General features: G+C 51.0%; 54 protein-coding genes, 2 tRNA genes and 1 other RNA gene (2 of these 57 cut by a window edge). 27 read left to right on the forward strand and 30 right to left on the reverse strand.

The window, feature by feature from the left end; translation table 11 throughout:
• The 3 genes from nemA to rnt form a co-directional block, all read left to right on the forward strand.
• Positions 1–856: the 3' portion of an alkene reductase gene (nemA, locus tag CJP72_RS08465; protein WP_162380430.1), read on the forward strand. It extends 242 nt beyond the left edge of the window; only the last 856 of its 1098 coding nucleotides appear in the window; its start codon lies off the left edge, out of view; the stop codon is at positions 854–856.
• A 97-nt stretch (positions 857–953) separates the two neighbouring features.
• The gene (gene gloA / locus CJP72_RS08470) at positions 954–1361 is read left to right on the forward strand and encodes a lactoylglutathione lyase (RefSeq protein WP_162380431.1); all 408 of its coding nucleotides are present in this window, start codon (positions 954–956) and stop codon (positions 1359–1361) included.
• Between the two features lie 246 nt (positions 1362–1607).
• Positions 1608–2255 carry a ribonuclease T gene (gene rnt / locus CJP72_RS08475; RefSeq protein ID WP_162380432.1) on the forward strand — a complete coding sequence of 216 codons (648 nt, stop codon included), beginning with the start codon at positions 1608–1610 and terminating at the stop codon, positions 2253–2255.
• A gap of 71 nt (positions 2256–2326) precedes the next feature.
• On the opposite strand, the gene grxD is transcribed toward rnt, so the two are convergent.
• Entirely contained in the window at positions 2327–2674 is a 348-nt protein-coding gene (grxD, locus tag CJP72_RS08480) for a monothiol glutaredoxin 4 (protein ID WP_003832760.1), read from the reverse strand.
• 338 nt (positions 2675–3012) lie between these two features.
• On the opposite strand from grxD, the gene CJP72_RS08485 reads away from it, so the two are divergent.
• A complete protein-coding gene (locus CJP72_RS08485) occupies positions 3013–3843 on the forward strand; it encodes an NlpC/P60 family protein (RefSeq protein ID WP_162380433.1) in 831 nt (276 codons plus the stop codon).
• Positions 3844–3970: 127 nt separating this feature from the next.
• On the forward strand, positions 3971–4552 hold the full coding sequence (gene sodB / locus CJP72_RS08490) for a superoxide dismutase [Fe] (RefSeq protein WP_162380434.1): 582 nt from the start codon (positions 3971–3973) through the stop codon (positions 4550–4552).
• 41 nt (positions 4553–4593) lie between these two features.
• Here sodB and CJP72_RS08495 read toward each other — a convergent pair whose 3' ends face one another.
• Both CJP72_RS08495 and cydH read right to left on the reverse strand, forming a co-directional pair.
• A complete protein-coding gene (locus tag CJP72_RS08495) occupies positions 4594–5772 on the reverse strand; it encodes an MFS transporter (RefSeq protein WP_162380435.1) in 1179 nt (392 codons plus the stop codon).
• Positions 5773–5938: 166 nt separating this feature from the next.
• Positions 5939–6028, reverse strand: a complete 90-nt coding sequence (cydH, locus tag CJP72_RS08500) for a cytochrome bd-I oxidase subunit CydH (RefSeq protein WP_000102276.1) — start codon at positions 6026–6028, stop codon at positions 5939–5941.
• A 296-nt stretch (positions 6029–6324) separates the two neighbouring features.
• Between cydH and purR the strand changes: the two genes are divergently transcribed.
• Positions 6325–7350, forward strand: coding sequence for an HTH-type transcriptional repressor PurR (gene purR / locus CJP72_RS08505; RefSeq protein WP_162380436.1), 1026 nt, complete (start codon positions 6325–6327; stop codon positions 7348–7350).
• Here the strand turns inward: purR and punR are convergent.
• On the reverse strand, positions 7347–8279 hold the full coding sequence (gene punR / locus CJP72_RS08510; protein WP_162380437.1) for a DNA-binding transcriptional activator PunR: 933 nt from the start codon (positions 8277–8279) through the stop codon (positions 7347–7349). The two genes, purR and punR, sit on opposite strands and share 4 nt — an antisense overlap.
• Before the next feature lie 112 nt (positions 8280–8391).
• Here punR and punC point away from each other — a divergent pair, with 112 nt between their 5' ends.
• Together punC and cfa are read left to right on the forward strand one after the other, a co-directional pair.
• Positions 8392–9597: a purine nucleoside transporter PunC gene (gene punC, locus CJP72_RS08515; RefSeq protein ID WP_162380438.1), complete on the forward strand. Its 1206-nt coding sequence runs from the start codon at positions 8392–8394 to the stop codon at positions 9595–9597.
• 293 nt (positions 9598–9890) lie between these two features.
• Positions 9891–11039: a cyclopropane fatty acyl phospholipid synthase gene (gene cfa, locus CJP72_RS08520; protein ID WP_162380439.1), complete on the forward strand. Its 1149-nt coding sequence runs from the start codon at positions 9891–9893 to the stop codon at positions 11037–11039.
• Between the two features lie 41 nt (positions 11040–11080).
• Here the strand turns inward: cfa and CJP72_RS08525 are convergent, their stop codons facing one another.
• Positions 11081–11722, reverse strand: a complete 642-nt coding sequence (locus tag CJP72_RS08525; RefSeq protein WP_162380440.1) for a riboflavin synthase subunit alpha — start codon at positions 11720–11722, stop codon at positions 11081–11083.
• Between the two features lie 219 nt (positions 11723–11941).
• Between CJP72_RS08525 and mdtK the strand changes: the two genes are divergently transcribed.
• The 5 genes from mdtK (at position 11942) to CJP72_RS08550 (ending at position 16939) form a co-directional block, all read left to right on the forward strand.
• The gene (gene mdtK / locus CJP72_RS08530) at positions 11942–13315 is read left to right on the forward strand and encodes an MdtK family multidrug efflux MATE transporter (RefSeq protein ID WP_162380441.1); all 1374 of its coding nucleotides are present in this window, start codon (positions 11942–11944) and stop codon (positions 13313–13315) included.
• Positions 13316–13755: 440 nt separating this feature from the next.
• Complete coding sequence (gene ompC, locus CJP72_RS08535; RefSeq protein ID WP_162380442.1) at positions 13756–14889, forward strand: porin OmpC; 1134 nt, start codon at positions 13756–13758, stop codon at positions 14887–14889.
• A gap of 271 nt (positions 14890–15160) precedes the next feature.
• Entirely contained in the window at positions 15161–16498 is a 1338-nt protein-coding gene (locus CJP72_RS08540) for a cation:dicarboxylate symporter family transporter (protein ID WP_162380443.1), read from the forward strand.
• Positions 16499–16781: 283 nt separating this feature from the next.
• Positions 16782–16858 (forward strand) — tRNA-Val (locus tag CJP72_RS08545).
• A gap of 4 nt (positions 16859–16862) precedes the next feature.
• A tRNA-Val gene (locus CJP72_RS08550) sits at positions 16863–16939 on the forward strand.
• Positions 16940–17289: 350 nt separating this feature from the next.
• Here the strand turns inward: CJP72_RS08550 and CJP72_RS08555 are convergent.
• Both CJP72_RS08555 and CJP72_RS08560 read right to left on the reverse strand, forming a co-directional pair.
• Positions 17290–17763 carry a hypothetical protein gene (locus CJP72_RS08555; protein WP_162380444.1) on the reverse strand — a complete coding sequence of 158 codons (474 nt, stop codon included), beginning with the start codon at positions 17761–17763 and terminating at the stop codon, positions 17290–17292.
• On the reverse strand, positions 17760–18551 hold the full coding sequence (locus tag CJP72_RS08560; protein WP_162380445.1) for a winged helix-turn-helix domain-containing protein: 792 nt from the start codon (positions 18549–18551) through the stop codon (positions 17760–17762). Before CJP72_RS08560 ends, CJP72_RS08555 begins: the two co-directional genes overlap by 4 nt.
• A gap of 428 nt (positions 18552–18979) precedes the next feature.
• On the opposite strand from CJP72_RS08560, the gene CJP72_RS08565 reads away from it, so the two are divergent.
• The 5 genes from CJP72_RS08565 (at position 18980) to CJP72_RS08585 (ending at position 22236) form a co-directional block, all read left to right on the forward strand.
• Complete coding sequence (locus CJP72_RS08565; protein ID WP_162380446.1) at positions 18980–19297, forward strand: DUF3302 domain-containing protein; 318 nt, start codon at positions 18980–18982, stop codon at positions 19295–19297.
• A gap of 124 nt (positions 19298–19421) precedes the next feature.
• On the forward strand, positions 19422–20558 hold the full coding sequence (locus CJP72_RS08570; protein ID WP_162380447.1) for an HlyD family secretion protein: 1137 nt from the start codon (positions 19422–19424) through the stop codon (positions 20556–20558).
• A 19-nt stretch (positions 20559–20577) separates the two neighbouring features.
• Entirely contained in the window at positions 20578–20928 is a 351-nt protein-coding gene (locus CJP72_RS08575) for a helix-turn-helix domain-containing protein (protein ID WP_162380448.1), read from the forward strand.
• Positions 20929–21176: 248 nt separating this feature from the next.
• A complete protein-coding gene (locus CJP72_RS08580; RefSeq protein ID WP_162380449.1) occupies positions 21177–21317 on the forward strand; it encodes a hypothetical protein in 141 nt (46 codons plus the stop codon).
• 109 nt (positions 21318–21426) lie between these two features.
• A complete protein-coding gene (locus tag CJP72_RS08585) occupies positions 21427–22236 on the forward strand; it encodes an MBL fold metallo-hydrolase (RefSeq protein ID WP_162380450.1) in 810 nt (269 codons plus the stop codon).
• Between the two features lie 59 nt (positions 22237–22295).
• On the opposite strand, the gene CJP72_RS08590 is transcribed toward CJP72_RS08585, so the two are convergent.
• From CJP72_RS08590 to ttrS, 9 genes are all read right to left on the reverse strand, one after another.
• Entirely contained in the window at positions 22296–23252 is a 957-nt protein-coding gene (locus CJP72_RS08590) for a hypothetical protein (RefSeq protein WP_162380451.1), read from the reverse strand.
• A gap of 3 nt (positions 23253–23255) precedes the next feature.
• Positions 23256–24041 carry a thiosulfate reductase cytochrome B subunit gene (gene phsC, locus CJP72_RS08595; RefSeq protein WP_162380452.1) on the reverse strand — a complete coding sequence of 262 codons (786 nt, stop codon included), beginning with the start codon at positions 24039–24041 and terminating at the stop codon, positions 23256–23258.
• Positions 24038–24706 (reverse strand): 4Fe-4S dicluster domain-containing protein, encoded by a 669-nt coding sequence (locus CJP72_RS08600; RefSeq protein ID WP_162380453.1) that lies wholly within the window; start codon positions 24704–24706, stop codon positions 24038–24040. The genes phsC and CJP72_RS08600 overlap by 4 nt, the downstream gene beginning before the upstream one ends.
• 63 nt (positions 24707–24769) lie before the next feature.
• On the reverse strand, positions 24770–25420 hold the full coding sequence (locus CJP72_RS08605; protein ID WP_162380454.1) for a YdhW family putative oxidoreductase system protein: 651 nt from the start codon (positions 25418–25420) through the stop codon (positions 24770–24772).
• 10 nt (positions 25421–25430) lie between these two features.
• A complete protein-coding gene (locus CJP72_RS08610) occupies positions 25431–27533 on the reverse strand; it encodes an aldehyde ferredoxin oxidoreductase (protein WP_162380455.1) in 2103 nt (700 codons plus the stop codon).
• Positions 27534–27652: 119 nt separating this feature from the next.
• Entirely contained in the window at positions 27653–28279 is a 627-nt protein-coding gene (locus tag CJP72_RS08615) for a ferredoxin-like protein (RefSeq protein WP_162380456.1), read from the reverse strand.
• Positions 28280–28750: 471 nt separating this feature from the next.
• Positions 28751–28960, reverse strand: a complete 210-nt coding sequence (gene fumD, locus CJP72_RS08620; RefSeq protein WP_162380488.1) for a fumarate hydratase FumD — start codon at positions 28958–28960, stop codon at positions 28751–28753.
• A gap of 109 nt (positions 28961–29069) precedes the next feature.
• Positions 29070–29654 carry a tetrathionate respiration response regulator TtrR gene (gene ttrR / locus CJP72_RS08625; RefSeq protein WP_162380457.1) on the reverse strand — a complete coding sequence of 195 codons (585 nt, stop codon included), beginning with the start codon at positions 29652–29654 and terminating at the stop codon, positions 29070–29072.
• Positions 29629–31410: a tetrathionate respiration histidine kinase TtrS gene (gene ttrS, locus CJP72_RS08630; protein ID WP_162380458.1), complete on the reverse strand. Its 1782-nt coding sequence runs from the start codon at positions 31408–31410 to the stop codon at positions 29629–29631. The genes ttrR and ttrS overlap by 26 nt, the downstream gene beginning before the upstream one ends.
• 179 nt (positions 31411–31589) lie before the next feature.
• Between ttrS and ttrB the strand changes: the two genes are divergently transcribed.
• Genes ttrB through ttrA form a run of 3 tightly spaced genes read left to right on the forward strand, consistent with a single transcriptional unit; the run spans position 31590 to position 36408 of the window.
• Positions 31590–32324, forward strand: a complete 735-nt coding sequence (gene ttrB / locus CJP72_RS08635) for a tetrathionate reductase subunit TtrB (protein ID WP_162380459.1) — start codon at positions 31590–31592, stop codon at positions 32322–32324.
• Positions 32325–33350 carry a tetrathionate reductase subunit TtrC gene (gene ttrC, locus CJP72_RS08640; RefSeq protein ID WP_162380460.1) on the forward strand — a complete coding sequence of 342 codons (1026 nt, stop codon included), beginning with the start codon at positions 32325–32327 and terminating at the stop codon, positions 33348–33350.
• Positions 33343–36408, forward strand: coding sequence for a tetrathionate reductase subunit TtrA (gene ttrA / locus CJP72_RS08645; protein ID WP_162380461.1), 3066 nt, complete (start codon positions 33343–33345; stop codon positions 36406–36408). The genes ttrC and ttrA overlap by 8 nt, the downstream gene beginning before the upstream one ends.
• Before the next feature lie 94 nt (positions 36409–36502).
• Here ttrA and CJP72_RS08650 read toward each other — a convergent pair whose 3' ends face one another.
• From CJP72_RS08650 to CJP72_RS08660, 3 genes are read right to left on the reverse strand one after another with little or no spacing between them, the layout of a single operon-like run.
• Positions 36503–37315, reverse strand: coding sequence for a MetQ/NlpA family ABC transporter substrate-binding protein (locus CJP72_RS08650; protein WP_162380462.1), 813 nt, complete (start codon positions 37313–37315; stop codon positions 36503–36505).
• A 21-nt stretch (positions 37316–37336) separates the two neighbouring features.
• Positions 37337–38005, reverse strand: coding sequence for a methionine ABC transporter permease (locus tag CJP72_RS08655; RefSeq protein WP_162380463.1), 669 nt, complete (start codon positions 38003–38005; stop codon positions 37337–37339).
• Complete coding sequence (locus CJP72_RS08660) at positions 37998–39020, reverse strand: methionine ABC transporter ATP-binding protein (protein WP_162380464.1); 1023 nt, start codon at positions 39018–39020, stop codon at positions 37998–38000. The genes CJP72_RS08655 and CJP72_RS08660 overlap by 8 nt, the downstream gene beginning before the upstream one ends.
• A 383-nt stretch (positions 39021–39403) precedes the next feature.
• On the opposite strand from CJP72_RS08660, the gene ynhH reads away from it, so the two are divergent.
• The 3 genes from ynhH to lpp all read left to right on the forward strand — a co-directional run bounded on the left by ynhH (position 39404) and on the right by lpp (position 41572).
• Positions 39404–39598 (forward strand): protein YnhH, encoded by a 195-nt coding sequence (ynhH, locus tag CJP72_RS26285; RefSeq protein ID WP_446714965.1) that lies wholly within the window; start codon positions 39404–39406, stop codon positions 39596–39598.
• Between the two features lie 7 nt (positions 39599–39605).
• On the forward strand, positions 39606–41027 hold the full coding sequence (pykF, locus tag CJP72_RS08665; RefSeq protein ID WP_162380465.1) for a pyruvate kinase PykF: 1422 nt from the start codon (positions 39606–39608) through the stop codon (positions 41025–41027).
• A 308-nt stretch (positions 41028–41335) separates the two neighbouring features.
• Positions 41336–41572, forward strand: coding sequence for a murein lipoprotein Lpp (gene lpp, locus CJP72_RS08670; RefSeq protein ID WP_001082307.1), 237 nt, complete (start codon positions 41336–41338; stop codon positions 41570–41572).
• A gap of 68 nt (positions 41573–41640) precedes the next feature.
• On the opposite strand, the gene ldtE is transcribed toward lpp, so the two are convergent.
• From ldtE to ydiJ, 10 genes are all read right to left on the reverse strand, one after another.
• Positions 41641–42645, reverse strand: coding sequence for a L,D-transpeptidase LdtE (gene ldtE, locus CJP72_RS08675; protein WP_162380466.1), 1005 nt, complete (start codon positions 42643–42645; stop codon positions 41641–41643).
• Between the two features lie 99 nt (positions 42646–42744).
• Positions 42745–43161, reverse strand: coding sequence for a cysteine desulfuration protein SufE (sufE, locus tag CJP72_RS08680; protein ID WP_162380467.1), 417 nt, complete (start codon positions 43159–43161; stop codon positions 42745–42747).
• 12 nt (positions 43162–43173) lie between these two features.
• A complete protein-coding gene (sufS, locus tag CJP72_RS08685; protein WP_162380468.1) occupies positions 43174–44394 on the reverse strand; it encodes a cysteine desulfurase SufS in 1221 nt (406 codons plus the stop codon).
• Positions 44391–45662: a Fe-S cluster assembly protein SufD gene (gene sufD / locus CJP72_RS08690; protein WP_162380469.1), complete on the reverse strand. Its 1272-nt coding sequence runs from the start codon at positions 45660–45662 to the stop codon at positions 44391–44393. Before sufD ends, sufS begins: the two co-directional genes overlap by 4 nt.
• Positions 45637–46383, reverse strand: coding sequence for a Fe-S cluster assembly ATPase SufC (gene sufC, locus CJP72_RS08695; RefSeq protein WP_162380470.1), 747 nt, complete (start codon positions 46381–46383; stop codon positions 45637–45639). The genes sufD and sufC overlap by 26 nt, the downstream gene beginning before the upstream one ends.
• Positions 46384–46392: 9 nt before the next feature.
• Positions 46393–47880, reverse strand: coding sequence for a Fe-S cluster assembly protein SufB (gene sufB, locus CJP72_RS08700; RefSeq protein ID WP_162380471.1), 1488 nt, complete (start codon positions 47878–47880; stop codon positions 46393–46395).
• A gap of 8 nt (positions 47881–47888) precedes the next feature.
• Entirely contained in the window at positions 47889–48257 is a 369-nt protein-coding gene (sufA, locus tag CJP72_RS08705) for a Fe-S cluster assembly scaffold SufA (protein ID WP_162380472.1), read from the reverse strand.
• A gap of 888 nt (positions 48258–49145) precedes the next feature.
• Positions 49146–49334 carry a YdiH family protein gene (locus CJP72_RS08710; RefSeq protein WP_162380473.1) on the reverse strand — a complete coding sequence of 63 codons (189 nt, stop codon included), beginning with the start codon at positions 49332–49334 and terminating at the stop codon, positions 49146–49148.
• Positions 49335–49433: 99 nt separating this feature from the next.
• Positions 49434–49844, reverse strand: a complete 411-nt coding sequence (menI, locus tag CJP72_RS08715) for a 1,4-dihydroxy-2-naphthoyl-CoA hydrolase (RefSeq protein WP_162380474.1) — start codon at positions 49842–49844, stop codon at positions 49434–49436.
• A complete protein-coding gene (gene ydiJ, locus CJP72_RS08720) occupies positions 49841–52897 on the reverse strand; it encodes a D-2-hydroxyglutarate dehydrogenase YdiJ (protein ID WP_162380475.1) in 3057 nt (1018 codons plus the stop codon). The genes menI and ydiJ overlap by 4 nt, the downstream gene beginning before the upstream one ends.
• Positions 52898–53197: 300 nt before the next feature.
• On the opposite strand from ydiJ, the gene ydiK reads away from it, so the two are divergent.
• The 3 genes from ydiK to aroD all read left to right on the forward strand — a co-directional run bounded on the left by ydiK (position 53198) and on the right by aroD (position 55560).
• Complete coding sequence (ydiK, locus tag CJP72_RS08725) at positions 53198–54310, forward strand: AI-2E family transporter YdiK (RefSeq protein ID WP_162380476.1); 1113 nt, start codon at positions 53198–53200, stop codon at positions 54308–54310.
• 263 nt (positions 54311–54573) lie between these two features.
• Positions 54574–54681, forward strand: an RNA gene (rprA, locus tag CJP72_RS08730) — antisense sRNA RprA.
• Positions 54682–54807: 126 nt separating this feature from the next.
• Positions 54808–55560 carry a type I 3-dehydroquinate dehydratase gene (aroD, locus tag CJP72_RS08735; RefSeq protein WP_162380477.1) on the forward strand — a complete coding sequence of 251 codons (753 nt, stop codon included), beginning with the start codon at positions 54808–54810 and terminating at the stop codon, positions 55558–55560.
• Between the two features lie 64 nt (positions 55561–55624).
• Here the strand turns inward: aroD and ppsA are convergent, their stop codons facing one another.
• On the reverse strand, positions 55625–57671 hold the 3' portion of the coding sequence (ppsA, locus tag CJP72_RS08740; protein WP_162380478.1) for a phosphoenolpyruvate synthase. It continues 332 nt past the right edge of the window; only the last 2047 of its 2379 coding nucleotides appear in the window; the start codon falls outside the window, past its right edge; it ends in the stop codon at positions 55625–55627.

Genomic DNA, 57671 nt, shown 5'->3' on the forward strand with positions numbered 1-57671 from the left:
TGCGGCATGGAAAAAAATCACTGCCGGCGTTCACGCTGAGCAAGGTCATATTGCCGTTCAACTTTGGCACACCGGGCGTATCTCTCATTCCAGCCTTCAGCCAAATGGCCAGGCGCCAGTATCAGCGTCAGCCATTAGCGCCAATACCCGTACCTCTCTGCGCGATGAAAACGGCCAGGCGATCCGCGTAGACACCTCAATGCCGCGCGCGCTGGAAACCGAAGAAATTCCGGGTATTGTGAACGATTTCCGCCAGGCGATTGCGAACGCGCGTGAAGCCGGATTTGATCTGGTGGAGCTGCATTCGGCCCACGGTTATCTGCTCCACCAATTTCTCTCCCCGACCTCAAACCACCGTACCGATCAATATGGCGGTAGCGTAGAAAACCGGGCGCGTCTGGTGCTGGAAGTGGTGGATGCCGGTATTCAGGAATGGGGAGCGGATCGCATTGGTATCCGCGTGTCGCCAATAGGCTCTTTCCAGAATGTGGATAACGGCCCGAACGAAGAGGCCGACGCGTTATATCTGATTGAACAACTGGGCAAACGCGGTATTGCTTATCTGCATATGTCCGAGCCGGACTGGGCGGGTGGTCAGCCATACAGCGAGGCATTCCGTGAAAAAGTCCGTGCGCGTTTCCACGGCCCGATCATCGGCGCAGGCGCTTATACACCTGAAAAAGCCGAGGATCTGATGGCGAAAGGGTTGATCGATGCCGTGGCATTTGGTCGTGCGTATATCGCCAATCCGGATCTGGTTGCGCGTTTGCAACGTAAAGCCGAACTCAACCCACAGCGCAGTGAAAGTTTTTATGGCGGTGGCGCGGAAGGCTATACCGATTACCCTACTCTCTGATCCCACCTTCGGTATTCCTTCATTGATAGCGGCGTAAAATCGCCGCTATACTAAAACAACATTTTGAATGTATTGACCATTTTAAAGAGGAATAACAATGCGTTTACTGCATACCATGTTACGCGTCGGCGATCTGCAACGTTCCATTGATTTTTACACGAAAGTGTTGGGCATGAAGCTGCTGCGCACCAGCGAAAACACCGAATACAAATACTCTCTGGCGTTCGTTGGTTACGGTGAAGAGCGTGATGAAGCGGTGATTGAGCTGACCTATAACTGGGGCGTGGATAAATACGAACTGGGTACTGCTTACGGTCATATTGCCCTGAGCGTGGATAACGCCGCCGAAGCCTGCGAGCGCATTCGCCAGAATGGCGGCAACGTCACCCGTGAAGCTGGCCCGGTCAAAGGCGGCACCACAGTGATTGCGTTTGTTGAAGATCCAGATGGTTACAAAATCGAACTGATCGAAGAGAAAGACGCCGGTCGCGGTCTGGGTAACTAATGCCTGCCGGGCGCAGGGTCTCTGCGCCCCTTTATCTTATCCAGAAGCCATTATTGGTAGGACAATTCATAGACAACCGACGCAGAAACTTTCCCGTCGACAATAGTGTTGTCTGAGGGTTCCCACAGGCAGTCTGATAGGACCTCAACATAGTATACGGGGTGTCGATATCCCGCTTTACCATTCCCGTTAGCAACAAAATTTGGCATAATGCGCGCTGCAATTTTTCTGTATTAAGAGACCCTGATGTCCGATAACGCTCAACTTTCCGGTCTGTGTGACCGTTTTCGTGGTTTTTATCCTGTCGTGATCGATGTCGAAACGGCCGGGTTTAACGCCAAAACCGATGCGCTGCTTGAAATCGCCGCCATCACACTGAAAATGGATGAACAAGGCTGGTTGATGCCGGACACGACGCTGCATTTCCATGTCGAACCGTTTGAAGGGGCAAACTTACAACCTGAAGCGCTCGCCTTTAACGGTATCGATCCGTCGAATCCACTGCGCGGTGCTGTCAGCGAGTACGACGCATTGCACGCCATCTTCAAAATGGTGCGTAAAGGCATCAAAGACAGCGGTTGCAACCGGGCTATCATGGTTGCCCATAACGCCACCTTCGATCACAGCTTTATGATGGCAGCAGCAGAACGCGCATCGTTGAAGCGTAATCCGTTCCACCCCTTCGTAACCTTCGATACCGCAGCACTCAGCGGTCTGGCCCTGGGGCAAACGGTGTTGTCAAAAGCCTGTCTGGCGGCAGGTATGGAGTTTGATGGCACCCAGGCGCACTCCGCCCTCTATGACACCGAACGCACTGCCATCCTGTTTTGCGAAATCGTTAATCGCTGGAAACGCCTTGGCGGATGGCCGCTACCTCTGCCGGAAGAGGCTTAATCGCGTTTCTCTGGCGGAACAACCCATAAAAAAAGCGACCAGAAAATGGTCGCTTTTTTTATTTCCGCTGATTACTCAGCATCAGGTTCTTCGGTTTTGTATTTTGCCGCAGTTTCTTTAATCAGTTGCTGCAACTCGCCGCGCTGATACATTTCGATCAAAATATCACAGCCGCCAACCAGTTCACCATCAACCCACAGTTGCGGGAAGGTTGGCCAGTTTGCGTATTTCGGTAATTCTGCGCGAATATCCGGATTCTGCAGGATATCAACATAGGCAAAACGTTCGCCACAGGCAGACAACGCCTGGACAGCCTGTGCAGAGAAACCGCAGCTAGGCAGTTTTGGAGAACCTTTCATGTACAGGAGAATCGGGTTTTCAGCGATCTGGCGCTGGATTTTTTCGATAGTGGTGCTCATTGTCTTGCTTCCTTTAACTTCTTTTACGGCAGTAGTCTGACATTGTAGCGGGTCAGGCTGGCAACGGAAAATAACATTTTCATTACGCTTTATTATTTTATCCCCTGACACGATAAGTTGCATTCTCTATATTTCTTATCCTGTAAAACAACACGCCATAGACTCTCCGGTGACCCTTTTTAGCACGAGCTGTTGATTTTTTTTGCAGTCGCTTACGAAATAGGGTTTTCGATGATAAAAGCGGTTAACTTTCTGTGCTTTTATGGATTAGAATCGACAGGTTTTGTAAATCACACGCAGGCATGATAACAGCCTGCCATTAACCAGGGGATTGCTCAGTGGCGCGGATAAACCGAATCTCGATCACGCTCTGTGCTTTACTTTTTTCGACACTCTCATTCACCTCTCCGGCGGATGCCTCCCGGCAAGCCAGGGAGACGTCTGCTGTTTCCCATGTGGCAAAAACTGCGGATAAACATAAAAACGCGACGACCAGTAAAAAAACAACCAAAACCAGTCAGAAAACCGTCAAAAAAGCCGTCAGCAAATCCAGCGTCAAAACCGCCTCCTCATCCAAAAAGCGCGCGACCTCACCAACGAAAACCAGCAAAAGCGCAAATCGTCGGGTCTCCCCAACGACGGCAAAAACAGCCGCCGTCACTTTCAGCGAAAAATGCACGCCACGCAAAGGTCGTAAGCCGCATTGTGTGAAAGTGAAAGATACCACGCCTGTTTCGCTTGCCGATGCGCATAAGGTCAGAGTACAGAAAGCGACTAAAACAGCGATGTCCACGTTGATGAATCAGATTGGCAAACCGTATCACTGGGGTGGCACCTCGCCACGTACCGGTTTTGATTGCAGCGGTCTGGTCTATTATGCCTACAAAGATCTGGTGAAGTTCCGTATTCCTCGTACGGCAAATGAAATGTACCACCTACGCGATGCCTCACCGATTGAGCGTGATGAACTGATGAATGGCGATCTGGTCTTCTTCCGAACTCAGGGGCGCGGTACGGCGGATCACGTCGGCGTGTATGTCGGCAATGGCAAATTTATCCAGTCTCCGCGTTCGGGGCAGGAAATTCAGATAACCTCACTGAGCGAAGATTACTGGCAACGCCACTATGTCGGCGCCCGCCGTGTCATGACGCCAAAAACCATTCGTTAATCTCTTACCCTGTTGTTTACGCAACAGGGTAAGTTCTTCTTTTGCATCACCTTTCAATTTGCTACCCTATCCTTACGTACTTTGAGGCTATTGTACGTACCCAATATTAATAATAAGGAGAGAAGCAATGTCGTTCGAATTACCTGCATTACCGTATGCCAAAGATGCGCTGGCACCCCATATTTCTGCCGAAACACTGGAATACCACTACGGCAAACATCATCAAACCTATGTGACGAATCTCAACAACCTGATCAAAGGTACCGCCTTTGAAGGTAAATCGCTGGAAGAGATCGTACGTAGTTCAGAAGGCGGCGTATTCAATAACGCTGCACAGGTCTGGAACCACACGTTCTACTGGAACTGTCTGGCACCAAACGCAGGCGGCGAACCAAACGGTAAACTGGCTGACGCGATCGCCGCATCCTTCGGAAGCTTTGCTGCATTCAAAGCGCAATTCACCGATGCTGCGATTAAAAACTTCGGTTCAGGCTGGACCTGGCTGGTAAAAGGGACTGATGGAAAACTGGCTATCGTTTCTACGTCCAACGCGGGTACTCCGCTGACTACGGATGCCACCCCGCTGATGACCGTTGACGTGTGGGAACATGCTTACTACATCGACTACCGTAATGCCCGTCCTGGCTACCTGGAGCATTTCTGGGCGCTGGTAAACTGGGAATTCGTTGCGAAGAACTTCGCAGCGTAATTAAGACAACGCAGAAGGTATCCCTTCTGCGTTTTTACTTTTCACTCCATCGATGAGCGGGCGACATATGCCGTTTCTGGTTGCCTTCTCCCTGAAACAAAGACCAGCAATAACGCCAGTCCCGCGACAATAGCGCCCATCACCGGAACAAAGCTATACCCCAGACCACCGGAAATCACCGCGCCGCCTGCCGCCGCGCCTAACGCATTCCCGAGATTAAATGCCCCGATATTCACCGATGAAGACAACCCCGGCGCTTCACTGGCAACGCGCATCACGCGCATCTGCAAAGGCGGTACGACGGCAAATGTCGCGGCACCCCACACTACCATACTCACTGCCGCGCCCAGATCAGTTCGCGCCAGGAAAGGAATGGCCAGCATGATAACCATCAGCAACAGTAAGAAACCTTTCAGAGTACCGGTGACGGAACGATCGGCCAGTTTGCCGCCTAAATAGTTACCGAGCGAAAATCCAACGCCGATCAAAACCAGCATCACGGTCACAAATGCTGGCGTGGCATGGGCGATGTTTTGCAAAACGGGGGAAATATAAGTGTAGAGGGTGAACATGGCTCCCGCGCCCAGCACGGTAGTAAGCAACGCCGAAAGCACTTGTGGACGTAACAAAACAGCCAGTTCTTTGCGAACCTCTGGTCGTTCCCCTGCACCGCCTTTCGGCAGAGAGAAGAATAAACTGAGCATGGCAATCACACCCAACCCCGCGGTCGCTAAAAAGGACATCCGCCAGCCAATGGTTTCCCCAAGCCATGTGGCTGCAGGCACGCCGCCAATGTTCGCGATGGTTAATCCCATAAACATCGTCGCCACGGCGCTGGCCTGTTTATGTTTTGGCACCACACTTGCCGCCACGACTGAACCCAGTCCGAAAAAAGCGCCGTGATTAAGGCTGGTTAAAATGCGCGATAACATCAGGGTGGTGTAATCCGGCGAAATAGCCGACAGGACGTTGCCCAGCGTGAAAATGGCCATCAAAAAAATCAGCGCGTTACGACGAGCGCGGTGCGATAGCAACAGGGTCATCAGCGGCGCCCCCACCATCACACCCACCGCATAAGCGCTGATGAGCATCCCGGCAGCCGGAATGGAGACATTCACTCCATGAGCGATGACGGGCAACAGGCCCATCGGAGAGAATTCCGTGGTTCCAATACCAAATGCGCCAATCGCAAGCGCCAGTAAGGGATAATTGATTTTCATACGTCGACTCCGCTGCACCGTGCCGCGAAGCGACACCCGATAAGAGCCAAAAGCATGACATCAATCACAAAAATAATAAAGTTAACAGAATGGCAAAAGACTTTTGCTGATTTAGTAACAATGAAGGGGCGAAGCGATGAGGGGGAGCACGCTCCCCCACGGTAGATCAGTGCAGTGCTGCGGTCAGACCACCCGCTACGATCAGGCCCAGGACAATAAGGGTGGTGATTAACGAAAACTTCAGATCGGTGCTCATCAAATTTGCTCCTTTTTATTTCCACACAAAAAGTGATATTGCGCATTTTTACACACCTGGATGTAAAAATCTCCCAGGATTTATATTGATAACTACTTTTAACTCTTCCCCTTTTCGTCAAGATCAGACAAAATTCCACGCTTACTTGATTAGCGTACCGGCCATTGACCCCCTCCTGACGTTTCGTGTCGTTTTCCCGGCGTGCCGCAACCCTGATGTTGCGATAAGGGTGTGTAAAGGCAAACGTTTACCTACAGTATTTTCAGGAGTTTGGATATGGTCTGGAGTGAAATGTAATGGCAACAATTAAAGATGTAGCGAAGCGAGCAAACGTTTCCACTACAACCGTATCACATGTAATTAACAAAACGCGTTTTGTCGCAGAAGAGACACGCAATGCCGTCTGGGCTGCTATCAAAGAATTGCACTACTCACCGAGTGCAGTCGCCCGTAGCCTGAAGGTGAATCACACTAAATCTATCGGCCTGCTGGCAACCAGCAGTGAAGCCGCCTATTTCGCTGAGATTATTGAAGCCGTTGAGAAGAACTGCTTCCAGAAGGGCTATACCCTGATTCTTGGCAATGCCTGGAATAATCTTGAAAAACAGCGGGCTTACCTCTCCATGATGGCGCAAAAGCGTGTGGATGGTCTGCTGGTGATGTGTTCGGAATACCCAGAGTCTCTGCTTTCTATGCTTGAAGAGTATCGCCATATTCCGATGGTGGTTATGGATTGGGGTGAAGCGAAAGCTGATTTTACCGATACGGTCATCGATAACGCTTTCGAAGGCGGGTATATGGCCGGTCGTTATCTGGTTGAACGCGGTCATCGTGAGATCGGCGTCATTCCAGGCCCGATGGAGCGTAACACGGGGGCCGGTCGCCTGGCGGGCTTTATGAAGGCGATGGACGAAGCGCTGATAAAAGTCCCGGAAAACTGGATTGTGCAAGGCGATTTTGAACCCGAGTCAGGTTATCGCGCGATGCAACAGATCCTTTCTCAGACCCATCGCCCCACAGCGGTATTCTGCGGTGGTGACATCATGGCAATGGGAGCGCTTTGTGCTGCCGACGAAATGGGTTTACGCGTACCGCAGGATATTTCGCTGATCGGTTATGACAATGTGCGTAACGCGCGCTATTTCACACCAGCGCTGACCACCATTCACCAGCCGAAGGACTCTCTGGGTGAAACGGCCTTTAATATGCTGTTAGACCGTATCGTTAACAAACGTGAAGAGTCGCAGTCCATTGAAGTCCACCCGCGACTGATCGAACGTCGTTCGGTTGCTGATGGTCCGTTCCGCGACTATCGTCGTTAAGCCTCCCCTGCGGGAACCTCTTCAGGTTCTCGCAACCACTCTTTGTTCAGCGTTTCGCTGTCACCTAAATATTCCAGCAGCCAGGCTAATGCGGGCGACGTGTCATTTTGCTGCCAGGTCAGACAACATGCCGCATCCGGGAATGGATTCTCCAGTGTTAACGCGACCCATTTACCGCTGTCGATCCACGGTTTTGCAAAATGCGTGGGCACCATACCGACACATAATCCGGCGGAAAGACAGGTCGCTGACGACTCCCAATCCGGTACGATCACCCGTTTCTGGTTATCCAGCAGCCAGGTGATACGTTTAGGCAAGGTGCGTGACGTGTCTTCACGGACCAACGACGGCCAGTTTCGCAACGTATCATCACTCAAAGGACCGGGCATCGCCGCCAGGGGATGATGGCTTGCCACCACACAATTCCAGCTCAACATTCCCATATCGCGAAAGGTATAGCGTCCTCCAACGGGGATCGCCTGCGTCGCCCCAATGGCCAGTTCCACACGTCCATCGGAAAGCGCATCCCAGACGCCGTTGAACACCTCCTGAGAAACGACCAATTCAACGTCGTCAAAATGGCGGTAGAAATCAACAATCATCTGCCGGGTGCGTTCTGGCCGTACAATATTGTCCACGGCAATGGAAAGCTGACCTCGCCAGCCATTAGCAATCTGTTGGCACTGCTGACGGGTGATCTGCATTTTTTTGATAACAGAGCGCCCTTCTTTTAAAAACCAGGCGCCGGCGGGCGTCAATTCCACATCCCGATGGCGTCGTTCAAACAAGGGCACCGCCAGCCACTCCTCAAGTTGACGTACGGTATAGCTGACTGCAGAGGGCACGCGATGCAACTCCTGAGCGGCGGAACTGAAGCTACCGTTGCGCGCGACAGCATCAACAACTTCAAGTGAATATTCTGACCACATATTCTGCCTACAAAAATTTTGAATTCAGTAGACAAATATTAGCGTTTCACAACATGAATTTCACTCCCTACACTCTGCGGCAATGTCTTACTGATAAAAAAGAGATTGTATTATGCAACCGGGAAAAGGGTTTTTAGTCTGGCTGGCTGGCCTCAGCGTACTGGGTTTTCTGGCAACGGATATGTACTTACCGGCATTTGCTGCAATTCAGGCCGATTTGCAAACACCGGCCTCTGCCGTCAGCGCCAGTCTGAGTCTGTTCTTAGCCGGATTCGCCGTCGCACAGCTCGCCTGGGGCCCGCTGTCCGATCGTTATGGTCGTAAACCCATATTATTGCTCGGCCTGTCCATCTTCGCTCTGGGAAGTCTGGGTATGCTGTGGGTAGAAAGTGCAACGGGCTTGCTGGTTCTGCGCTTTATTCAGGCTGTTGGCGTGTGTGCGGCCACAGTTATCTGGCAGGCGCTGGTGACGGATTACTACCCTTCGCAAAAAGTGAACCGTATTTTTGCCACCATTATGCCACTGGTCGGGTTGTCGCCTGCGCTGGCCCCGCTGTTAGGTAGCTGGATCCTCGCGCATTTTTCGTGGCAGGCCATTTTCGCCACGCTGTTTGCGATTACGCTGATACTGATGTTGCCAGCCCTGCGTTTAAAACCCACCGCAAAAGCGCGTGACAATAGCCAGGATAAACTGACGTTCACCACCCTGCTGCGTTCGAAAGCCTATCGCGGAAACGTACTGATTTACGCAGCCTGTTCTGCCAGTTTCTTCGCATGGTTAACCGGTTCGCCGTTTATCCTGAGCGAAATGGGTTATAGCCCCGCAGTGATTGGTCTCAGTTATGTTCCGCAAACTATCGCCTTCCTGATTGGCGGGTACGGTTGCCGTGCAGCGTTACAAAAATGGCAGGGGCAACAGCTGTTACCCTGGTTATTGCTCACCTTCGCACTGAGCGTCGTCGCTACCTGGGCGACCAGTTTTATTAACCCTGTATCGCTGACCGAAATTCTGATCCCATTCTGTGTGATGGCTATCGCCAACGGTGCAATTTACCCTATCGTTGTGGCTCAGGCATTGCGCCCATTCCCGCAAGCCACCGGGCGCGCAGCAGCATTGCAGAATACGTTGCAGTTGGGTCTCTGTTTCCTGGCAAGCCTGGTGGTCTCCTGGTTAATCAGCACGCCATTGCTGACCACCACCAGTGTCATGTTATCGACCGTTGCTCTCGCAGGATTGGGGTATTGGATGCAGTCGCAGGCGAGTGAGTCAACGCATCACACCACTCACTCTGAGCTGGCACATAACGATTCGCACTAAAAATAACGTTAATAGCCACTCATTAGCTTGCTAACATTTTTCGGTTGTTTCACCGATTATTGAGGCCTATACTAATTTTCGGCTGTTATATAAATACGATAAATATTACGATCTAACGGAAGCCGGAGCGCTTCCGTTTAACCAGGGAATGGTCTTTTCGGCAAGGGTTCTCCCTTCCTCTGTTCTACGTCGGATTATAGACTCGCGGACTTTTTCCGTGAGATTTCTCACAAAGCCAAAAAAGCGTCTACGCTGTTTTAAGGTTCTGATCACCGACCAGTGATGGAGAAACTATGAGTTCATCGTGTATAGAAGAAGTCAGTGTACCGGATGATGACTGGTACCGTATCACCAACGAATTATTGAGTCGTGCAGACGTTGCCATCAACGGTCCTGCCCCGGCTGACATTCAAATTAAAAACCCAGATTTTTTCAAGCGCGTATTGCAGGAAGGATCGTTGGGTTTAGGTGAAAGTTACATGGATGGCTGGTGGGAATGCGAACGGCTGGATATTTTCTTCAATAAGGTTCTGCGCGCAGGCCTGGAAAATCAACTTCCTCACCATTTCAAGGATACACTCCGCATCGCAGGCGCCCGCCTGTTCAATCTACAAAGTAAAAAACGCGCCTGGATAGTCGGCAAAGAGCATTACGATCTTGGTAATGACCTATTCAGCCGGATGCTTGATCCGTTCATGCAATATTCCTGCGCCTACTGGAAAGAAGCCGATACTCTGGAGTCTGCCCAGCAGGCGAAGCTAAAAATGATTTGTGAAAAATTGCAGCTTAAGCCAGGTATGCGCGTGCTGGATATCGGCTGCGGCTGGGGCGGATTAGCGCACTATATGGCGGCCAATTACGCGGTCAGTGTGGTGGGCGTAACTATTTCTGCAGAGCAGCAAAAAATGGCGCAACAACGCTGCGAAGGATTGGATGTCACCATCCTGTTGCAGGATTATCGCGACCTACAGGATCAGTTCGATCGTATTGTATCGGTAGGTATGTTTGAACATGTCGGTCCCAAAAACTACAACACCTACTTTGAGGTGGTTGACCGTAATTTAAAATCTGACGGTCTGTTTCTGCTGCATACCATCGGTTCTAAAAAGACCGACAACAATGTCGACCCGTGGATCAATAAATATATCTTCCCGAACGGTTGCTTACCTTCCGTGCGCCAGATTGCCAACGCCAGCGAACCGCATTTTGTGATGGAGGACTGGCACAATTTTGGCGCCGATTACGATACAACGCTGATGTCCTGGCATTCACGCTTTATAAAAGCCTGGCCTGAAATCGCAGATAACTACAGCGAACGCTTTAAGCGGATGTTCAGTTATTATTTGAATGCCTGCGCTGGCGCATTTCGCGCCCGCGATATTCAACTCTGGCAGGTCGTTTTTTCGCGCGGAGTTGAACACGGTCTGCGCGTTCCCCGCTAAAAAGGCAGCCCCCGAATTCTGCGGGGGCCACTCTCATATCTCTAGGCGTCATTCGCCAGATTATTTGCGACACTGTCCCGGGCAGCTAATACCCGCTCAACCGTATCAACAACCGCCTGGGTTTGCGGATCAATTTCGATATTCACGCGAGCGCCCAGCTTTTTCTTACCCAGCGTGGTGCGTTCCAGCGTTTCTGGAATAAGGTGAACACAAAAACGCGTTGCGGTAACTTCGCCCACAGTCAGGCTAATGCCGTCGATGCCGATAAATCCTTTGTACAGAATATATTTCATCATCTGCGGATCCTGCACTTTGAACCAAATCTGACGGTTATTTTCTGAGGTCAGAATTTTTGAGATTTCGGCGGTGGTCATAATATGGCCCGACATTAAATGCCCACCAATCTCATCACTGAATTTTGCGGCGCGCTCAACATTAACCACATCGCCCACTTTCAGCTCACCTAAATTAGTAATTCGCAAGGTTTCTTTCATCAAATCAAAACTGATCTGATTCCCCTTGATTTCGGTGACGGTCAAACAACACCCGTTATGCGCCACCGATGCGCCCGTCTCCAGCGCATCCAGCATGTATTCAGGTAATTCCACTACATGAGTGCGAAAATTCGGTTTTTCATCAATCGACACCAGTCTGGCGGTGCCCTGCACAATACCCGTAAACATACCTGTAACTCCTGAAATCAGTTTGAATATCTCTGCCCAGCACAATAGCAGGTGAAAATTCAGGTTGCCAGCAATGTGCCGCTCACACCTGTTTTTTCACTGGAGAATTACGTATTCCTCGCTACAATAGACTGCTAATTCCCCTGCATTTTCTTCTTGCTGCCACTTACGGCGGCTTTTCTGGTCTCTCAAATAACAACAAAAAAACAAGGTGTATACGTGCAAAAGTATATCAGTGAAGCGCGTCAGTTATTAGCTCTGGCAATACCGGTGATTCTCGCGCAAATCGCCCAAACCGCGATGGGATTTGTTGATACCGTGATGGCCGGTGGATACAGTGCCACAGACATGGCAGCTGTCGCCATTGGCACGTCCATTTGGTTACCGGCCATTCTGTTTGGTCATGGCCTGCTGCTGGCGTTGACTCCTGTCATCGCTCAGTTAAATGGTTCGGGACGTCGTGATCGTATCGCGCATCAGGTGCGCCAGGGATTCTGGCTGGCGGGGGGGGTCTCCGTCCTCATTATGGTCGTCCTGTGGAACGCCGGACATATCATCCGCGCAATGGATAATATTGATCCGGCGTTGGCCGATAAAGCGGTCGGTTATCTCAAGGCTCTGCTCTGGGGAGCGCCGGGATATCTGTTTTTCCAGGTGGCGCGCAACCAGTGCGAAGGTTTGGCCAAAACCAAACCCGGCATGGTAATGGGGTTCCTGGGACTACTGGTCAATATTCCAGTTAACTACATCTTCATTTATGGTCATTTTGGCATGCCGGAACTCGGCGGTGTCGGCTGTGGTGTTGCCACCGCAGCTGTGTACTGGGTGATGTTCATCGCGATGGTTTCATACATCAGACACGCACGTTCGATGCGAGATATTCGTAATGAGCCAGGATTCAGTAAACCCGACACTGCCGTCGTGAAACGGTTGGTGCAGCTAGGTCTACCGATTGCTTTAGCGTTATTTTTTGAAGTGACTCTCTTTGCCGTCGTGGCATTGTTGGTATCGCCGCTGGGTATTGTCGACGTTGCTGGTCACCAGATTGCTCTCAATTTCAGTTCGTTGATGTTTGTACTGCCCATGTCGTTGGCGGCTGCGGTGACGATTCGGGTAGGGTATCGTCTGGGTCAGGGTTCAACGCTGGATGCGCAGACTGCAGCCAGGACCGGTTTGGGCGTCGGTGTCTGCATGGCCATTATAACGGCGATCTTCACGGTAACCCTGCGTGAGCACATCGCCCTGCTCTACAACGATAATCCGGCAGTCGTTACGCTGGCGGCACAGCTAATGCTGCTGGCGGCGGTTTATCAGATCTCCGACTCTATTCAGGTCATTGGCAGCGGTATTTTACGTGGCTATAAAGACACGCGATCCATCTTTTTTATCACCTTCACCGCCTATTGGGTCTTAGGTTTACCCAGCGGATATGTCCTGGCGTTAACCGACCTGGTCGTTGATCGTATGGGACCGGCTGGCTTCTGGATGGGCTTTATTATCGGTCTGACCTCTGCAGCCATTCTTATGATGCTGCGTATGCGATACCTGCAACGCCAGCCTTCTACGGTGATTTTGCAACGCGCTGCGCGATAACGACGCAATCCCCACCTAAAAAGCAAAAAAAAGCCGAACACACACTGTGTGTTCGGCATCCAACAGATGAATAAATGAACTACTGCGTAAACAGAATATCACGCAAGTGCATATTCATTCCTCTCATTGCAGATTTAATAAATAAATTAAAAACTCATACTTGAGTCACAAAGCTAACGATAAAAAGAGCCGCACAGGTCTACGGCCAGATAATTATAACGATTTAAATATCCAAAACAAATACACAATACTAATGTGAAATATTATTTCATTCACCAAGCAAATGAACATTTCCATTGGTTACAACCGTATTAAGTGATAACAAATAATAAATAGTTAGGATTTGCTGAACTATTCAGATTTAGCTTAGGATGCTATTGATTCGATGAATCGCAATTAGTTCCATTTTCTAAAAATAAATTCGGTGTTTGAGGGATAAAATGAAAAGAAAAGTATTGGCTATCGTCATTCCAGCCCTGATGGCTGCTGGTGCAGCTCACGCAGCTGAAGTTTATAACAAAGACGGTAACAAGTTAGATCTCTATGGCAAGGTCGATGGTCTGCATTATTTCTCTGATGATACAGCTTCTGATGGTGATATGAGCTATATCCGTCTGGGTTTCAAAGGCGAGACTCAGATTACTGATCAACTGACTGGATACGGTCAGTGGGAATACAACGTGCAAGCCAACACCACGGAAAGCGACCACGGTAATGCGTGGACCCGTCTGGCGTTCGCAGGTCTGAAGTTCGGTGATTACGGTTCATTCGACTACGGTCGTAACTACGGCGTTCTCTACGACGTTGAAGGCTGGACCGATATGCTGCCAGAATTTGGTGGCGACTCCTATACCAAAGCGGACAACTTCATGACCGGTCGTGCGAATGGCGTTGCGACTTACCGTAACAACAACTTCTTCGGTATGGTTGACGGCCTGAGCTTTGCCCTGCAGTACCAGGGAGCCAACGAAAATCAGGTTACCGACGAAAATGGCCAGCTGTTCCAGGAAGGTACGGGTAATGGTGGCGACCGCAACGTTAAAAACTCCAACGGTGACGGTTTCGGTATTTCCTCGACCTATGACTTCGGTATGGGTGTGACGCTGGGTGCGGCATATACCTCTTCCGACCGTACTAACGAGCAGGCTGAGTTCTCTACCGCTGGCGGTGACAAAGCTGACGCATGGACTGTGGGTGGTAAATACGATGCGAACAACATCTATTTAGCCGCGATGTACTCAGAAACCCGCAATATGACGCCATATGGCGGTAATTCCGATACTATCGCAAACAAAACGCAGAACTTTGAGGTGACAGCTCAGTATCAGTTTGACTTCGGCCTGCGTCCGGCAGTTTCTTTCCTGATGTCTAAAGGTCAGGATCTGAACAACGCCGACGGCGACCAGGATCTGGTGAAATATGCAGATGTAGGTGCGACTTACTACTTCAACAAAAATATGTCCACCTATGTTGATTACAAAATCAACCTGCTGGATGAAGACGACAGCTTCTATTCCCGTAACGATATCGCCACGGATGACGTCGTTGCTTTAGGTCTGGTTTACCAGTTCTAATATTTTCCCCGTATCATGTAGCCCACCCTGAAATTGGTGGGCTTTTTTCTTATATTCTTCTGGCGACAGAAAATCCCCTTCTCCTTGTTTGGCTTAATATTCGCCACAGACAAATAAATTGATAAGATTCCATAACTTTTGTGTGCATCCAGAAGGCATACCTCCTTATAATCTTGCCCGGTTCTATGGCTTGTTTAAGACTTAGTTTTATTCACTAAAAACAAACTCTTTCCGGCATTTCAGGTGCTGAATGAGGCAAGAGGCTTAAAATATGTTCACCACTCTCGCATATGTTGCACTTTTTTTGTTCTGCTCATGGGCTGTATTTAAAATAGATCAGAAGCGTCAATCCCTTTCACGATCGGTCTTCACTGCTATTTTTTTAGGTGCCGCCATCGGTATCTCTCTTCATTTTCTGGCCACCGGGGACAGCAAAACCATTATTGAATGGTACAACATCGTCGGAAATGGTTATGTCAACCTGTTAAAGCTCGTCGCAATTCCACTGATTTTCATCTCCATTCTTTCTGCAATTAACAAACTCGAAAATAATGCCGGCATCGGTAAGATGTCTTTGACAATCGTCTCCTGCATGCTGTGCCTGGTGATGATCGCCGGATTCGTGGGACTGTTTACAGCACACGCCATTGGTCTGGACGCCAGCGCCTTTGGCCATCTGCAATCAACCCTGACGGCGGAGGATATCGACAAAACGGCCTCCGTATCATTACCTCAATTAATAACATCGTTGATTCCCACTAATCTATTTCTCGACCTCACCGGGGCAAGAAGCGTTTCCGTCATCGGTATCGTCATTTTTACGCTGCTTGCTGGCGTCGCGCTGTTAAAAGTCAAAAAAGAAGCCCCTGAGGAAGGTAAAAAATTAAGCGCTGGCATTAATGCCATACAAATTTGGGTAATGAAGATGGTTCGTATCGTCATTGCGCTGACGCCCTATGGGGTTATGGCATTAATGGCAAACGTATTTTCGACATATCAGCTTTCACAATTTACAAGTCTACTGGGATTTATTGCCGCCTGTTATCTGGCGGTGGCAATGATGTTTATCGTTCACGCCATTTTACTGGTGCTGAGTGGTAAAAATCCCATTCACTACTTTAAAACTGTTTGGCCAGTGCTTACCTTTGCATTTGCCTCACGAAGTAGCGCTGCATCAATCCCACTGGCAATATCTGCGCAGGAAAAATATGGCGTACCGAATACGATTGCCAATATTGCAGCGTCCTTCGGCTCCAGTATGGGACAAAACGGATGCGCCGGTATTTATCCGGCCATTATGGTGGCGATGATTGCACCGACAATGGGTATCGATCCGTTGTCTTTTCATTTTCTGGCAACCCTGCTTCCCGCAATCGCGTTAGGCTCCATTGGCGTCGCAGGTGTGGGTGGTGGTGGAACATTTGCATCACTGATCGTTCTGTCGACGCTGAATTTCCCGGTTGCGCTGGTCGGTATATTTATTGCGATAGAACCTGTCGTCGATATGGCCAGGACCGCGCTCAATGTGAATGGCTCAATGATGTCGGGGGTTCTGGCAACTCGGTTACTCAGTGACCAGGAGCAACAACGTAGCACAGCGATGAATTAACCCGTACCCAGGGTTTTCTCAATCATCGCGCTCTCCTCAGCGTTTACCCCAGAAGTAAGCGCTGAGAATGAGTCCCCCAACCCCACTTCTCTGACCATTCACCCGCCCCTTACAGACCTGAACAGGCACAATGCGCAAAAAATACGCTTTCACATCAACAAAATATAAGCAACTTGTATAAATACTCTGCGATTGAGTGAATTCAGACAGAAAAATACCATTTCCCTCTTGCCTCCTTCTGACTCTGCCGCTAATATTCGTCCCCGTTGTCACCTACAACGTTGCGTTCATAGCTCAGTTGGTTAGAGCACCACCTTGACATGGTGGGGGTCGTTGGTTCGAGTCCAATTGAACGCACCATTTTGCGTCCGTAGCTCAGTTGGTTAGAGCACCACCTTGACATGGTGGGGGTCGGTGGTTCGAGTCCACTCGGACGCACCATTTCACAATTTTGTGATTTGGTGCCATCTGTATTTTCGAGTCTCCCTCAAGATTTCACTCTCTTTTTTTAATGTAATATTGAGATTAGTTTTGTATTACTCGTCAAAAACATTTCCCAGTTATCTGTATCTACAAAATTGCTTTCGCCAACGATAAACTCACGTCTGCCAATTTCTTCTCCATCCATCGTCTTTTACCTATTACCTATTCCCTTTTAACGCAAGCTGGGCCATCACGTCTCTGCTCCCTGTGTGACGCTTGTTTTCCCTACGTCCTTTAGAACCGCCGTCCCCTTCCCCAAGCCTATGGATAACATTCCCATAGCCTGCTTCCCATTACTAACGAAGAAGTTAGTTAGCAACGGGCATACACAAGAACACAGGGAGTCTGTCATTCAGGATCGTATAGTTCCCATTTTTCAGGCGGTTAATTTTTAACCTAATCCCGCGCTGCGGCATCAGAAAAAAATCAGGCAACATATCATTCAGTTTGTTGCGTACGTCCCGGTTCATCGTATTGTCGTTTGTGACATCAGAAAACATCTGATAGATGTCCTTGTCCTTATCATAATTAAAGTTAACGACCCGGTGGAAATTTTCCTCTGATGAACCATGTTGGCGGAATGTCAGGAATACATCAAAAAAATTATCATTCTTGCCAATATGTAGAACCGACTTCATAGTCAGAACGTTTTGCCCATCATGCAAAATCGTTCTCGACTGACAGTTAATATCGGGTTCGTTATGCATGGACCGAATAAGCATAATGCCAGCCAACACCAGCACTGAAAAAATTGTTAATGAGTAAATCAGATTTTTTTTCATTTAGAATCATTCCAGTAAATATGCGTGACACATGTTTTCGCTCTGGCAAGAATATCATTGCAGTAAATAACCGATACGCGTGTTCGGGGGGTATTTACTGAAAGATATGCATGCGTCAATACCTTGCAGGTGATGCTAAACTTCCTGAAATAATCATTGAACTCGGACTGATTATTTTGTACGAAGTCGGGATACGCATAAATCTTGCATCCGTTACGTTCAGTGGCCAGCGTGTAGGTATCAAATAAACTGCGACTGTTTTCCTGAGAAGTATGCAGATAAGTCAAGATAAGTACGATGCTGGCTGCCAGAGCGCAGATAATGTAGAGCGCAATGCCTGGTGCCGATTTTGGTTTATTAATCGTTGTTGGGGCCGGTTCTTCAGCTAAACCATGCACGTTCTCGGAGGAAATGTTCGCCGCACTGACCTCCTCATTCGATGCAGTATCAGTGGTTATCTGAACTTCTGCACTTAATCTAAACCCCGCCCTGGGAACCGTGATAACGGCATCTGACAGGGCTGGAGAGGCGTTAGCCAGGCTTCGGCGCAGCAATGAGATATTCTGGTATAGCGCATTCGCAGGGATCTGGCTGGCTTCATTACCCCAGATATAATGAAAAAGATCGGCTTGTTTGACAACCGCAGGATATTGCTCGATCAGTATACCTAAGCAGCGACTGACTGGCTGATTTAGCTTAACAACGCGATTGTTCTCATTCAGTACAACAAGCACATTGTTGTTCTGATCAAAATGAACATTACCATTCAGAAGAATTTTTTGAGACATACCCCGTCGCCTTAGCATTGCAAACCAATAAAATTTTTTATTAAGAATTCATAAATTATAGCAAATCATCAAGAAATACATGTTGCTAACTTAAAATCAACACTCAGAAAACATAAGAACCTTATTAAGACACTGGTAATCGTTTGAATTTATTTGGTTTTTAGCTGAATGCATATATTTGTGTAATCATTGTTAATAAGCAGTCAGGTATTAACTCGAAAGAACAAATAAAATCTTAATAAAATAATTGGTATTTTTAAATAATTATCTCACTGGTACGATGTCATCCAGCGATAGAACGTTACTGGCATACACCCGGAATATAACAAAACTACCAGTAGTGCCTGTTACGTGAATGCACTGTCAAGATGCTATTTTTAAAAAACAACCCAAGGAGTAAATCCATTATGGCGATCTGGGGTGAGTAAATGCTGAATTATGTTGCTTTAGGTATGTTAATACTGGTGTGTGTTATTTGTTTTTACGCAATCATTATAATACATGACATACCATATGAGATTGCAAAAAAAAGAAACCATCCGCATGCAGATGCAATCCATGTTGCAGGTTGGGTGAGCCTTTTTACTCTCCATGTCATTTGGCCCTTTTTATGGATTTGGGCAACATTGTATCGGGAGGATCGTGGATGGGGTATGCAGGTAAAATCAGAGGCAGAACATCCAGATATGGCCGAACTGCTTCATCGACTCGAGAAGATGGAAAATTCCATACGGCAAAGAGAATAAAGGCATGTATTTCACAAATATAGTCATTGTTTTTCTGGTTTTGTATTTCTGCCTGATGTTTATCATGATTAAAATGTCGCCACAACTGGCGATGTTATTGATTAACTAGTAATGGTGAAAGAGTATGGATTTGCTGATTGTTATGACCTATGCCGCCATATCATGGGTTATATTTAAAGTATTCAACATCCCGGTTAATAAATGGAGCGTTCCCACCGCAGTGCTTGGGGGCATATTTTTGGTGAGCGGACTTATTTTGCTCATGAATTACAATCACCCTTATACTAACAACGCTCAAAAAGCGGTTATTTCAATTCCAGTTGTGCCGCAGGTTAGCGGTCATGTGATATCTGTAACGGATAAGCCAAACGCCCCCCAAAAAAAGGGCGATATTCTGTTTCGGATCGATCCGTCACGCTATCAGGCGCGGTTGGATAAACTTCTGGCTGATACCGTTACCGCCGAGCACGAAACGGCAGCACTGCAGTCGGAATTAGAAGAAGCCCAGGCTTTTACCCGTAAAGTTCGCGCCGAACGGGATCAAAGCAGCCAGGAATATTCCCGCTATATCAAGGGAAGCCAGGCCCAGGTGAATCCCTTCTCAGAACGAGATATTGATACCGCGAGACAAACGTTTTTGGGACAGGAAGCCAGCCTTAAAGCCGCTCAGGCCAAGGAGGCCCAGATCCAGCAGTTGCTGAAGAGTAAAATTAACGGCGACCAGTCGCAGGTCGCAAGCCTGAAGGCGCAAGTTGCAGAGGCGCGTTACGATCTGGAACAGACCACCGTCAGAGCACCGAGCGATGGATACGCCACTCAGGTTTTAATCCGTCCGGGGACTTATGCGGCAGCGCTTCCGCTTCGCCCGGTGATGGTCTTTATTCCGGCGCAACAGAAATTGATTGTTGCATCATTCCGCCAAAATGCCCTTCTGCGACTTAAAAGTGGGGATATGGCCGAAGTTGTGTTCAATGCGCTTCCTGGTCAGGTATTTCAGGCCAGACTGAAATCCGTGATCCCTGTTACGCCAGACGGGGGATATCAGGCATCAGGGACGCTTCAGACGCTCAGTACAACTGCGGGTAGTAATGAAGTGTTAGCCACCCTCGAACTTGATCCAGCAGTTGAGCTATCTCAATTACCTGATGGGATCGGTGCGCAGGTCGCTGTCTATTCCGATCGCTTCACCCATGTCGCGGTTATGCGAAAAATACTGCTACGCATGACCAGTTGGACGCATTACCTCTACCTTGATCACTAGTTTTGCGCAGGACACCATCATGAACAAACAGCACTTCATCGCCGCACTGTTGACCTGGATTGATGCTCATCTTGAGGAACCGTTATCCGTGGACGATATTTCCGAAAAATCAGGGTATTCGAAGAGATACCTACAGGCTTTGTTCAAACAGGAGACGGAAAATACGCTGGGTGATTACGTCAGAAAACGTCGGCTCGGAATGGCTGCGCAGGAGTTGCGAGGCGGTACAACGCCTATCTTAGACGTCGCTATCAAGTACCATTATAACTGCCAGCAAAGTTTTACCCGGGCGTTCAAGCGTGAATACCGGATTACACCGGCGCATTTTCGCAGAATCCACGAATCAATTCTCCCGTCGATAAACTCCTGACCGGGTATAACCCTGACTGTCATACCGGTACCTGTGCTGTAAGCAACGCGGGTACCGGAAAGCATAAAGAGTACCCTGCCGTGATATTATCTGTTTAATTTTTAAATAAGCGAGTGCGGGTGGCTGAACAGGCCTCGGTTAAACTGACAAGCCTGTCGCTCAGTAACAACTTGCACTTTGTTTGTTGATTATGCCCTTTCTGAAATATACTCAGGTGCTGATAAACACAGAAATAAAGCAGGTAGCTGATGGAAATTGATCTCGATAATCTGGTCTTTAACGGGCTGGAAGAAGCACAAGAGCGTAATGCAGAGCGTCTTGATGATGCAGACAAAAAAGCACCGGCGATTGTAGCCGATGATGACTGCGGCGATGCCTGCAAAATCTAATGTCTAAACCGGCGTACGCCGGTTTTTTTTAATGCCATTTATTCCCACTTGCTTATTGAGACTTCCCCGCAGATAACAGACAATTCAGCCTTCTGGCTGGAGAATAATCATGTCTTTGAAAATCAGCGTGCTACTTGAAAATCATCTGGCAAAAGAAAGTCATAATTCCCCGCCATTGATATCCAGACCCGGCCTCAGTTTGCTCATTGACGATGGTCACGACAGACTGCTGTTCGATACCGGTCCCGATGATAGCTTTCTAAAAAATGCCCTGAACATGGGGATTGATCTCAGCACGTTGACGGCAGTTCTCCTTTCTCATGGACACTATGATCATTGCGGAGGCGTACCGTGGCTCCCGGAGAACACGCGGATCATCTGCCATCCCACCATCAGTGAACCACGTTTTGCCGTACTCAAATTGGCCGGAATAACAGCAAAACTCAAAAAGTTGTCAATCGACGTCGATTATTCACGCTTGAAACAGGAACCGACATCAACACCGGTGGACATCAGTTCCCGCTTCATGTGGTCCGGTGAGATCTCAACCCCGTCACCAAAAGCCTATGGCGTACTTGACGATCCCGCGCAATCCACAGATTACATTCAGGATGAAGGGGTGTTGATCTATAAATCGGCACAGGGGCTGGTGATCATCACCGGTTGCGGCCATAAAGGGATTATCAACATTGTACGTCACTGCCAAAACATCACCGGCATCGCGCGTATTCATGCCATTGTCGGCGGGCTACATCTGCGTAGCGCATCTCCGTGGGCTTTATGGAAAATCAGACGTTTTCTACGCAAGCAAAACCCAACGTTTATTTTCGCCTGTCATTGCACCGGTTGGTGGGGAAAATTATGGTTGCCGTCACTGCATAGCCCGGCAACGGGAGATGTGGTCACTATTCCTGAATGAGAAACAACGCGGCGTGCGAATTTGGCAGCAACTGAACTGTATTGACTCTCCAGACTGACTCAACACGCCACAAACTGGTGATGTTCATTGAGCCGGTACTTTACCCCAGCCTGAATATTGTTCTCCCCTTCAATGGCAACGGCAAAGCGTGTGCGTACGCCATCATGATAGGCCAACGCGGCGCACCCTCCGGGTCCAAGAATGATGGAATCCACATGCCCTACACTGGCGATAACAGCATGCTCGCCACTGGCAATAATATGAACGTTATCACCACTATTGGCTATTTTGGGCTGTTCACCAAAGCAGGTAATGTGTGACAGATCGCCAGCGCTGGCGATATTGCTTCGGTTGCCGAGCGTACTGACTCGCACACGCATTCCTGTATTGGCGATACGTGTGCTATTTCCGGCGCTGCTCACGCGGGTGGAATTACCCGCCACCACCACACGGGCACGATCGCCTGAACTGCCAATGTGAGCGTTATATCCCACACTACCAATACGCACACCATAACCGGCACTGGCGATCTGTGTGGCATAACCGGCACTGCTCAGCCAGCCATTGTCTCCCGTGCTACCGATATAACTGTGGGTCCCCGCGCTGGCCACTTTAACATTGTCTCCGGCACAGCCTAACCGTACGTTATCGCCTGCACTGCAGATCTGCGCGCTGTTCTCCGCATTCGCCAATTGCTCTTTGTTTTTAACCGTGGACAATTGGCTGAAACAGGGGGCAATACTTTCTGCATCAAGGGGGAAAATGGCATTCGGCGGGGTCAGCGCATTCGCCAAAAAATCCATAGTACGAATATCCTGACGTACAAAGCTCTCTTCATTCAGCCACTTTGTCCACGCATATTCCACCAGACTGTTTGCCCAATCAGCATAGCCTTCGAACTGTAGCGTGCGATGTACGTCAGCGTAACTTCCGCCATCAGGAAAATGGCGAATAAACCATCGATACATTACGGGCCCGACACGCCAGGCCCGTAAATCCTTACACGTAATCACCATCGATTAATGCCGGTGGTAGCCATCTACCATACACTTGAAGGTTTCGCCTGGCGTGCGACCTGTTGTGCATAAATAGAGATGACCAAAGATGAAAAACAGGCTGGCAATAGACAATGCAAAATGCGCCTGCAACAGCCAGTAACGAACACCCGGGAACAGATCGCCGACAACCTGAGGATAAAGCGACAATAATCCGGTTATCAAAAGCAGCGGCAACAATCCATACATGACACCGACATAGGCAGCTTGCTGCAGCGGGTTAAACTTCGAACGTACGGTCGCCGGAAACGGGTGCGATTCCCCCTGCATAATGCCGAACAGATAGAAACGCGTCTGCCGAAGCGCACGGACAACCCACCCCTGGCGTTGGATAATGTAATGATGGCCGTTGCCTCCCGCCAGGTTAATCAACACAAATCCAATCCAGCATATCAGCAGCAGAAACCCACAAACTTCATGCACCGCCAGCAGACTTTTGATCGCCGACGGACTGGCGAGCGTGAAATGGTTAATCAGACCACTGACCAACAACAACAGAAATAACAACGCATTGGACCAATGCCATAACCTGACCGCTTTTGAGTACAAATAGACTTTCTCGCCGTGACTGGCGACCTGCTGACTCACCGATCGAAAACGTAACAGGGCGTGCAGCGCCAGCACTAACCCCATCGCCACCAGCATCAAGCCGGCGATCACCAACCAGACAGGCCAGTATTCCGCTGAAAACAGGGGCACGTAGTGGGCGAGCTGCGTGTGAAACTGTTCGGCATTCTGCGACGCGTTCATACATTTTCCTTTTTAATCAAATGTTGACCGAACCGGCGATACAGATGGGGTTTGCCTGCGCCTGGGAGTTGATGCTCGTAGTATTTGTTTTCCCGCAGCCATGCCTGAATTTCTGGACTGTCTTCACGCCCAAAAATCAATGCATGCTCTGGGCAGGCATTAACACAAATGGGAGGGAAGCCTTTCGCCAGACGGCTTTCAGCGCAGAAATCGCATTTATCCGCCACTTTGGTGTATGGATTGAGATAACGCACCTGATAAGGGCATGCGCCGATACAGTAGCTGCATCCAATACAGCGGGATGTGTCTACCCGCACAATGCCCTTTTCATCTCGCCAGGAAGCCCCGGTCGGACAAACATCAATACAGGGCGCATCTTCGCAGTGCTGGCAAGATTGACGAAAATAGTGATACAGCGTTTCATCTTCATTATCAGACACAGGGATATGCGCGATCGACAAACGACTCCCCTGCGCAGGGACATGATTCGTTTTACGGCACGCACGTGCGCACAAATTACAGCCATTACACAGTGATTCGTCATGAATCATGGCGTAGCGCACGTCTTTTGTTTTTTGCGTGCCAGCTACAACCTTTTGACCGGGACCGGTGAAAAAAATCACCGAGCCCATGCCAATAACAAATTTTCGTCGAGTGAAGGACATCGGGTTATCCTCTAATGCTGTGACAGAGACAGTCCACACGTTCCATGACATCTACCTGAAAAATCAGGGGTTCTGATACTGCTCAACCTCAAGCCATTCACATAAGCCATAGGCCTTTCCATAGCGCATAAAACGCTCGCTAAACAGATAAGGCTCTGCGTTTGACGATTCAACGCGGCGTATATCTGCATAGTCCGGATGAACATCCATTGTGGCCAGCGCCGCCTCTATTTCTTGCGATGCAAAGCGGTACGGCGGTTGTTCCAGCATGGCGACTTTGTAAGGTCGGGGATACGTTCGGCAATCAAATCGCACCGCCTCGGCAATCGCACGGCAGATATCCCTTTCCACCACCTGCACACACATGTCGGCATAGTTTGCGGTCATTGTCTGCGTGCTGTAGTAGTACTCATCCTGACTCCCCTTCACGCAGGTAATATCCGCCCCTCTCTCGCCCTGGCGCAAACGCTCCAGCAGAGGGTCGAGATCCTCTTCGGTCAACGAATAGGGCGGCAGCGTAAACAAACTACGCGCCACCAGGTTTCCCGATGCCGAATGCTGGCGGATAAAATCCGCCACAATCTCGACTGGGTCAGCCGCTTCCGCCGGTGTATCGCCCTGCTCTTCCTGAAGACGCAACGCATGAAACCAGTGGCGTTTTTCGACGTCTATCTCTGGAACATCCTGAGCTGAAACGCTATCTACATGGCTCATCTCGCGTTCCTTACGCAGGCAACAGATTCTGCGCCGCTAAATCGGCGGCAACGTCTTCAAGCCCAAGTCGATTTAGGGTTTCGCGGGTCGGACATCCCAACTCAGGATCCCAGCCCATTTCCTGATAGAAAAGCGTCAGAGAAAGGCGCATATCCTCACGATCCATTTTGTCCGTCCCTTCGGTGAACACGGGGATTTTGGGATCTTTGTCGAACACCCAGGAACAGATGAGATCGTGTTCATTGCGCATATCTTTGGTTTGCATCAGCTTGACCGTATAGGCACGGTGCAACGTAAAGATACGCTCAGCGGCGAGATCGAGGCTGGCCTGAGTCGTTTCATCGCCAGTTACTGCCTGAAAGAACTTCGCCTCCAGGTCCAGATCGCCGCGATAATTACGGCTTTTGAGCGGTGATACCGTCATTGGCCATACCCAGTTACACAGCGTGACGGCGTTATGCAGACAGACTTTGAGCAGCGTCCATTTGGCATATTTAATTTTGGCCGCATTGATCGGCGTGTAATTTTTGGTTTCGTCGTAGGCGTCTTCTGAACCAAACAACTCCCCCGCCACTTCCCGTTGCAATTTCAGCGGTAAACCGGAACCGATGAAGTTGATGTGGGTGTGCGTCATACAGTCGCGGTTAAACATGCAGTTGGTGATCGCCCCCACTTGTGCAGAAGCCTCGTTGGCGTGATGCACAGGAAAACCAAACGGCGACCAGAGTTTGTTTTTATCGTAAGCCCAGTATTCCTCACCCAGTTTCCAGCGTTCAGCGATGGCATACGAACCGTCAGCAAGATGGCTGAGTTCACCGACGCGATGCGCAAGTCGGTAATAGAAATCTTTGATGAAATTGGGATCCCCCGCTTCTAACTGGTCCCAACGAATTTCAGCATACTCGTCGGCAGGAAGTACGCGTTTGAAGACCCCTTTGCTGTAGCAGTAAGTGAAATCCCGGTGCAATTGCCCGTAATTGCACCAAATACCGTAATCATCAAACAGGTTTAAGCCGATCAAATTACCAATGACACGCCCGTCGTCTTTATCATCAAAGTCTTTAGGACCGTGTGGGAAGATCGTGGTATGGACAAAGTTCGCCACACAGGTGTTGCCCCCGGTGCTCGGCACACCAAAATCTTTTACCCGGGGAATATTGAGCTGAGTCATACAGCGAATTGGACACGAGTGGCATCCACTCATTTTCACCGTGTATTTCTCGGCGGCGGGTCCCAGATCAAAAACGGACTTAAGGGTACGAAAGCCGACGGTATTCTGATTTCCTGGCGGTATCTCGCCCGTCTCAATGGGGCCACCTTCTGCCGCCCCCCAAAACAAGCCTTTGCGCGCATTCCAGCGTGACGCCGGAGAGGAATATTCCGCCCACGCTTGCGGTGTACTGGGAACGACATGATTGTTATTCGAGCCAATTAGCTCGGTCATCATATAGTCATTGAGCCGTTTCATCTCTTTGCGATCGGCAATATTGACCCCTTTGGTACCCTCCACCGCAATCGCTTTCAGGTTTTTCGACCCCATCACCGCCCCGGTTCCCGCCCCGCCACTGTGGTTGCGGCTGTTAAGCATGCAGGAGAGCGGAACAAGGTTTTCGCCAGCCTGACCGATAGCCGCCACGCAGGTTTCAGGACTGGTCATCCGACAGATCTCTTCCGTCGTGGCTCGCGTTCCTTTGCCCCAGAGAAAATCGGCTTTCTCCAGACTGACTTTGTCATCTTTAATGTTCAGCCAGACGGGCGATGCCGCCTTGCCTTCAATAATAATGGCGTCATAACCCGCAAATTTCATTTGGGCTGCAAAAAAGCCGCCCATATGCGCATCTACGACTAAATTGCCTTTGGTAAACGTGGAAAGTGAGGTGATATTGACGCGAGAACTGCATGGCGCGCCAGACCCTGTCAACGGCCCGGTGGCGAATACCAGTTTATTACCTTCATCAAAGGGTTTTGTGCCTGGCGGGACTTCGTCATACATGATTTTATAACCAAAGCCCATTCCGCCGACGAATTTTTTAAATTTGCTGGAATCTTCAAGAGTAATTTCACCCGTACTGAGATTGACCCGCAAAATATTACCAGTCCAACCGTTAGCCATAATTTTTTCCTTTGCAAGATGATTCAATAGCGTGATTATCGCTAACCGTCATCTCGCACTTTTTGCAAAACTGGATTCATTAAAGGAGAATGACGCACCGCGTTTCCGCCTGAGATCAATCAAACAGTAATTTCTTTCCACTCTATTATTTTTAATGCCCCGGTTGGGCAAGCATTGGCGCATTCGCCGCATAAAACACACTTTGAGGATTTTTTGGTTTCGGTGTTTACGGTGGCCATCATCCAGGGGCAGGCGGTAGTACATGCGCTGCATCCAATGCACCGCTTGTGATCAACGGCAATACATCCCTCTTCCTGTTTCCAGGTAATGGCGCCAATGGGACACACTTTCATGCATTGCGGATCTTTGCACTGACGGCAGGTATCAGGGGTATAGTTCAAATCACCGTACAATCCGCCGCCAGAGCCAACGCCACCATCGCCAAAGAAATAATTGCGATGGATCTTAATGCGAGAAAAGAACGTTCCCACCGCGCCATCGTTATAATTGGTACAGGAAATCTCGCAACGATGACACCCCGTACAGCGGGCGCGCTGGGTTACCAGAACGCCTTTCGGCGTATTTATCAGTCCTACTGTTCCACTGTCTATATCTTCCTGCTTGCAGCCAAAGAGTGACAACAACGCAGGCGCAATCGTTAATCCCGCCAGCCCTTTTCCTGATATACGCAAAAATTCAAGCCGCGTTAAACCGAAATCTAAAAGTGGACGATCAACCTGGTTCATTTATTTTGCATCCTCTTTGCAAACGCAGTGCTGACAACATCTCCCAGGCCAATTCTCATTATGCAAAAACAGAGCCTCGAATGTTGCCTCCAACACCTGGTGTTTTTGCCTTAACCGGATTTCATAAAAGAGGATTAAATGCCAACGAACTAATCCTTTAGGGTTAGGCATAAAGATAATGTGGTTATTCAGTCGGTATAACTTTGATCGTCATCAATTAAAAAACGGAAGGGAAATAATAAATGCGTAGTGATATTTATTATCATTAAATGACTGGATAATATTTCTTCATTGCTATTTCATATGTTTGTGATAAGTCTCGCAGATATCATAATATAACACCCACGATATATAATTAATCACATAACGATTATTTCTATTAACGAAAGAAAATTTATTTTCATATGGAAATAGTTTCCCGAATATAAAGAATCAGAGATGGCGAAAGATATCGCCTATCCCCTTATTCCATTAACCCGTTAATGCCCGGATGACGGTTTCCATCGCCTGTTTTTCAAGCTCACTTCGGGCGATACGCTGATTCGCCAATGCCGTTCTTAAGACGCCAGCAATAACGACATGTTTCGGCTCTTGTCCCAGGTCGCGCATTTCCAGCACAACTTTACCTACGACTCTGCACATCTCCTGGTACAGCGCGTCTTCTTTGCTTAGGTTTCCCATCATGTTTCACTCGTTGCCAGCATCAACCAACAGCATATATCACTCCGTTGAAATAGACAAAATTCAATGAAAATCAAATAAATAATGAAACTATTGCATCGGTATTGATTTACAGCACCTGTTGCAGGCGATTCACGAGCTCCGCCAGGCTCCCGGCCTGCATTTTTTCCATGACCCTGGCGCGATGAACCTCCACAGTACGAACTGCAATATTCATCACGTTAGCGATTTCGCGATTCATCAATCCTTTTACGACCAGCGCCGCCAACTCGCACTCTTTTGGCGTGAGTTGTTGGTAACAGCTGATAATGGACTGGCGCGCGAACGCCGACGCAGAAACCACCAGCGCGCGTTCCAGCGCATTCTGGAGGGGTCCGGCAGATACTGGCTTTTGCAAGAAGTCGACCGCCCCGCGCTTCATCTGCTCCACCGCCATCGGCACATCACCATGCCCGGTGAGAAATACGACGGCCAGCGTACTGCCTCGCTGGCGCATCTCTTCATGCACTCTCTGACCATCCCGTTCAGGCATGCGCATATCCAGCAACAACACGCCGGTTTGTCGCAAATCCGCCTGAGCTAAAAAATGGCCACCGTCGTTCCAGCACCGGACCTCGTAGCCTAAACTCTCCAGTAAAAAGGCACATGCGTCTGTCACTGCCACATCATCATCCAGCAGATGAATGATCGCCATCGCCGCTCTCTCCCTCGCTCTTTCTGAAATGCAATATGACAACCGCCCCCTTCTGACCATCAGGCGATGTCTGGTTCGAAATGCTGATATCTCCCTGACCGTAACGTACCAGCCGCTGGCAGATCACTAACCCCAGGCCCATCCCTTCTTTGCGGGTAGTCACGAAGGGCTGGAAAGCCTGATGCAGTACCGCGTCGTCGATCCCTCCCGCATTGTCCCGCAACAGAATAGACATCGCGTGGTTGCCCTCTTTCGCCTCTAACCACACCGTCGTCGCCTCCGCCTGAGCGGCATTCAGGATAAGATTCGCCAGCACCTGTTCAAGGAGCATCGGCGGTAGCGTGAGCGTCAGTGTGGGATCCACATCGGCGTGTAACGTCACCGTCGGGAAATGCTGCGACATGCGCAACAGTTGCCAGACGTGGGAAATGGCGTCGCGAATACCGATAGCCTTCCACTCCTCGGCCAGCACCGGATTTCCCTGTGCCTGGCTGACCCAGTGGCGCAAATTGCGCAACGTCTCCGCGCCGCGCTGCGCCTGGCTGTCGATATGTTCCAGCGCGGGTAACAGCGGATGGTGCGGATCCTGTTTGCGTAACCGAATCAGACACCCTTCGGCATAATGGCGGATCGCCGAAAGCGGCTGGTTTACCTCGTGGGCGAACCCGGAGGTCATTTCACCAAGGATACTCATTTGTCTTGCCGTTTCGAGGGCCTGCTCTTGTTTACGCAGCAGTACATTATTGCGTTCCAGCTGTTTCCCCCGCCGACGAACCAACAGCATGACCCAGATGTAATTCAGGGTCAGCAGGAAGACGATAATCGCCGCGCCCCCCATTATCGTCTGATGCTGAATGAGCCAACTTTTCACATCCAGCCATAAACGTCGCTGTTGCGGATGCTGACGCACCTCGCGCAGCAATGCTTCAACCTGGCTGGTAGAGGCCGGTGCCCCCCAGTGATAGGGGGCGGATTCCGGAGCATTAAATAACGCACGGGTGACGCGATCCGCAAGGGTATTACTGACGGACGACAGTGCGGCAAATGACCAGTCAGGATAAAGTGGAGTGCTGGTTAAACAGGGAATCGACGCAGGATAGCTGAGCACCGCCACAAAATCGTCTTTGCGGATCAGCCCTTCCTGGTCCATTTTTTCCAACAGACAAACCGGCACAATCGCGGCCTGAACCGCCTTTTCTCGTAACAAATACACCACGGCATCGCCGGGGAAACCGGTAAAACGTAGCTGCAAATCGCGCTCCGGACGTAACCCCGCATCGCTGAGGGCTTTATACCCCAGCAAATACCCGCCGAAGGCCTGGGCATCAATGGCGCCAACCGTTTTTCCGATCAGATCGTGGACACCGCTGATGCCGCTGTCACGCCGCGTCAGGATCACACTGCCAATCACATTTCCTGCCGTCTTACTCCCACGCAGGGAGCGCAACGAGGCCAGCCAACGTAACGGGACATGGCTATTGAGCTGCACAAACTGCGCTGGGTTAGTAATCACAAACTGAATCGTTCCACGGTTCACCGCCTCCTGCATTTGGTGCAAGTCCAACGGTTGAATCTGGAATTGTTCGCCAGGCAGTTGCTGATTCAGCATCGCCACCAACGGTTGCCAGTGATTCCGCGTAGAATCGTCTCCCCGCATGGCCAGAATGCCGATTTTCCACGTCCCCGCCCACGCAGGATTCGTTAATACCCAGACGGATGCCAGCACCGCCAGATATTTCACCACTTTGCCTTTCACCCAAGAATCCCTGTCATTTATGTTGTTTTAGATCAACAACAAGCCGGGTATGTGGTTAACCACAATAGAGCTGCCCCCGCCACGATTTTTACACTGTAAATCATCAAGATTCTTTATACATAACACGCAAATCAACGACGTGACCAATGTTTAGTTGTTGCACCGTGACGGGAGAAAATATGGACAGCAGTAAACGGCAGTTTCTCCAGCATCTCGGCGTCCTGACCGCTGGCGCCTCTCTGGCCCCCCTGGCAGAGGCGAAATTTCCCTTTTCACCCGAGCGACATGAAGGATCGGCCAAACACCGCTATGCCATGCTTGTCGATCTGCGGCGCTGCATTGGTTGTCAGGCCTGTACCGTGAGTTGTGCGATTGAAAACCAGACGCCACAAGGTGAGTTTCGTACGCACGTCAATCAGTATCAGGTCCGGCTGGAAGGTGATCAAAACGTCACCAACGTCCTGCTTCCCCGCCTGTGCAACCATTGCGATAACCCGCCCTGCGTTCCCGTTTGTCCGGTGCAGGCCACCTTCCAGCGTGAAGATGGCATTGTGGTGGTGGACAACACGCGCTGCGTCGGTTGCGCCTACTGCGTACAGGCTTGTCCCTATGACGCCCGGTTTATCAATCATGAGACGCAAACCGCAGATAAATGCACGTTTTGTACGCACCGGCTTGAGGTTGGATTACTCCCCGCCTGCGTTGAATCCTGCGTCGGCGGTGCCCGGATCATTGGAGATATCAACGATCCAGACAGCCGGATCTCGCAGATGCTCAAGACTCACCACGATGCAATCAAGGTACTGAAGCCGGAAAACGGCACCTTGCCGCACGTATTCTACCTGGGCCTGGATGAGGCGTTCGTCACGCCGCTGATGGGCCGCGCACAACCCGCGCTCTGGCAGGAGGTTTAAATGTCGAATTCACTGTTGATCGAAGAGGTACTGACCCGACCGCAGGAAGTGAGTTGGCTCCCCTGGGCCGTGCAATATTTCTTTTTTATTGGTATCGCCACCTGCGCGGCACTGTTTGCCTGCTACCTGCACTGGCGTAAGTCTGACGACAACGCCTCTCTGGAAAATATGACGCTGTTGATTGCCCTGACCTGCGCCATCACTGCGCCGCTGGCGCTCACCGCCGATCTCCACCAGACCGCCCGCGTCTGGCATTTTTATGCGTATCCTACCCCCTGGTCCTGGATGCCCTGGGGCGCCGTATTTCTGCCGCTGTTTACGGGTTTTCTGGGATTCTGGTTTGTGGCGCAGCAGATCACGCGTTTTACCGACAAACGTTACCGTCTCACCAAATGGCTGGCGCTGGCCAGCGCATTGTCCGCCGTAGGATTACTGATCTATACCGGGCGGGAAGTGTCTGTGGTACAGGCTCGCCCAATCTGGTTCAGCTACGCCTTTCCGCTGGCAATGCTCTTCAGCGCCTTTCAGGCTTTCTTCGCGCTACTGGTTATCGCCAACCCTCGTGACCCGCGGTTACAAAGACGCCTCGCCGGGGGGCAGTTCTGCATGCTGCTGGCACTGGCGCTCGTTGTCGTGGTTTGGGTAAGCAGCGACACCCTTTCCGGCATTGCGCTTCGCCAGTGGATCGATGTATCGCCCTCCGCCCGCCACTACGCCGTTGGCTGGGTTGCCCTGTGGTTTTTCACTCTCATCGTGTGCGCCGTCGCAATGCGTAAACCCTTATCGCTGGCATTGCGCGTCAGTCTGGCGTTAAGCGCAATGGCGCTGTGCTGGTTAATGCGCTGGACGCTGCTGATTCAGGTTCAGACCGTCCCCAAATTTAACGCGCAATTTAACCCTTATTCGCTACCAGGGGGGACCGATGGCTGGCTGGCCATCATAGGAACTTTTGGGTTGTGGATTGCACTATTCATCATTGTTCGTGAGGTGCTTAACGGACTCACCAGGAGATTACAACATGGCTAATTTAACCCGTCGTCAGTGGCTTAAAGTGGGTCTTGCCGTGGGCGGCATGGTGACCTTCGGCCTCAGTTACCGGGATGTGGCAAAACGCGCGATTGATGGCCTGCTGGATGGCACATCCGGCAAAATTACCCGCGATCGGATTTTCGGCAATGCGCTGATCCCCGAGGCAAAGGCCACGCCGCACTGGCAGCAAAATCCGCATCAGGTGATCTCCATGACGCAATGTTTCGGCTGCTGGACACAGTGCGGCGTGCGGGTTCGTGTCGACAGCGAGCAGGGAAAAGTACTGCGTATTGCAGGCAATCCGTATCACCCGCTTTCACACGAGCATCACATTGACGCCGCCGTCCCTTTTGCAACGGCGATGGAGCAACTGGCCGGTGAAAATGGACTCGACGCCCGTTCCACCGCCTGCGCCCGTGGCGCCACACTGCTCGAAGGCTTATACAGTCCACTGCGCATCCTGGTGCCGATGAAACGCGTAGGCAAACGAGGAGAAGGGAAATGGCAACGCATCAGTTTTGAACAGTTGATCGAGGAGGTTGTCGAGGGGGGCGATCTGTTCGGAGAAGGACACGTCGAGGGCCTGCGCGCTATTCACGCGCCTGATACGCTCGTGGATCCGCAGCACCCTGGTTTTGGCCCCAAAAGTAATCAGTTGTTGGTGACCAACACCAGCGATGATGGGCGCGATACCTTCCTTCGCCGCTTTGCCCTCAACAGCTTTGGCAGTAAAAATTTCGGCGCGCACGGCGCGTACTGTGGCCTGGCTTACCGTGCGGGTTCTGGCGCGCTGATGGGCGATCTGGATAAAAACACCCACGTAAAACCCGACTGGGAAAACGTCGAATTTGCCCTCTTTATGGGCACCTCTCCGGCGCAGTCCGGCAACCCGTTTAAACGTCAGGCCAGACAACTTGCCAGCGCCCGCTTACGCAATGATTTTCGCTATGTGGTCGTCTCTCCGGCATTGCCATTAACGACGGTTCTGGCAGACGATCGCGGACACTGGCAGTCGATTTTGCCGGGCAGTGACTCGGCGCTGGCGATGGGTATGATCCGCTGGATCATCGAAAATCAACGTTACAACGCCGCGTACCTCGCACTCCCCAGCACGGCGGCGATGCAACAGGCCGGTGAGAAAAGCTGGACTAACGCCTCACATCTGGTGATCACCGATGAGATCCCAACGCTTGCCGGACAACATCTGACCCTGGCACACCTGAGTTCTGAGGGGAATGCCGATCCTGTGGTGGTCAATGCTTCGGGCGAAATGGTCGCGGCCACCGCGTGTCAGCAAGCCCAGTTGTTTGTCACCCGCCAGGTAACGCTGGCAGATGGTCGCCACGTGACGGTGAAAAGCGGGTTTCAGTGTCTGAAAGAGTCCGCAGAAAAACTGACGCTTACCGAGTACAGCCAGCAGTGTGGGGTTTCACAAGAAAACATGGTGGCGATGGCTGACGCCTTCACCAGTCATGGCCGTAAAGCAGCGGTGATTACCCACGGCGGAATGATGGCGGGCAATGGATTTTACAATGCCTGGGCCGTGATGATGCTCAACGCATTGATTGGCAACCTTAGCCTCGAAGGCGGCGTCTTCGTCGGCGGTGGTAAATTTAATGGCGCAACCGATGGTCCCCGCTACAACATGGACAGTTTTCCCGGCAAGGTAAAGCCAAAAGGCCTGAGTATTGCCCGCAGTAAAACCGCCTATGAATCCTCCGAAGAGTACCGTGATAAAGTGGCGGCCGGGAAATCCCCTTTTCCGGCAAAAGCGCCGTGGTATCCGTTTGTGGCAGGTCAGCTTACCGAATTACTCAGCTGCGCGCTGGAAGGTTATCCCTATCCGCTAAAAGCCTGGATTTCCAACATGACCAACCCATTGTATGGAATTCCGGGATTGCGGGCGGTCGCCGAAGAGAAGCTCAAAGACCCCAAACATCTGCCGTTGTTTATCGCCATTGATGCGTTTATGAATGAGACGACGGCGCTGGCGGATTATATCGTGCCGGATACTCACAACTTTGAAAGTTGGGGATTCAGCGCACCGTGGGCGGGGGTCGCCAGCAAAGCCACGACCGCCCGTTGGCCGATTGTTCCACCAGCCACCCACCGCGCGGCAGACGGGCAGCCCGTATCGATGGAGTCGTTCTGTATCGCCGTGGCGAAACGCCTTCATCTGCCTGGATTTGGTGATAATGCGATTACCGATGCGCAGGGCAATCGCTACCCACTGAATCGCGCGGAAGATTACTATCTTCGCGTCGCCGCCAATATTGCGTTTATGGGTAAATCACCGGTGGCCGAGGCCAATCAGGAGGATGTCACGCTGACCGGCGTATCACGCATTCTGCCAGTGATAGAACAGACGCTGAAAGCCGATGAAGTTCGCCGCGTTGCCTTTGTTTACTCGCGCGGGGGTCGTTTTGCGCCGGACAAAAGCGGTCGGGCGGACAATCGGGTCGGCAACGCCTGGGAAAAGCCCCTGCAAATCTGGAATGCGAACGTTGCTGCCCATCGTCACGCCATTACGGGTGAACGCTACAGCGGTTGCCCGGCGTGGTATCCGTCGAGACTGTCGGACGGGCGGTCGGTGGATGAACTGTTCCCCGTACAACAGTGGCCACTCAAGCTCATCTCCTTTAAGTCCAACACGATGGCGAGCGCGTCGGCGGTGATCCCGCGATTACATCACCTTAAACCCACAAATCTGGTGGCGCTCAATCCGCAGGACGGTGAACGTTACGGCCTCGCGCATGGCGACGTGGCGCGCATTACCACGCCCGGCGGCGAGGTGGAGGCGCATATCAGTCTGCTCAACGGCGTAATGCCCGGCGTTGTCGCCATTGAACATGGCTATGGACATCGGGAAATGGGCGCGGCACAGCATACGCTGGACGGTGAACCGATGCCGTTTGATGCGCAGATAAAATCGGGCATTAACCTGAACGACTTAGGGTTTGCCGACCCGACCCGCGAGGTGAGTAATACCTGGCTGGACTGGGTGTCGGGTGCGGCGGTGCGCCAGGGATTACCGGCGAAAATTGAGCGAGTCTGATTCAGTGCCGGATGGCAACGTTCATGCGCTTCATCCGGCCTGACGCCAATATTCAGGCCGGGTGAGGTGAAGTCGCCACCCGGCACAGAACACATCAGTTATTTACCGGGATCACCGCGCCTTTATATTTGGCGCGAATCCAATCCTGAATCGCCTTAGAGTGCAGTACGTCAACCAGCGCCACAATATCCTTTTTCTTCTCATCGCCACGACGCACCGTAATGATGTTGGCGTACGGGTTATTTTCACCACTTTCTACTGCAATCGGATCGTGTACCGGATCCAGCCCGGCATCGATAGCATAGTTGGCGTTGATAACCACCGCGTCGCCTTCGTCGTTGTTATACATCTGCGGTAACAGCGCCGCTTCAACGTTTGGCAGGAACTGCAGTTTTTTCGGGTTATCGACAATGTCGCTGATGCGGGCAGACACTTTATCCACGCCAGGTTTCAGTGTGATCACCCCTTCTTTTTCAAAAATCGACAGGATACGCCCCTCTTCGGAGACCGCATCACGCATGATAATTTTACCGCCTTCTGGCAGATCCTTCAGAGACGTGTATTTCTTCGAGTAAATACCGATCGGCTCAATATGAATCGCCCCTGCGCTAATAAAATCATAGGTTTTATCGCCCGCATGATCCTTCAGAACGCTGTTCAGATAGGGAATATGCTGGAAGTAGTTCGCATCAATCTCGCGCCCAGCCAGTGCGGTATTCGGCAGGATGTAATCCTGGAAGGGTTGGATCTCAAGCTCGATCCCCTGTTTTGCGAGGATTGGTTTCGCCTGCTCAAGAATTTCAGCATGCGGAACGTTAGACGCGCCAACGGTCAGGGTGTTAGCCCAGGCGGCAAAGCTCAGGGCGCTTAAGGTTGCGGCGGCGAGTAATGTCAGTGATTTTTTCATGATGCAGGTTTCCATATTTTATTAGCGTTTATCTAACAGTGATGTGATCACGTCGCCGCAGAACTGGATAATGAAGACGATGAGCAAAATGGTCACCGTCGCTACCAGTGTGACGTCGCTGTGGTTGCGCTGGAATCCCTCCAGATAAGCCAGATTCCCTAAACCGCCTGCGCCAATCACCCCTGCCATCGCGCTGTAACTGACCAGCGCAATCAGCGTCACGGTGATCCCGGACACCAACGCAGGTGATGATTCAGGCAGTAAAACCCGAAAAATAAGTGTGCCTGGGCGAGCGCCCATTGAGCGCGTGGCTTCAATGACACCCTTGTCGACTTCGCGAAGTGCGATTTCAACCAGACGCGCATAAAAAGGCGCGGCGCCGACGATCAGCGCGGGAAGCGCCGCGTTGGCGCCAAGGATGGTCCCCACTAATGACTTAGTGAATGGAATCAGCAGGACAATCAGTATGATGAACGGGACAGAGCGGAACACATTCACCACAAGGGAGATTGCGCTATACAGCGCGCGATGTTGATACAGCCCGCCGCGGGCGGTCAGGAACAATGCCAGCCCCAGAACGATGCCAAGTGCAAAGGTGGCAACTCCCGAAAGTGCCGTCATGTACAGAGTTTCCTGCGTAGCCGCCCACAGTTGCTCCCACCGGAGATGGGGAAATAGCGTCTCAACCATGTTGAATCACCTCGCTTTCAATCCCACTTTGCCCCAGATCCGCCAGAATATTGTTCAGTTGCTCTTCGGTTGCCACAACATGCAACCAAAGCTCGCCAAACACCCCGTGCGCGGTTTGCGTCATCTTGCCGTGCAAAATATTGAAAGGCAGGCCGTAGCGCAGGGTCAGTTCCCCGACAACCGGTTGATGTGTGCTGTGCCCGGTGAAGGTCAACTTAATCACCGTTCCCCCCAATTCACTCACCAGCAGAAGGTTAAATGCATCATCCTCGGCATATTGGCTGACCTGACGGACGAATTGTCGGGTAATGGGTTGCTGCGGATGGGTAAAAACGGTTAACACATCCCCTTCTTCCACCACCCGACCACTCTCCATCACCGCCACGCGATCGCAGATTTTGCGCACTACATGCATTTCATGAGTAATCAGCACAATCGTCAGTTGGAAGCGACGGTTGATATCGAGTAACAGATCGAGAATTTGATCGGTCGTTTGTGGGTCCAGCGCCGAAGTGGCTTCATCACACAACAACACATCCGGGCGATTTGCCAGAGCCCGCGCGATGCCCACGCGCTGTTTTTGTCCACCACTCAATTGCGACGGGTAAGCATTTTCGCGCCCGGTGAGGCCAACAAGTTCAATCAATTCCGCCACCCGGGTTTTGATCTTCGCTTTCGGTGCGCCGGCAATTTGCATAGAAAAGGCAATGTTTTCGCTGACGGTGCGCGACCACAGCAGGTTAAAGTGCTGAAACACCATGCTGATTTTTAGCCGCGCCTGGCGCAAAGATTCCCCTTTCGCCTGAGAGATCACCTGCCCATTGATGGTGACGCTGCCAGCAGACGGTTTTTCAAGCCCATTGAGTAACCGAATCAACGTACTTTTTCCGGCGCCGCTATAGCCGATGATTCCGTAAATTTGCCCCTGTTCAACCGTCAAATTGACGTTATCCACGGCGGTGATCGTATGCTTGCCGGGAGTAAACACTTTCGAAATATTTTTCAGAGCGATCATATCGTTATCGTATCCGCTGCTGCTGATGGTTATCCTGCCAGTGCTTTTAGCTGTTTAGCAGTATGGATGTCCAAATGAGTGTAATCAGCACTGATACGCTTTTAAATGATTAAAAAAGAATTTGTTATAACTTCAGAGAATAAAAACGTGGAGGCGTGAATTCAGGCTTTAGCACTATTTTTGTAATGCTAAAGCATAAGATTGTCTCTGTTGCGCAACACGCCCACCTTCTGGAGGGACAGTCCTGATGCGGGCAGTAACGCTTTAATAACAATTTGTTGTGAATCTGCACAGAAGATTTTTGAAACGCTGTTTTTATTTTCCTTTTGGATTAACTTCAGCGTATAATGCGCGCCAATTGACTCTTGAATGGTTTCAGCAGATTGGACTATAGAACTCAACGACTCACATTATCCCCTTCCCGTTGGGCTGAAACACGAGCACACATTCTTCTGCACGCTCCTTCGATGTCACCTATCCTTAGAGCGATGTATCACCACTTTCGCAACACAGGTTTAGCTTCTTGGCCGTGCGCCCCCGAAGCCAGATTTCCATATCCTTCTCAACTTAAAGACTAAGACTGTCATGAAAAAGACCAAAATTGTTTGCACCATCGGCCCGAAAACCGAATCTGAAGAGATGTTAAGCAAAATGCTGGACGCGGGCATGAACGTCATGCGTCTGAACTTCTCTCACGGCGATTACGCAGAGCATGGTCAGCGTATCCAGAACTTGCGCAACGTGATGAGCAAAACCGGTAAAAAAGCCGCTATCCTGCTCGACACCAAAGGTCCGGAAATCCGTACCATCAAGCTGGAAGGCGGTAACGATGTCTCCCTGAAAGCAGGTCAGACGTTCACTTTCACTACCGACAAAACCGTGATCGGTAACAACGAAATCGTTGCTGTGACTTACGAAGGTTTCACCACTGACCTGAGCGTAGGCAACACCGTTCTGGTTGACGATGGTCTGATCGGCATGGAAGTGACCGCCATCGAAGGTAACAAAGTTATCTGTAAAGTACTGAACAATGGCGATCTGGGCGAAAACAAAGGCGTTAACCTGCCGGGCGTTTCTATCGCACTGCCAGCACTGGCTGAGAAAGACAAACAGGACCTGATCTTCGGTTGTGAGCAAGGCGTTGACTTCGTTGCCGCATCCTTCATCCGTAAACGTTCCGACGTCGTTGAAATTCGTGAGCACCTGAAAGCGCACGGCGGCGAGAAGATCCAGATCATCTCCAAAATCGAAAACCAGGAAGGCCTGAACAACTTCGACGAAATCCTCGAAGCGTCTGACGGCATCATGGTTGCTCGTGGCGATCTGGGCGTAGAAATCCCGGTTGAAGAAGTGATCTTCGCGCAGAAGATGATGATCGAGAAATGCGTCCGCGCACGTAAAGTGGTTATCACTGCCACCCAGATGCTGGACTCCATGATCAAAAACCCACGTCCGACCCGCGCAGAAGCAGGCGACGTGGCGAACGCCATCCTCGACGGTACCGACGCAGTCATGCTGTCTGGCGAATCCGCAAAAGGTAAATACCCGCTGGAAGCCGTCTCCATCATGGCGACCATCTGCGAACGTACCGACCGCGTAATGACCAGCCGTCTGGACTACAATAACGACAGCCGTAAACTACGTATCACTGAAGCCGTATGTCGTGGCGCAGTAGAAACCGCAGAAAAACTGGAAGCTCCGCTGATCGTTGTTGCGACCCGTGGTGGTAAATCTGCGCGTGCAGTGCGTAAATACTTCCCGGATGCAACTATCCTGGCACTGACCACCAATGAAACCACCGCACGTCAGTTGGTGCTGAGCAAAGGGGTTATTCCACACCTGGTGAAAGAAATTGCCTCTACGGATGATTTCTACCGTCTGGGTAAAGAAGTCGCTCTGCAGCTGGTTGAACGCGGTCTGGCACAGAAAGGCGATGTTGTGGTCATGGTTTCCGGCGCGCTGGTACCAAGCGGCACCACCAACACGGCATCTGTTCACGTGCTGTAATAATTCCTGAGTGAATTAATTTGTTTAAAAAGCGCCCTTGTGGCGCTTTTTTTATTTTATCGATAGCCACTATTAATAAAAAATCAAATCGGATTTCGCTATCTAATTGCTGATTATCTAAGATGAATCCGATGGAAGGATTCTGTTTTCACTCGGTTTTTTAGACGATTTTGCTCAATTCGGTGTTTCTTTGAGCGAACGATCAAAAATAAGTGCATTAGCATCAAAAAAATATTCTCAACCTAAAAAACTTTGTGTAATACTTGTAACGCTACATGGAGATTAACTCAATCTAGAGGGTATTAATAATGAATCGTACTAAACTGGTACTGGGCGCGGTAATCCTGGGTTCTACTCTGCTGGCAGGTTGCTCCAGCAACGCTAAAATCGATCAGCTGTCTTCTGACGTTCAGACTCTGAACGCTAAAGTTGACCAGCTGAGCAACGACGTGAACGCAATGCGTTCCGACGTTCAGGCTGCTAAAGACGACGCAGCTCGCGCTAACCAGCGTCTGGACAACCAGGCTACTAAATACCGTAAGTAATAGTACCTGTGTAATAAAAATGGCGCACATTGTGCGCCATTTTTTTGTCTGTTATTTCCCCTTCCCTGTTATTGCGTCACACGCAGCTCCGTACCATTCCCCGCTTGACCATTCTGCGCAGATTCAACCGTTGAAAGATTATTCGCAACCGGCGTCTGTTGGGCCGTAACGGCCACGGGATATCCCGCACGACGATACAGCGCTTTCTCTACCAGCCCATGATCCACATTCTTGTCCGCTTTGAACTGGCTAAAACCCGCTGGCAGCACATAGGGCATGGTCTGTACGTTTTGTTCTTCTTCCGGTGACAGCGGCCTGTGCACTTCAACATAACGCATACCGTTAGGCTCAACGGAGAATTTTACCGGTTCGTTGATCACTTTTACCGGCGTACCTGTCCTGACCTGAGCAAACAACGCCTTAATGTCAGGCGCATTCATACGGATACAGCCAGAGCTAACACGCAAACCGACGCTGTCCGGCGCGCTGGTGCCATGAATGAGATACTCTCCGTGACCATGCGCCAGACGCAGCGCGTAGCGGCCTAACGGGTTATTTGGCCCGGCCGGAACCACAGGCGGCAACGTAATACCGCGTTCAAGAGAACGCTTACGAATGCCTGGCGTCGGTGTCCATGTCGGGTTAGGGATCTTCTGACCGACACGGGTTTCCATCACCGGCGTTTCCAGCCCCTGTAATCCAATACCTATCGGGAACACCTGAACCAGGCTCTCTCCTGGCGGATAATAGTAGAGCCGCAGCTCCGCCAGATTCACAATGATGCCTTCGCGCGGCGCATCCGGTAATAACAGTTGAGAGGGGATAGTAATCAGCGTTCCGGCTTTCGGAACGGGAGCAATGGTATTATTCGCTTCCAGGATCAGCATCGCGGCGGTATCGAAACGCCGGGCAATCGCCTGTAAATTCTTATCGCCTTCCTGAACGGTGTACGTTTGATTTTGCCCAACCAGACGACTTCCTGCTGGCGGTAAGGGATAATCCACCGCCCAGGCTGCCTGTAAGGCGCTGTAAGCGCCGAAAAGTGTAATAGTAATGAGAGACACGCGTTTCATACCCAAACTCCTGTATTCACTGGCTATGAGCCAGAAGGCTGAAAGTCCGACAAGGTAAAGCACCGCCTTGCCTAACAGGATGAAAGCTGTCTATTGAGTTTAGCCAATAGTGGCGGCTTTGGTGCGGATAGCGCGTATCATTGCCTCCAGTCCCTGTGAACGGGAAGGTGTCAAATGCTGTGCAAGCGCCATTTTTTCAAACCACGGTCGCACATCAAAATTCGCAATATCCTGGGCTGTCATCTGGTCGTACAAAATGAATACAACGCCGATAAGCCCCTTCACAATTGCCGCATCACTGTCGCCCTGCAACTCAATAATACCTTCAGCATTTTGGCGCATAACGATCCATACCTGACTCTGACATCCTTGAATACTGTTTTCCGGGTTACGATCCTGCTCAGTTAATTCTGGCAGACGCTGTCCCAATTCAATGATGTACAGATACTTCTCTTCCCAATTAGCGCAACGCTGAAAATTACGCAACAATTTTTCTTTATCCGGTAGCGCGGCCATAGCGTCTCCCTGTTACCCCAGCAAGCGGTGAATACGGACAAGTCCTGTCACCAGGCGATCCACTTCTTCATAGGTGTTATACATTGCCAGCGACGCCCGGCACATGGCAGGGACGCGATAGAATGCCATCAGCGGCATCGCACAATGATGCCCGGTACGCACGGCAATACCGTAGTTATCCAGAAAACTTCCCACATCATAGGCGTGATGTTTACCCAGATTAAACGCAATAACGCCAAGCCGATTTTCCGGGCCGTACAACGTCAGTTCCGGCACATCAGCCAGTTGCTCCAGCGCGTAGTGCATTAAATGCTGTTCATACTCGCTGATATCCGCAAGCCCCAGCGCCGAGACATACTCTATTGCCGCGCCGAGTCCTACGATGCCGCCGGTATTTGGCGTGCCCGCTTCAAAACGCCAGGGGGCTTTTGCCCAGGTGGTTCCCTCCGTCAGGCTGACAGTGGCGATCATCGACCCGCCGCCTTCCCACGGCGGCATTTCCTGCAATAACGCCTCTTTGACGTACAAAACGCCAATGCCCGTCGGCCCGTACAATTTATGCCCGGAGAAAACATAGAAATCGCAGTCCAGCGCCTGCACATCAACCTTGTGATGCATCACCGCCTGTGCGCCATCCACCAGCACTTTCGCACCGTACTGATGGGCAAGCGCAATCAGTTCCGGCAATGGATTTTCCGTCCCCAACACATTAGAGACGTGCGTAATCGCCAGTAGCTGCGTGTTGTCGTCAAACAGAGTATCCAGAATATCCAGTTGCAACGTGCCGTCCGGGTTTAACGGGATCACCCGCAGTTCCGCCCCGACGCGTGAACACAGCATCTGCCACGGTACAATGTTGGCGTGGTGCTCCATCTCGCTGATAATAATGTTGTCGCCCGCACGGATATTGCTGTTCCCCCAACTGTTCGCCACCAGATTAATGCCTTCCGTCGTACCGCGGACAAACACTAATTCTTCAGCAGAGCGCGCATTGATAAACAGTGACGCCAGCTTACGTACGTTTTCCATTTTTTCCGTGGCCTGCGCACTCAGCGTATGAATACCACGATGAACCGCCGCATAACCGTGTCGATAAAATTCGGCCTCGGCATCAATGACCAGATTGGGTTTTTGCGCACTTGCCGCGCTGTCCAGATAGGCCAGCGGCAAACCATTGACCTCACGCGTCAGGACAGGAAAGTCCGCCCGTACTTTTTCGATGGGAAAAGTCATGCTACGCCTCCCGGCAGGCGAAGACCTATTCGCGCCAGCACCTGTTGTTTGAGCACATCATCACCGAGAGCCTCCGTCAGCTCTGCGGCAAATGCATATAGGATCATCTGTTGCGCGTCCTGCTGTCCAATCCCCCGCGAGCGCAGGTAAAACATCTGCTCATTATCGATACGTCCTACCGTCGCCCCGTGACTGCACTTCACATCATCGGCATAAATTTCCAGTTGCGGCTTAGTATCGACTTCAGCCAGTTTCCCCAGCAACAAGTTGTTATTGGTCATCTGTCCGTCGGTTTTGATCGCGTTCTGCGCCACGGTGATCACGCCATTAAACACGGCCCTGCCTTTATCGCTGACGATGGTTTTATGCAATTGTCGGCTATTACAGTAGCCTTTGTTGTGTTCCAGCCAGGTCCGGGTATCACACACTTCATTTTTCACCGGCATCGCCAGACTGTTGATCCGAAGGGTGGTATTTTCACCGTTAAGCTGCGTGCTGGTATTGTGGCGCAGCACGGCATCGCCTAGCAGGAAACTGTGGCTGTGCGCGGTGGCATCACCAGCAAGGCGAAGATCGTTATGCGCAAAGTGATGGCTCACCGGGTTTTCAAACGCCAGCTTGATGTGGTGCAGATGCGCATTCGCCCCGACGTTCATCGTTAACCGCGCCCCGGTGAAATGAGGCGTGTTATCGAGGCTGACGTAGTGCTCAATAATCGTGGCCTCAGCGCCTTCGCCCAGGTCAAAGTGATGGCGATAATGCGCGGTATTCACCTCATCACCGTCCACGCCTTGCGTGATATGCATCAGCAATAGGGGTTTCACAGGCCGTTGATGGCGTTTAACGCGAATGTGGCTAACAGGTTGGGCGAGACTTTCGGTCAAATGCAGGAACACGTCAGGCTGAATCGGTGCAACCCAGGTTTGCCGTTCATCATTGAAAGTGACCTCAAAACCGCTGCCTTCCGTGCTGTCGCTCAGTGTCGGGCTAAATTGCCCATCGACAAACACCAGACGAACGGCCTCAATGCCTAATGCCAGGACTTTGCATTGTGCCGGAGTAACCTCAGCAAAGTGGCTGACAAAAGTGCGGTTGGTTAATCCTTCAAGCGGCGTGTATTTCCAGTTTTCATGCTTACGCGTCGGCAATCCCAGACGTAGCATCTGTTGCAGATGCTGCTGCGCATGTTCTGAACGCGATTCTCCTTGCGCTTCAAACAGGCGATGCCATTGTTGCAGCACGCTACTGCTGTTCGGTAAGCCAGCCATATCCCTGCTCCTCCAGTTGTTTGACCAGAGTGAAATCACCGGACTTCACAATCCGCCCCTGATACAAAACGTGAACGTAGTCAGGCTTGATATAGTCGAGAATACGCTGATAGTGGGTAACGATAATAAACGCGCGTTTCCCGTCACGCAGGGCGTTAACCCCATCGGCGACAATTTTTAGCGCATCAATATCCAGCCCGGAATCAGACTCATCAAGGATGCACAGTTCCGGCTCCAGTACGGCCATCTGCAAAATGTCATTACGCTTTTTCTCACCGCCCGAGAACCCCACATTCACTGAGCGTGTTAACAAATCTTCCGGCATCTTCAGAAGCGCCATTTTTTCTTCCATCAGATCCTGAAAATCAAAGCGATCCAGGGACTCTTCTCCCCGATAACTGCGCACAGCATTGAGCGCGGTTTGTAGAAAGAACTGGTTACTGACGCCAGGGATCTCCACCGGATACTGGAATGCCATGAAAATGCCTTCTCCTGCCCTCTCTTCCGGCGACAGTTCGAGGAGATCCTTGCCTTTAAACTCAACCTGCCCCTGGATAACTTGATAATCTTCACGTCCGGCCAGCGTAGCGGATAACGTGCTCTTTCCGGAACCATTAGGCCCCATAATGGCATGCACCTCTCCCGGACGGATCTCAAGATTAACGCCCCGCAGGATCGCGTTATCGTCAACACTGACCTGTAAATCTTTAATGCTTAACATGAGCTTTCCTTATCCAACGCTGTGTTCAAGGCTAATCGCCAGCAATTTTTGCGCTTCAACCGCAAACTCCAGCGGCAATTCGGAGAAGACATCCTTACAGAAGCCGTTGACGATCATCGAGATGGCATCTTCTTCACTGATCCCGCGTTGCAGACAGTAAAACAGCTGGTCTTCGCCAATGCGCGAGGTGGTCGCCTCGTGCTCCAGTTGGGCGCTGTTATTTCGGCACTCAACATACGGGAAGGTATGTGCGCCGCAATCCGTACCGATTAGCATAGAGTCGCATTGGGTAAAGTTTCGCGCGTTGGTCGCCGTTGGCATGATCTTCACCAACCCGCGATAACTGTTCTGGCTATGTCCTGCGGAGATCCCTTTCGAGATGATGGTTGAGCGGGTATTTTTGCCGATATGGATCATTTTGGTGCCGGTATCCGCCTGTTGATAACCGCTGGTTAACGCGACAGAGTAGAATTCGCCGATGGAGTTGTCGCCGCGCAGAATACAGCTCGGGTATTTCCAGGTGATGGCCGAGCCGGTTTCCGACTGGGTCCACGACATCTTGCTATTTTCCCCTTCGCACAGCGCACGCTTTGTCACAAAGTTCAGAATACCGCCGGTGTTGTTATCGCCAGGGAACCAGTTTTGTACCGTGGAGTATTTCACTTCAGCGTCTTTGTGGATGATCACTTCGACCACTGCCGCATGCAGCTGATAGCTGTCACGCACGGGCGCAGAGCACCCTTCGATATAACTCACGTAGCTCCCTTCCTCCGCCACCAGAATGGTACGTTCAAACTGGCCGGTTTTTTCCGCATTAATGCGGAAATAGGTGGAGAGCTCCATCGGACAGCGCACGCCCTTCGGCACATAGATAAACGTGCCGTCAGACGCCACGGCGGCATTAAGCGCCGCAAAAAAGTTGTCATTCCCCGGAACCACGGTACCGAGGTATTTCCTCACCAGTTCAGGGTGATCGTGAATCGCTTCCCCAAACGAACAGAAGATGATGCCCTGTTCCGCCAGTTTTTCACGGTAGGTCGTGGCCACAGAAACAGAGTCGAAAATGGCGTCCACCGCCACATTGTGACCCTCATGCACCGGCACCCCTAACTGGGCGAAAGCATCCTCCACCTCTTTACTTAAAAAGGCATTTGCCCCTGTTTGCTGCACCGCGCCAGGTTCAGAGGCACAGCTGTCGTCGCAGTTTCCGCACGAAGGCGCTGAGTAATAGCTGTAGTCCTGATAATTCAGTTTGTCGTAATGCGCTTTGAGCCAATGCGGCTCCTCCATCTCAAGCCACGCACGAAACGCGTTGAGGCGAAATTCAAGCATCCATTCTGGTTCATGCCGTTTTGCAGAAATAGCGCGAACCACCTCTTCATTAATGCCTTTTTCCAGCTCGTCGGTTTGCAACTGGGTGAAGAACCCCTCTTTATAGTTGAGGTGTCCACCCGTCCAGGTTTTGACATCGTCAGTTGCTTCAGTATTACGAGACATAGCACCGCCTATACCCCGAAACTTTCGCCGCAGCCACACTCATTCTGGGCTTTCGGGTTGTGAAATTTGAATATTTGATTTAATCCTTCACGCACATAATCGACTTCCGTTCCGTCGATAAACGGCATTGCCTGCAACGGCACATACAGTTTCGCGCCATCGAATTCGAAGAGCAGATCGTCTTTGTGCGGCTCACTGACCGTCGCCAGCACATAGCCAAACCCTGCACACCCGGTTTGCTTTACGCCTAAACGCACACCCTGCATGCCAGGCTGCTTAATAACCAGTTCGCGAATATGCGCTGCCGCTGCGGGTGTTAACGTCAACCCACGCCAGACAACGTCGTTCGGATTAAATGTTCCCGAATGCAATTCCATAGGTTCACCTCATGTCATCAGCCACCAGGGCATAACATCATGTTAGTGATAATGATTATCACTTCAACCCCTCATCCACAGGGGCATTCGTTTAAATCGCCCTTTTTAGCTACGTTAACTAAGCATAGACCCTGCTACGCGGGATTACAGGTCACGATGATTTTGTTCAATGCACTGATTAATAATGAATTAATGAGAGGTTATCGTTCTGGCAGGTCAAATAAGAAAAGATGTATAGAAAATGCCTATTTATATAATAGGCGCATCTGTCGCGTGGCCGGCTTAGCGAACCACCAACATTGCGAATGGCACGGAAATGAATGAACAAAAATGACGCGTTCGACGATAATCATCATCAAACAGATTAAAAGAATGTCGTTGAATGAGAGAGAGAAAATGCAGAGAGTCGAGATAACCAACGAACGGTCAGCGCTGCGGTACAGCGCTGACCGTTCGCCTTCCCCATCCGGCGCTTATCTCCGGCACTCATTTCTAGCTTAGCTCTTGAAGGGGCATGAGAATATTCTCATAACATAACGGTGCCTTTTTAACACAAATTGCGGTTTGTCTTTTTTATGAGTCATATTAAGCGCCTGGACGCTCAAAAAATCATCTGAATCGCGCTGATAAACAGATTCATCCCAGTGCGGCCTGCTCCGCTTCACGCAACACAATCTACTTTCCTTCGAACACGCGCTGGAAGCGAAAAAAGGATTCAGGCATAAAGGCCGCCTGACCACGGTTGGCGGATGAACGTTATTCTGAATTGAGTGCGAAAGTTAACACCGGTGAAGGGGTGTGGCGATCAGATAAAAAATAACCCCGGCGGGATACGGTCGGGGTTTTCTGTTTGACATTATAAGTCGTCGCCTTTCCGGCAGTCTGGAATCAATGCACGCCCAACCGCCAGGCAAAATAAATTTCCTCTTTCAGCTCAGTAGAGGAAAGCGCGAGTAAATCGGCAAATTCCAGCTCGAGTTGTTTCAAACGTTTCAGATACTGCGCGGGAGAAAGGTCGGTTTTATCGCGGCGAATGAATTCAATGGCCAGTTGGGTTGGGTCTAATTGGGTAGACATATCATCCTCACATTTGTTCAAAACGTGCACAGTATATCACTTTCCACTGTGCACGTTACGAACAAAAGCAAAATCAGGCTGATAATTAAAGTGACACCGTCACAAAATAGCCGTTGTCAGCCGTGATGTACAACACAGGCGCCCCTGTTCATCGAAGATCTCAATTTGCCAGACCTGATGACGCGAGCCCGTATGCAACGCTTTGCACACGCCCCTCACGCGCCCCTCGCGGGCGGAACGAATGTGGTTGGCATTCACCTCCAGCCCCACCACTCTTTGTTCGCCCTGGGTACACAAGTAGCCGGCAACCGAACCGATACTTTCTGCCAGAACAACCGATGCCCCGCCGTGCAACAGACCAAAAGGCTGTTTTGTTCGGCGATCCACGGGCATTGTCGCCTCCAGCGTATCGTCGCCAATATGATCAAATCGGATATCCAGCAGTCCGACCATGTTTCCTTCTCCCATCGCATTCAGCGCGTCGAGAGAAACCTCACGTTTCCAGATCATCCAATAATCTCCAACAATGCTTGTAGTGGATGGCGAACGCCGGTGCCTTCAACACGTTTGACCTGGCTCCGGCAGGAATAACCGGTTGCCAGACAGCGGTTGCGCGGCAGTCGCTGCATCGCCTGACGCCATGAGAGCGCGTAGATCCCCAGCGAGTTCTCATGATTTTTGATTTCGTGCCCGTAGGTACCCGCCATTCCGCAGCAGCCGACGCTGACATTTTCCAGTCTGGCGCCAAATCGGGCAAAAATATCCCCCCACTGCGCCACAGCGCCAGGTAAAGCAGTCACTTCGGTACAGTGGCCGAAGAAATACCAGGGCTCACCGCTGACTGTCAGTGGCTGTGTCGGCTCGAGCACTTTTGGCAGCCACTCATGAACCAGTTGCACGTGGAAATCGCCACGCTGTTCGCCTAGGGCCAGCTTATATTCATCGCGATAGCACAGAACCAGCGCCGGATCGACGCCCACCATCGGTATCCCTAACGCAGCCACGCGATTGAGAAACTCTGACGTCTTCTTCGCGGTTTTTGCGAAACGTTTGAGGAAGCCTTTGATATGCTGAGCCTTGCCATTCGGTGAGAACGGCAGCAGCACCGGCTGCAATCCCAGCTTTTCCACCAGACGAACGAAATCTGCCACCACCTGCGCGTCGTAATAACTGGTGAACGGGTCCTGCACCACCAGCACCGTACGCGACTTTTGCTCGAAATTTAACAATTCCAGCTGTTCCAGCGTCATATTGGCGCTGCGGTGCCCGACCATTTGTTGCTGGAGTGACGGCGCAGAAAGCAGCGGCAAATCAACCATCCCAATGTATTTTTTGGACAGTGACCGCACCAGCGGTTGATTAATAAAGAAGTTGAATGTTTTTGGTGCCCGGGCCATCAACGGCGCATAGGTTTCCACTGTCGCCACCAGATGATCGCGCAGTGGACGCAGGTAACGCGTGTGATAGAGCTGCAGGAAACGCGAGCGGAACTCCGGTACATCAATTTTGATCGGGCATTGCGTAGTACACGCCTTACAAGCCAGACACCCTGACATCGCCTCTTTCACTTCATGCGAGAAATCGTACTCACCCTTGCGGGCATGCCAGCTGTTGCGAGTTCGCGCAATCAGTGTACGCAAACTGGTGTGTTTTTCCGGCAGTTCATGTTCCAGCTTGACGGGATCGATACCACGGTCGGCCAACAGGCGTAACCATTCCCGCACCAGCGTTGCGCGCCCTTTCGGGGAATGGATACGGTTAAGACTGATTTTCATCGACGGACACATCGGGCTTTTGGCATCAAAGTTAAAGCACAGCCCGTTGCCGTTGCACTCCATCGCCCCACGCCACTCTTGCCTTACCGCGAACGGGATCTGGCGATCGTAGGTACCGCGCTTCACGGCATCCACTTTCATCATCGGCGCATCAATGCCTTCAGGTGGGCAAATTTTCCCTGGATTCAGTCGGTTTTGCGGGTCAAACGCCGCTTTCACTTTGCGCAGTTCACTGTAGAGTTGTTCGCCAAAAAATGCCGGGCTGTACTCGGCGCGAAAACCCTTTCCGTGTTCACCCCATAACAGGCCGCCATATTTCGCCGTCAGCGCTACCACGTCGTCAGAGATTTGCTTCATCAATATCTCTTGCTGCGGATCGCACATATCCAGAGCGGGTCGAACGTGCAACACCCCGGCGTCAACGTGACCAAACATGCCATAGCTCAGGCCGTGGCTGTCCAGCAAGGCACGGAATTCAGCAATGTAATCAGCAAGATGCTCTGGCGGCACGCAGGTATCTTCGGCAAACGGAATGGGTTTCGCCGCACCTTTCGCGTTCCCCAACAACCCCACCGCTTTCTTACGCATCGCGTAGATACGCTCGACGCCCTCCAGCTCAGTACAAAGCTGCCAGCCAATCACGCCAGCATGTTTCCCGGCAATCAATCCATCCAGTCGCTCACACAACGCCTGGATCTGCGCGTCAATCAGCGCTTCATCATCGCCGGCAAATTCGACGATGTTCAGACCCAGCATCTCTTTATCCGGCACATCGGTGATAAGCTCACTGACGGAATGCCAGACTATGTCCTCTCGCGCGAGGTTGAGCACTTTAGAATCGACGGTTTCAACCGACAGCGCCCGTGCCTCAACCATAAACGACGCATTGCGTAACGCAGAATCGAAAGAGTCATATTTCACATTCACCAGACGGCGAACTTTGGGCAGCGGGGTGATATCCAGACGCGCTTCAGTGATGAAGGCAAGCGTACCTTCAGAACCCGTCAGGATGCGTGTTAAATCGAACTCCGTCATCTCATCATTAAAGACATGACGTAAATCGTAGCCCGTTAAAAACCGGTTCAGCTTCGGGAATTTATCGATAATCAACTGACGGTTTTCACGGCAGCGCTGATAGACCGTCTGGTAAATACGCCCTATCGTCGTATTGCTTTTACCTAGCGTCTTTGCAAGCTCGACGGGAAGTGCCTGAGTGTCGAGAATATCTCCCCCCAGTAGCACCGCCCGCACGCCAAGGACATGGTCGGACGTTTTGCCGTACATCAGCGATCCCTGACCGGACGCATCGGTATTAATCATTCCCCCCAGCGTCGCCCGGTTACTGGTCGACAATTCCGGAGCAAAGAAATAACCATACGGTTTCAGATACTGATTCAGTTGGTCTTTAATCACACCTGCTTCTACCCGTACCCACCCTTCTTCCGGGTTGATCTCAATGATACGGCTCATATAGCGCGACATATCAACGATAATGCCCTGATTCAGCGCCTGGCCGTTGGTGCCAGTACCGCCGCCGCGAGGGGTAAAGACGAGAGAGGTGAATCGAGGCTCTGCCGCCAGACGGGCGACCAGCGCTACATCTGCCGTTGAACGGGGGAAAAGAACCGCATCTGGCAAAAGTTGATAGATACTGTTATCTGTCGACATTGTGAGGCGATCGGCGTAACTGGTCGCCGTATCACCCGTAAACCCTTGCTGTTCCAGTGCTTGCAAAAAATTGAGCACCAGCTGAACGACGCCAGGTGCCTGAGAAATTTGTGGAATCATTATTGACCCTTTCCTGCGGTCTGTGTTGTGGACTCTGGGCCTGTCCAATAATGGCTACTTTACAACCCGTTAGAAACAGTTCAGCTTCACAACGGTGTATAAAACAGCCTTTCGGGCGGCACCTAATCGTTTGCGTGTTGCACCATTTGTTGTATCACATTTTTTTAATATGCGCTCAGCAGAATTACAGGCAGAATCTACCTGTCAAAAACCGCTGAAATTGCTCATTATTGTATACGAGTGATTCGCGTGTTCAGAACGCGTCAACATTCTGACGTACAGAAAAGGTGAAAAGTATTTATGGTAAACATTCGTCAGCCCAGGGATATTGCGCAAGTGCTGCTATCGGTGCTGTTTTTGGCCATCATGATTGTGGCATGTCTATGGATTGTACAACCCTTTATCCTTGGCTTTGCATGGGCAGGCACCGTGGTGATTGCGACCTGGCCTGTTTTGCTTCTCCTGCAAAAAATACTCTGGGGCCGCCGTTCTCTCGCGGTCCTGGTGATGACGCTCCTGTTGGTATTGCTGTTTGTGATCCCCATTGCGCTGTTGGTGAACAGCATCGTCGACGGCAGCGGCCCACTGATCCACGCCATGAGCGCCGGAGACATGACATTACCCGACCTTGACTGGCTGAACAGTATTCCGCTGGTCGGGAGCAAATTGTATGCCGCCTGGCACAACCTGCTGGATATGGGCGGCTCGGGGATTATGGCTAAAATCCGACCTTATATCGGCAGCACGACCGCCTGGTTTGTCGGTCAGGCGGCCCATATTGGTCGCTTTATGGTGCACTGTGGCCTGATGCTACTGTTTAGCGCCCTGCTGTTCTGGCGAGGTGAGCAGGTTGCTTTAGGGGTCCGCCATTTTGCAAGCCGACTGGCGGCAAAACGTGGCGATGCGGCCGTTGTACTGGCAGCGCAAGCCATTCGCGCTGTGGCACTTGGCGTCGTCGTCACCGCACTGGTGCAGGCAGTTCTCGGCGGTGTTGGTCTGGCGATTTCCGGCGTGCCTTATGCCACGCTACTGAGCGTGCTGATGATCCTCTCCTGCCTGGTGCAACTGGGACCCTTACCGGTACTTATTCCCTCCATCATCTGGCTCTACTGGACAGGCGACAACACCTGGGGCACCGTGCTGCTGGTGTGGAGTTGTGTGGTCGGTACGCTGGATAACGTGATTCGCCCAATGCTCATTCGCATGGGGGCTGATTTACCGTTAATTCTGATCCTTTCTGGGGTTATCGGTGGATTAATTGCGTTTGGCATGATTGGCCTGTTTATTGGCCCAGTGCTGTTAGCCGTCTCCTGGCGTCTGTTCTCCGCATGGGTGAATGAAGCGCCACTTCCCGATGATGCGTCAGACACTGTTCTGGAAGAACTGGCTGAACCGGCAGAACCCCGCAAGTAATTCATAAAATGTGGTTTTGCCGGAACGTACCCTTCTGGCAAAACCGAGCCGAAGGACTGCCTGTTAACAACGCGCCGACGGGCAGTCCGAATATACCGCAACGCCAAATACTTTAAATTTATTAATCAATAACTCATTGATTAAGCAATATTGTTGCTGAATTTTTCTGTTTTCCCTTCTCTGCATCGCAAATTCTTTACAGCTTTTAAACTATTGAGACGAATCTGATCGACGCAAAAAATCCCCATGCCTACTATTAGCTCAAGGTTATAGATCAACACATTGATTTATAAGCATGGACATCCCCTGAGTGAAACAACGAATTGCTGTGTGTAGTCTTTGCCCATCTCCCACGATGGGCTTTTTTTTATCCTTCGATAGATGAGCGCCTGGCCTCTTTATTTCTCAAATGCAGTGAAAATCCCCTGAGCTACGGTTGCAAAACGATGCCGTGTTGCGGCATGTTGTAACGCAGACCAGGCATGTGAAAGGTAATAATGAATACGTTAACAATAAAAAATCTCGTTATTGGAGAAGGTGTTCCGAAAGTGATTGTCTCTTTGATGGGCAAGGATATCACCACCATAAAGGCGGAAGCGCAAACCTATCTCGATGCTGATTTCGACATTCTGGAATGGCGTGCCGACCATTTTATGGATGTCGGGTCTACGCAATCAGTGTTGAACGCGCTGGGTCATCTTCGCCAGATAATGGGAGATGTCCCCATCCTGTTTACCTTCCGCAGCGCTCAGGAAGGGGGAGAACACGCGCTTTCCGTTGAGGAATACACCGCGCTCAATCTGGCGGTAATCGACAGCGGGCTTGCTGACATTATTGATATTGAACTGTATACCGGCGATAAACACGTCAAAGACCTCGTTGCCAGAGCGCATGAAAAAGGTGTTTATGTCGTTATGTCTAACCATGATTTTCACCAGACGCCAGCAGCAGACGAAATCATCCATCGGCTACGCAGAATGCAGGCATTAGGGGCGGATATCCCCAAAATTGCTGTCATGCCCCAGTCAAAACGCGATGTATTGACGCTGCTTACCGCAACGCTGGATATGCATGAAAAATATGCGGATCGGCCAATCATCACCATGTCGATGGCGAAAACAGGGGTTATTTCGCGTCTGGCGGGTGAGGTGTTTGGTTCTGCCGCCACCTTTGGCGCGGTGAAAAAAGCGTCAGCACCGGGGCAAGTTTCTGTGAATGACTTACGCGCTATTCTGACCCTCCTGCACTAACCACGCATAAAAAAACGGCTCCTTTTTACGGGAGCCGTTCTCGATTTAAGTAACGTAATTTAGCTTACTTCTTCAGTTCCGCCAGGCTCAGCCAGGTTTGCACGACGGTATCCGGGTTCAACGAAAGACTGTCGATCCCCTCTTCCATCAACCACGCGGCAAAGTCTTCATGGTCGGACGGTCCCTGACCGCAGATGCCCACGTACTTCCCTTGTTTCTTCGCTGCGCGAATCGCCATCGACAGCAGTGCCTTGACCGCATCGTTACGTTCATCAAACAGCGCAGAAACAACACCGGAGTCACGGTCAAGACCCAGCGTCAGCTGCGTCATGTCATTGGAACCGATAGAGAAGCCGTCAAAATACTCAAGGAACTGCTCTGCCAGCAAGGCGTTGGACGGGATCTCACACATCATGATGAGCTTCAGTCCGTTTTCACCGCGTTTCAGCCCCTGGCGCGCCAGTTCTTCTACCACGGCTTTCGCCTGATCAACCGTACGTACAAACGGGATCATGATTTCAACGTTGGTCAGACCCATGTCATTGCGCACGCGTTTAACCGCTTCACACTCAAGCGCAAAACAGTCGCGGAAGCTATCCGAGACATAGCGACCAGCACCACGGAAGCCCAGCATCGGGTTCTCTTCTTCTGGTTCATAACGCTCGCCGCCTACCAGGTTGGCGTATTCGTTTGATTTGAAATCAGAGAGACGCACGATGACGCGTTTCGGGAAAAATGCGGCGCCCAGCGTCGCGATGCCTTCCGTTAAACGGCCAACGTAGAACTCGCGCGGCGAATCGAAACCTTTCATCATTTCACGGATTTCGTTTTGCAGTTTCGCGTCCTGGTCATCAAACTCCAGCAACGCACGAGGGTGCACGCCGATCATACGGTTGATGATAAATTCGAGACGCGCCAGGCCAACACCTTCGTTTGGCAAACAGGCAAAGTCAAACGCGCGATCCGGGTTACCGACGTTCATCATGATCTTCAGCGGCAGATCCGGCATGGTGTCAACGCTGGAGCTTTTCACACTAAAGTCGAGCAAATCGGCATACACATAACCGGTATCGCCTTCAGCACAGGAGACGGTCACTTTATCGCCATCCTGCATGCGTTCGGTCGCATCGCCGCAGCCAACCACTGCCGGGATCCCCAGTTCACGCGCAATGATCGCCGCATGACAGGTACGACCGCCTCGGTTAGTCACAATCGCCGCTGCTTTTTTCATGATCGGTTCCCAGTCCGGGTCGGTCATGTCAGTTACCAGCACGTCGCCGGGTTCGATGCGGTTCATCTCGCTGATGTCATGAATGACCTTCACGGTACCCGCGCCGATACGATGGCCAATGGCACGACCTTCCGCAACGATTTTGCCATGGGCGTTCAGCGTGTAACGCTCCATCACCTGCCCACGAGAACGAACCGTTTCCGGGCGAGCCTGGACAATGAACAATTTGCCGGTGTGACCGTCTTTCGCCCATTCGATGTCCATCGGACGACCGTAATGTTTCTCAATCTGTACCGCTTGTTTCGCCAGTTCTTGTACTTCCTCGTTAGTCAGCGAGAAAATATCACGTTGTTCCTGCGGCACATCTTCAATTTTGACCTGCTTTCCGTGCTCTTGCGTCGGCGCATAAACCATACGGATTTTTTTCGAACCCATAGTGCGACGAACAATGGAGGGACGGTTTGCCGCCAACGTCGGTTTGTGTACATAGAACTCATCCGGGTTAACTGCGCCCTGCACGACCATCTCGCCCAGACCCCAGGCGGAAGTAATGAAGACGACCTGGTCAAAACCCGACTCAGTATCAATGGAGAACATTACGCCAGACGAGGCGAGATCTGAACGCACCATGCGCTGAACGCCCGCAGAAAGCGCAACGCCACGATGGTCATAACCCTGATGCACACGGTAAGAAATTGCACGATCGTTAAACAACGACGCGAAGACATGTTTCACCGCCACCAGCACAGCATCAAACCCCTGTACGTTGAGGAAGGTCTCCTGCTGGCCTGCAAATGACGCGTCTGGCATATCTTCTGCCGTTGCAGAAGAACGCACTGCAAACGAAGCGTGTGCATCATCCGCAGAAAGTTGCGCGTAC

The organism is Citrobacter sp. NCU1 (assembly GCF_010231475.1).
Lineage (GTDB): Bacteria > Pseudomonadota > Gammaproteobacteria > Enterobacterales > Enterobacteriaceae > Citrobacter_D.

Bases quoted from the DNA above. Each gene is read 5' to 3' on its own strand.
- CJP72_RS08575 (WP_162380448.1), top strand. From the start codon at position 20,578: ATGAACAAACAGCACTTCATCGCCGCACTGTTGACCTGGATTGATGCT.
- CJP72_RS08585 (WP_162380450.1), top strand. From the start codon at position 21,427: ATGTCTTTGAAAATCAGCGTGCTACTTGAAAATCATCTGGCAAAAGAA.
- sufA (WP_162380472.1), bottom strand. From the start codon at position 48,257: ATGGAATTGCATTCGGGAACATTTAATCCGAACGACGTTGTCTGGCGT.
- CJP72_RS08590 (WP_162380451.1), bottom strand. From the start codon at position 23,252: ATGGTGATTACGTGTAAGGATTTACGGGCCTGGCGTGTCGGGCCCGTA.
- CJP72_RS08605 (WP_162380454.1), bottom strand. From the start codon at position 25,420: ATGAGCCATGTAGATAGCGTTTCAGCTCAGGATGTTCCAGAGATAGAC.
- lpp (WP_001082307.1), top strand. From the start codon at position 41,336: ATGAATCGTACTAAACTGGTACTGGGCGCGGTAATCCTGGGTTCTACT.
- CJP72_RS08570 (WP_162380447.1), top strand. From the start codon at position 19,422: ATGGATTTGCTGATTGTTATGACCTATGCCGCCATATCATGGGTTATA.
- CJP72_RS08540 (WP_162380443.1), top strand. From the start codon at position 15,161: ATGTTCACCACTCTCGCATATGTTGCACTTTTTTTGTTCTGCTCATGG.
- CJP72_RS08495 (WP_162380435.1), bottom strand. From the start codon at position 5,772: ATGAAAATCAATTATCCCTTACTGGCGCTTGCGATTGGCGCATTTGGT.
- CJP72_RS08600 (WP_162380453.1), bottom strand. From the start codon at position 24,706: ATGTCCTTCACTCGACGAAAATTTGTTATTGGCATGGGCTCGGTGATT.
- ttrC (WP_162380460.1), top strand. From the start codon at position 32,325: ATGTCGAATTCACTGTTGATCGAAGAGGTACTGACCCGACCGCAGGAA.
- CJP72_RS08660 (WP_162380464.1), bottom strand. From the start codon at position 39,020: ATGATCGCTCTGAAAAATATTTCGAAAGTGTTTACTCCCGGCAAGCAT.
- phsC (WP_162380452.1), bottom strand. From the start codon at position 24,041: ATGAACGCGTCGCAGAATGCCGAACAGTTTCACACGCAGCTCGCCCAC.
- ydiK (WP_162380476.1), top strand. From the start codon at position 53,198: ATGGTAAACATTCGTCAGCCCAGGGATATTGCGCAAGTGCTGCTATCG.
- CJP72_RS08525 (WP_162380440.1), bottom strand. From the start codon at position 11,722: ATGTTTACGGGTATTGTGCAGGGCACCGCCAGACTGGTGTCGATTGAT.
- CJP72_RS08610 (WP_162380455.1), bottom strand. From the start codon at position 27,533: ATGGCTAACGGTTGGACTGGTAATATTTTGCGGGTCAATCTCAGTACG.
- pykF (WP_162380465.1), top strand. From the start codon at position 39,606: ATGAAAAAGACCAAAATTGTTTGCACCATCGGCCCGAAAACCGAATCT.
- grxD (WP_003832760.1), bottom strand. From the start codon at position 2,674: ATGAGCACCACTATCGAAAAAATCCAGCGCCAGATCGCTGAAAACCCG.
- rnt (WP_162380432.1), top strand. From the start codon at position 1,608: ATGTCCGATAACGCTCAACTTTCCGGTCTGTGTGACCGTTTTCGTGGT.
- ldtE (WP_162380466.1), bottom strand. From the start codon at position 42,645: ATGAAACGCGTGTCTCTCATTACTATTACACTTTTCGGCGCTTACAGC.
- ttrR (WP_162380457.1), bottom strand. From the start codon at position 29,654: ATGGCGATCATTCATCTGCTGGATGATGATGTGGCAGTGACAGACGCA.
- ttrA (WP_162380461.1), top strand. From the start codon at position 33,343: ATGGCTAATTTAACCCGTCGTCAGTGGCTTAAAGTGGGTCTTGCCGTG.
- ttrB (WP_162380459.1), top strand. From the start codon at position 31,590: ATGGACAGCAGTAAACGGCAGTTTCTCCAGCATCTCGGCGTCCTGACC.
- punC (WP_162380438.1), top strand. From the start codon at position 8,392: ATGCAACCGGGAAAAGGGTTTTTAGTCTGGCTGGCTGGCCTCAGCGTA.
- menI (WP_162380474.1), bottom strand. From the start codon at position 49,844: ATGATCTGGAAACGTGAGGTTTCTCTCGACGCGCTGAATGCGATGGGA.
- fumD (WP_162380488.1), bottom strand. From the start codon at position 28,960: ATGGGAAACCTAAGCAAAGAAGACGCGCTGTACCAGGAGATGTGCAGA.
- punR (WP_162380437.1), bottom strand. From the start codon at position 8,279: ATGTGGTCAGAATATTCACTTGAAGTTGTTGATGCTGTCGCGCGCAAC.
- sodB (WP_162380434.1), top strand. From the start codon at position 3,971: ATGTCGTTCGAATTACCTGCATTACCGTATGCCAAAGATGCGCTGGCA.
- cfa (WP_162380439.1), top strand. From the start codon at position 9,891: ATGAGTTCATCGTGTATAGAAGAAGTCAGTGTACCGGATGATGACTGG.
- ompC (WP_162380442.1), top strand. From the start codon at position 13,756: ATGAAAAGAAAAGTATTGGCTATCGTCATTCCAGCCCTGATGGCTGCT.
- sufE (WP_162380467.1), bottom strand. From the start codon at position 43,161: ATGGCCGCGCTACCGGATAAAGAAAAATTGTTGCGTAATTTTCAGCGT.
- CJP72_RS08560 (WP_162380445.1), bottom strand. From the start codon at position 18,551: ATGTCTCAAAAAATTCTTCTGAATGGTAATGTTCATTTTGATCAGAAC.
- CJP72_RS08655 (WP_162380463.1), bottom strand. From the start codon at position 38,005: ATGGTTGAGACGCTATTTCCCCATCTCCGGTGGGAGCAACTGTGGGCG.
- sufB (WP_162380471.1), bottom strand. From the start codon at position 47,880: ATGTCTCGTAATACTGAAGCAACTGACGATGTCAAAACCTGGACGGGT.
- CJP72_RS08555 (WP_162380444.1), bottom strand. From the start codon at position 17,763: ATGAAAAAAAATCTGATTTACTCATTAACAATTTTTTCAGTGCTGGTG.
- aroD (WP_162380477.1), top strand. From the start codon at position 54,808: ATGAATACGTTAACAATAAAAAATCTCGTTATTGGAGAAGGTGTTCCG.
- ydiJ (WP_162380475.1), bottom strand. From the start codon at position 52,897: ATGATTCCACAAATTTCTCAGGCACCTGGCGTCGTTCAGCTGGTGCTC.
- gloA (WP_162380431.1), top strand. From the start codon at position 954: ATGCGTTTACTGCATACCATGTTACGCGTCGGCGATCTGCAACGTTCC.
- CJP72_RS08580 (WP_162380449.1), top strand. From the start codon at position 21,177: ATGGAAATTGATCTCGATAATCTGGTCTTTAACGGGCTGGAAGAAGCA.
- cydH (WP_000102276.1), bottom strand. From the start codon at position 6,028: ATGAGCACCGATCTGAAGTTTTCGTTAATCACCACCCTTATTGTCCTG.
- sufC (WP_162380470.1), bottom strand. From the start codon at position 46,383: ATGTTAAGCATTAAAGATTTACAGGTCAGTGTTGACGATAACGCGATC.
- sufD (WP_162380469.1), bottom strand. From the start codon at position 45,662: ATGGCTGGCTTACCGAACAGCAGTAGCGTGCTGCAACAATGGCATCGC.
- CJP72_RS08565 (WP_162380446.1), top strand. From the start codon at position 18,980: ATGCTGAATTATGTTGCTTTAGGTATGTTAATACTGGTGTGTGTTATT.
- sufS (WP_162380468.1), bottom strand. From the start codon at position 44,394: ATGACTTTTCCCATCGAAAAAGTACGGGCGGACTTTCCTGTCCTGACG.
- CJP72_RS08650 (WP_162380462.1), bottom strand. From the start codon at position 37,315: ATGAAAAAATCACTGACATTACTCGCCGCCGCAACCTTAAGCGCCCTG.
- purR (WP_162380436.1), top strand. From the start codon at position 6,325: ATGGCAACAATTAAAGATGTAGCGAAGCGAGCAAACGTTTCCACTACA.
- CJP72_RS08615 (WP_162380456.1), bottom strand. From the start codon at position 28,279: ATGAACCAGGTTGATCGTCCACTTTTAGATTTCGGTTTAACGCGGCTT.
- CJP72_RS08710 (WP_162380473.1), bottom strand. From the start codon at position 49,334: ATGTCTACCCAATTAGACCCAACCCAACTGGCCATTGAATTCATTCGC.